Source organism: Enterococcus sp. VV15 (assembly GCF_005236045.1).
Taxonomy (GTDB): Bacteria; Bacillota; Bacilli; order Lactobacillales; family Enterococcaceae; genus Enterococcus_B; species Enterococcus_B durans.
In genome coordinates, this window is the sequence record NZ_QPTY01000012.1 from 1 (window position 1) to 55859 (window position 55859).

Below are 55859 nucleotides of genomic sequence, written 5' to 3' on the forward strand. Positions count from 1 at the left end.
TGACTCCAGTGTGTTTGCTTATCCAGCTCACGCATTTGTTCAAAACCTTTTTGAATTTCGTTGTAATAAAATTCAATGTTTGCTGCTGCTTTCCAATGCCTGCTACTTCGCACTCCTGCTCCTGTTTCAGCCATTTCCAACTTAACTAATTCCGCTCGTTCTTTTGATTTTTTGTCTTTCTGAATCTTCATCATGATTTTCTTGAGGATGATATCACTGTATTGTGTAATGAGATCCATTATTTCTCCTCCACATACCTAAATTGTCGTCCTTTTGAATCAATCCATAAGCTCCTAGCTCTATCCCAGATAATGTTTTTGCTTAATCCAGTAATTTCAGATAACTGTTCAGCTGTACCCGTTACTAGAATTCGATCACCATGCCAGATTGCAATTTTTCTCGGCGTTTTCCGTTTAGACTTTTCAGTCCACATTGATTTGCCGAGCTTTTGGACTTCTGCAACTATTTCTTTGTCTTCTTGCCAATTCTCAGAATGTGTCAGTTCGATGATTCGTTTCATTGCTGCTTTCTTATCCACGCTCATTCCTCCAATCTACGAATTTCCCTTCTTAAATTCTCTATGTGCAAATCGATTGCCTTTCTAGCCGTTTCATTGACCATCACTGCCTTTGTTCGCTCCAGATCGTCAATCTCACGCTGAAGGCTTCGAATACGCATTTGAATCACTTCTTCTGTTGTCATGATGGACCACCTCGTTAAAAACGCTCTTCCTTGAACGTATTCCGATATTTTTTGGCTAATATCAACGGCACTTGATATTGATGACAGAACAACTTTGCCTTGATCTTAAAGTCTTTTGTCTGCATTCCTTTGACATCTACGACTTTGACAAGTTTGCCGTTTTTATAAAATGTGAAGTCAGGAATATACTCGATCTTGCGATACTTCTTTCCGTCTAGTTCAAATTTCGGCATCAGCTCAAATCTTTCCTGAAGTTTTACTTTCCAGCCATTCGCTTCAGCTTGCCACAAGGCTAGATCGTAATACTCTGCTTCCGCGATAGAATCAAACTTGATACCTCGATGAACAGTTTTTTTATTACGGTATTTATTCATGCGATACTACCTTTCACTGGTTTTATGCGCTTGTCTGCTGTTTGTTGGAATTTCAGCGCATAACCTTCTGAATTCTTAAATATCCTAGAAACAATTCTTTCGCCGTAGGCTTCTCTTAGTTCAGGACCAGATAAGTTTGTTGTGATGATCGTTGCCTTGTTCTGTCTGGCTTCTAAGAGCGTGTTTAACGTGTTGTTTGTAAACTGCCTACTATTTGATACCCCGCTACCTAATTCAGCTCCAATATCGTCAAAAACCACCAAATCAGTTGTTTTGATATCGGCTATAAGCGATCCTTCAATTTCTTTTCTCAGTTCAGCATTGTTATAAGAAAACTTTATTTGCTCTAATAACTCTTGATAGCTTATAAAAAGTATTTTCTTGTCATAATTTGAGCGCTCAAGTATTTCCCAAGCTGTCGCCATTGACAAGTGGCTTTTTCCGCTTCCTGATTTCCCTGATAGAATGAAATGTGCAGGATGGTTCAGTAGGACATCATTTACATAGCTTTTAGCTCTTTCTAAAGCAATTTTCGTTTCTTGGTCCACTACGTGATAATTCTCCATTTTGCATTTAAACAAAGTTTTATCTGTTAATACCGAACCATTTTGAAAAAAACTCAAAGCTCGTGCTTTTAAGCTGTCGTTATATATCCTTTCGGTCTGTATATCCTCTTTCACACGTAACGCTTTATAACCACAACTCATGCATGTTGGTTTACAACGTTCTGAACCATCCTTATTTTTAGCTCGCCAACTATACAAAGGTTCGCTACATTCTGGACATTTTCCGCTTTGCACTAATACTCTTCTTATTAGTTTCTCCATAGCATTTGCTAGGCTTTCCATGTGATGCATCTCCTTTTTAAATTGGCAAGTCGTCATATTCACTAGGATTGCTGTACTGTAGTTTTTGACTTTGCTTTTTATGATTTTTCTTGTCTGCTTTGATTTCGAATTTGAGCTTCTCAAATTTTTCTCTCAATTTCTTAGCACTTCTAATATTTCCAAACCAAAATTCATTTGTAGGTAGCCAATTGATCACATACTCAATCGCTTCTATAGACGCTTTGTCTCTTTCTTCAATCAACCTGATTGTGTCTGCCCATTTTTCGATATCTACTTTATTCATTTCTTTTGGAAAATCTTCAGTTAAATTACTTTGCAATTTTTTAGCAAGGCGTAAGTGTTCGTCAGAATACTTACCTTTCTTTTCTTCTTTATCTATATCTTTATCTTCTTCTATATCTTTATCTGTACCGTCACGTGACGTCACGCTAACGTCATTTTCCAATTTGAGACGTTCCTGTCTCTTTCTTTCCCTGTATTTACGGTTTCTTTCAGCATTTTTTAGCCTTACTTTATCCATACCCTCGATATTTTGATGTTTTTCCCAATTACTGATGGCAATTAGTCCATCACTGCTTAGATCAATCATGTTGAAATTTGCCAATGTAGTTAGCGCTAAGCGAACCGTATTTACGTTTTTGCCAAACAATGTAGCAAGCATTTCTTCGGTATAAGGCATGTTCCTCTGGATATATATCAGACCATCGTCGTTAGTCTTTCCTGCTAAAACTAGTAATCGAATCCATATAACGATGATGGCATCCGACTCAGGAACAGCTTGAATTAATCGTATTTTTTCATCGTCAAACATAGTAGTTTTAAGTTTGATCCAACTTATCTCAGCCAAATTTATCCTCCTATTCTTAACTTTTTAATCGTTTCATGACTTAACTTGATTCCTTTGATTTGATATTTATTTTTGAAATTGATCACACCTATTTTGTGTTTCTCTGTGTGATGGATTCTGCAGAGTGCTGCAAATGTGTACTCTAAATGATCAACTTCTTTGCGCTTTCGTCTTCCTAGCGCTTTGTCAAAGTGATCGATGTCAGCTCCTGTTTTGCCACAGATGCAGCAGACTCTTTTTGTAATGCATTTGTAGAAGTAATATTCTTGATTCGCTGGTAAAATCTCATAGCCTTCTTTGAAAGGAATATGATGTTCAAAGATGAAATCTAAGATGATATTTGCTAAGACATTAGCATCACTCACAGTTGTATTCGATTCGTCTTTGAGGCTTATTTTGCGTCCTGTGACGCCTTCAAAACGGAAGTAGAAGAATTCCTTCCAGAAGTCCGTTGGCATGCCTGTATCGATGAAAATATCGCCTATGAGTGCATAGATGAAGTTTCGTTGCTGCACAGTGAACCGACGTGGATCAATAAATCGAACTTCAATAATCCGATCACCATCATATCCGTCGTACATCCTCTTCAAACGTTCGATGTTCACTTCTTCATTAATAGTTGCACCTATGTCTTTTCCTTTGAACTTTTTCAGAACCGCTGAATATGAATCGATTAATGGTTTAAACACTCATATCACTTCTTATCTAATTCTTTTCTCTTAGCTGCTATTGCTCGCTCCATCAAGGCACATTGCTCATAGCTTAACTGTTCAATAGTTTCAACGTTATCAGCTAAGAGCCCTAATTTATCTGTCTGCTCATTAACATATTCAATTAAGGTTTTGGTCATATCTTTACCCATCTGCTCATTGAAAGCTTCTAGAATCGTCTCTAGCATATTTAATTTCTTTGTATCGATTCTAGGTGGTGTTGGAATATCTTCCCCTTGAAATACATATAATCCCAGTCCGTGTAGAGCCAATGCTTTCACAAAGCATCGCTTCAATGAGTTATTGATTTGCATTGCATTTGGTTTAACAACTGGTTGGTTTCGATAATCTAAAACAGGAAATAATTCGGTTTCCGTGTGTCCTTTAACCGTTACTGAGACAGATACATAAGTCCCAGTTTCATCCATAAGAAAAGGTTTATATTCCTCAACAAGAAAGTCTTGATGAGTTCCAGAAACAACCCTGTAGTGTTTATACTCATTAATAGTTACCGTTGCCTGTGGATCATTCTTTTTCATAATCTCCCACGCGTGAGCCCAAGATAAATAATCAAAATTTCCTTTTTTCTTGAGTATTTTATTTAACTTGCGACTAAAAAGTTTTTCAAAATTCGTTGTCCCTTTGTTTTCACTCATCAAATTCTGCCTCCATTTCAGCAATGTATTTCTTACCTGATCCGTAATAAGAGATATCAATCAAGTTATCTCTGTCGTACTCCTCTAGCGCATCAATCAAGCCATCTTCGATGACATAGATATATTCAGGTTTTCTGGACCGCTTCGATAAATGGATAAGATAGACATGATCCCAAATACTCACAAAATTGCCCAAATCGTCTTGATCACATGCTAGTTCTTCATTCGTCAAAAGATTTCGTCTGATTTTTCGATTATTTGTTTCCTCGACATTCGATTTGCCCCAACTAGGATCAGTCAAATATTGATCTAGAGTGGAAAGTTCATTTTCCATGTGGTAACATCTCCTTAGATGTATTTTCTTTGTGACTCATTGCTTTGGTCGGCTGAGTCACTTTTTTATTTGTTGCCATGCTTTTTGCTTATCAATATGTTGTTGGCTTAGGATGCTTGGTTTATTGTGTCTCCACCAGCGATTAGCAATTACCGTCCCTATTCTTAGCGCTTCAGCCCTATTCATTTTCATCACCGAAAAGTCTTTGTTGTCTGTTCAGTTGATCGATTTCCATACGGATCGCAGTTTCTGGTAACCACATTTCAATAAATGAAACAGCATCATCGAATCTCTTACGAGGTAACTCGCCATATCTTGGGATTGAAAAGGTACGTTTAAATTCAGACCAAAATTTTGAGAATACTTTTTTGCTGATTTCTTCATAAGCTCGGCTTTCTTTTCCCCCTAGAACTTCCATAACTTTCATATTTCCTTTTTGCTTAATTTCAAACTCTTGTTGTCCGCTAATTCGCATAGTATCTTTAAGCATGGAAACATCTTTTTTAACATCTTTCATTTCTTCTAATTGATAGATCATCATGTCTTCAATTGTTTGAGGAACAGTATTCTTCCGAATAACATCTTCCATTTCGTTGAAAGCTTCAATAAATTTTAGTTTGAAATTTATTGCTTTACTTCCAGTGAATCCCATAGCTAGCAAGGAAAATCCATCTCTATTCATGAAATAAACTCTCCGACTTCTTCCGTATGAGTCTGGCTCGTTCCCTTCCACAAACATCTGTCCAAAATTGGACCCATCTTCAACATTGGCCGAATTTTCGACCGATCTTTTTATTGATTCGATTGCTTCTAGCACATGCTTGTGTTTCTTTTCAAAGCTGTCTGCGACTTGTAAGCTCGTAGTCACAGCTTCTTTATTTTTCAAAATTACTAATTCTTGCATTATTTCTTCTCTCCTTTTTGATATAATGGTTTAAAAACTGGATGGTGAAAAAATGAGTTTCGATAACACGATCACAATTTCGATTATCCTAGCTTTAGTAGCTCTTATATCCCCTTGGATTACAGCGGTTATAAATAATAAGCATGCTGAATCGATGAAGGATAAAGAAATTGAATTACAAAAACACGATTCAAAAACCCAAACAATACAAACAACTTTCTCAACATTTCTCAACAATGTGGGTATTTGTATTGGTAGTAACACTGATAAAAATATATCTGCTGTAAAAGCATCAGGTTATGCAGTCCTGCCATATATTCAAAATGAAGATATAGAGGTTATGAAAATTTTCTTAAGCCGTTTTGGTTACGGCAACACTAATGCAGAACAAAAATCTCTTGAAACTTATTTGATTGACAAAGTATTACCTATTTTGAATAAATCATTAGAAAAATTGTAAGCATTAGACATACTAGAACCGCATAGGATGTATACCAGTATTCGCCGCGTTTTCTCATGTAGTTATTTCCTAAAACGGCCACGAGATAAACACCTAATAAACAGAACCACACTTTAGTCAGCCCCCTCGGTTGGCTTTTTCGCTCTGTACTCAGCTTCATCTAACCCTGCGAACATCCAAACGAGGTAGACAATTACCCCGATCAAAGCTTGTTTGCTTCCCCAGACACTCAGCAGATAAATAATGATTGGTGCACTGAATACGATTGTTGTATTTAGTTTGTCCATAAATTTCCCTTCTTTGCTGTCATTATTTCCGAACACTTACCCGATATTTTATTGTGCTAGAACCCATGCTCTACATTTTTCTTTGTCGTAAAATTTTTGATCGCCTATACGCCCGAATGGAAGTCCTTTATCTTCCCACTTACGAATAGTTGCAGTTGATACTCCGAAGTATTTCGCTATCTCTATTTGCTTTAATACACGTTTATCAACTGAGGCATCTCTTCTTGCTTTTGCAATTTCATCAGTTATAATTTCATGAATGTAGCTACGAAGTGCTGCCTCATTTTCAGGCGTTAAGATTACTTCCATAATCCTGAACCTCCTATCGAATTTTATTTTTCTTTCCAAACTCCATTCCAAAAACTCATGCAATTCTCTGCCGTTTACTAACTGCTCATTCTCCTCATTTGTTGTTACTTTGATTAGTTATTTCATTCGTTTTCCTCCTCTACAATTCGTACATAGTAATAATCGAATCTATAATTCTGTTTGCTTCTGCAGAAGTCTTTTTACCGTTTAAAATTAAAGATAAGTAGCTTTTGCTAATTTCAAATCTTTCAGCAAGCATGGTGTAAGTTAAGAAATTCGAACTTTCGACATATTCTTTGATTTTTTCTCTATCTCGTTGAGTGATTTCTGCAATGTCAGTCATACTAAAACTCCTTTCTAACCAATTTCCTCTAAATCCATTTGAGGGTAATAGCCCTCTGCGATTAATAAGTTGTAAATAAACACTCGCCCTTTCTGTGTCCATTTGGTATTCATTACAACTTTAGTGCCGCCATCGGCTTTAGGTATCTCACTTGTGTGCGATTTTGTGTATCCTTGGTTCATATGTTTTCGGTAAAGTATCCATTGTCCGCTAACTTTATGTTGAACACCTAACTCGTTTAGCAATTTGTTTAGAGCAATTGCCGACATTCCGTAATCAGCTGCAATTTGAGAAGTAGCTACCGTATCTGTCGATGAAAGAATCGTATCTAAGTAGCTAATCTTTGGTTCGTACTCGGCAATTTGTTGTTCGAGTAATTGGTTCTTTTCTTCTAAATCTGCTGCTAAACGCAATGCTTGTGCAAAACTTTGAGGTACATTTGAATAGCTACCTGTTTTTCTGATTGTCGGAAGGACTTCTTCCATTACCCAAGCTTCGAATTTTTCCGCACTAGGTAAATTTGATTTGATAATCAAGCGGTAAACATCTGATTCTGGAATAACTTTGAACTTTTGACGACGACCTAACGAATCGTTACCCCATGTTTCAATTGATTTTTTACAATGATCATTGGTGGCTTTACTGGGATTTTTGTATCCCAAAGTTTTGGCAACATCGTTTGCTACAAAATACGGAATATCATTTTCCAAAAACGTTCGAACTTCGTTGTGTTCAAAACTAAAAATTTGTGGTGTGTTCATATTTCTCATTCCTTTCTTTGATATAATTTACTTGTGAAAGCGAGGTGAAATTATGGATTGGTCTGTAATAACTACATCTTTAATAACGGCTTGTATTCCTTCAGCGTTTGCCTATTTGACTGCCACTATCCAATCCAAAAACAAACTTAAAGAAGTTGAATCTCAATTCAAAAATGAGATATACAAGCTAGATAAACAACACGAACACCAAATCGAATTGCTAACTGTTCAATTTAATCAAGAAAACCAAAAAAGTGAAAAAGATATTATTAATGACATTGCTGCTGGTGTGATTACTGGGAAATACGATATGAGTCAACTTCTTAATGTTAGCCAGGAGGCAGAAAAACTATCAAAGTTTAGCAACCAAAACAAGAGCTAATGAACAATTCTTTATTGATTCACTAACAACTGCTAGAATTACAGGATTATCCATTGTAACTTCAGTAGGAATACTTGCTAGCATGTCCAAATGATTAGAAAGTATTCCTATTGCCTTTTGTTTAGCCTCTTCTGTTTCATACATTTCATTCTTTTCTCCTTTCATATCTATATTCGTAAACAAATTTAACAACTATTTTATAAACTTAATTGACAAGCTCTGACAATTTGTCTATAATCAAGACATAGTTAAATAAGACTAAAAAATATTGATTTACAGCTTTCTTGGCGGACAGCTCATTTTAAATCAGGCGTATTTTTGTTGTCTTTTTAGTTGTTAAACTCGTTTACAAAATTTATTATAGCCATTCTGTCAAAATAAGTCAATAATTTTTAGACAGTTTGTCAAAATATTTTTTGTAGGCATTCAGAAAGGTTGATTTATCAATGAATACTTACGAAATAATAAAAGAATTGGCTAAATCAAAAAAAATTTCGATAAGTGAATTAGAAAGAGTATTAGGTGTTTCAAATGGATTCCTTGTAAAATGGAAAACTAGAAAACCTAACCCTATAGTTTTAGAAGAAATCGCTGACTATTTCAATGTCTCTGTAGACTACCTACTAGGACGCACTGAGAAAAAAAGGTACTACGATTTAACGGAAAAAGATGAGCGTGATATTCAAAAAGAATTACAATCTTTAATCGACGATTTATCTAATGCTGATGGAATGGCTTTTTCGAAGAAGGATGGTGAAATGAGCGAATCTACACGTGAAGCTCTCATTATTTCTTTAGAGAATGCATTGCGGATATCTAAGATAGAAGCTAAGAAAAAATATACACCTAAAAAATATCGCGATTAAAAGGGGTGCGATGTTTATGTATTTACCTCAAATTGATAAAAAAATTAATAAACTGGTAAAACTATATCAAACACGTAATCCTTTTAGAATTGCACGAGAATTGAAGATACTAGTGTTGGAAGAAGAATTAGGAGAAATTTATGGTTACTATAGTAAATTAAAACAAATAAAAATGATCCACATAAATTCTAGTTTAGATGAAATGGGAAAATGGATAACTTGTAGTCATGAATTAGGCCACTGCGTTTTACATTCAAATGAAAACACGCCTATGTTGTCTAAAAAAACACTAGTATCTGAATTGAAAATTGAAAAAGAGGCAAACTATTTTGCAACTCATCTGACTATTGATCCAACGATAGACGGATTCGATCATATGACAAAACATGAAAAGCTCGTCTGCTTTGGATTACCAGATGAGTTTGATAGATTTTTATAATTCTTACTATAAGGAGAATTTTATATGAAAATTGGACCACGAAAACCAAGTATAAAAAAATCTATTAGCGCTAGAACTACTGGAAAGGCAAAAAGAACTGTGAAAAAATCAGTGATTCCTGGTTACGGTAAAAAAGGCACTGGATGGATAAAAAATCCAAAGAAAGCAGCGTATAACAAAGTATATAAGAAAACCACCTTCAGTTTTTGGGATTTATTCAAATAAAAAAAGCCCGTGCTGGCACACGGACAAATGACCTTACTTCTAAGATCGTACACAAAAATCATATCATAGAAGCGAGGAATTAAAAATGAAAAATTCATATTTTGATGGAGGATTACTTACTTATATTGGTACGGCAATTTTAGCAGGATTAATCACAGTTTGTACGCTGGGTATCTGTGCTCCGTGGGGAATTTGTTTATTGTATAACTGGAAAATAAAACACACTGTTATAAATGGACAAAGATTATATTTCGATGGAACTGCAATGCAATTATTTGGTAATTGGATAAAATGGCTTCTTTTAACAATTATAACAGTTGGGATATATAGTTTCTGGTTAAATATTAAATTAGAACAATGGAAAGTTAAACATACTCACTTAATAAGCTAAACGCATAATTATATTACTGCAATACAAAAACACGCCCCACCGACCAAAGTAGAAGCGTGTTCTAAGAAAAAACAAACCTACACAATAGGCTTCTTTATAGTGCCTATTGTATCAGAGAAAGAGAGTAGATTCAATTATGGCAAGATTTGTCAAACGTGGAAATAGTTGGCAATACGAAATTTCATACAAAAAAGATGACGGAAAATACACGAAGATAAGAAAATCAGGATTCAAGACAAAAGGCGAAGCAAAAGATGCCGCCAACGAATTAGAATATAACCTAAACAAAGGCCTTAAAGGGGATCGCAAAAATCTATTATTATCAGATTACTTTGAGGATTGGATGCAACTTTATAAAGAAGGAACAGTATCTCCTATCACTTATAGAAAATACGAAGATACGTTAATGAACATAAAGAAATATATGCCAGCGGTATTGATTTCTGATTTAGATAGAGTTGGATATCAACGCTTTTTAAATAAGTATGCGAAAGACCATGTAAAATCCACCGTTATTAAGTTTAATAACCATATTAGAGCATCGTTGAAAGATGCCGTAGAAGAAGGATTAATTCCGTTTGATCCAACTAGAAAAGCAGTAATCAAAGGAAAAGATTCATTGAAGCCAAAAGAAGATAAATATTTAGATTATGATCAATTTAAATCTTTAATGAAACTCGTAGAAGAAAACCTTTCTGCACAGTACTCTTCTCCTATGCTCGTGTTAGTTGCTGGTGCTACTGGAATGCGATTTGCTGAACTTCTAGGATTAACATGGGAAGATATCGATTTCGAAGATCAAATCATCACTATTAATAAAACATGGAATTATAAATTAAATGAATGGGGAAAAACAAAAAACGAGACTTCAAATCGGAAAATTTCAATTGATAAACATACGATTGATCTCTTAAAAAAGTTTAAAATCAATCAAAAAGAATTATTCGAGAATTTTGAAATCAAAAACCCTCATAATTTTGTTTTTTTCAACTTAAAAAATGGATTAGTTTCATCAAACGCCGTCAGCAAATATTTGCGCAAAAAATTAAAAAAAATAGGGATTGAAAAGCAATTTACTTTGCATGGACTAAGGCATACACATGCATCTATTTTACTTTATCAAGGAGTAAATATACTTAGCGTATCGAAACGTTTAGGACATAGCAGTTTAGAAACCACAATGTCTACTTACCTTCATATTGTTCGAGAGCTTGAAGATCAGGATAAAGAAAAAATCAATGCTGTGTTCGATAGTGTATATAAAAATGATAACTAGTTTGGCACATTTTTGGCACAAATATAAAATAAACCCCAGTACCACAATGGATACAGGGGTTATTTATACGTTCCTGACTGGGATCGAACCAGCGACCTATCGCTTAGGAGGCGATCGCTCTATCCTACTGAGCTACAGGAACAAAAACTCAATACTATCATTTTAGCTTGTTTATATGCCACATGCAAGCTTCTATTCTAAAATCTCTTGGTTTTAACGAGGCAAAACGTTTCCAAGACAGACCCTGTAATGATAAAATGTACTTATAAATTTAGGTGATAGAGGAGGTTTTTTTATGAATGACAAACCAAAAGAAAAAGTTTATGCTGAACGTTTTGATGCATCGAAGAAAGAACGAGAAGAACTTTCAAAAAAGGCAATCGATCAGCATGAAAAAAACAAACCTCAGAAAAAAGAGAGTCGAAAGTTTAAATTTACCAAAAAAGACGATTTATTATAAAATTGAAAAAACTGCGTGGGACAAAAGTAAGAAACACTTTTGTCCCATTCTTTAAAAACGAATAAATGGCGGGAGCAGAAGCAATTCCTTCGGAAAATAAGCCGAAATTCACAAAAATTTGAAAAGCAATTTTCGTGAATTTCTTCTTATTTCTCGGAGTTAAACACTTCTGTCCCAGCCTCTTTATCCCAACATATCCTCTTTACTTAAAAATAATCATTTAAAATCGGCTGTTGCTGAGGAAAAAGCAAGTTCAATGCAGCGATCGATTCACTAATCTTGATTTTATCATAAAAAACCAATTCATCTAACTTACGATAAGCCATCAATAGCTGAGTCATATGCTGGATGTTTCCACTGATGGTGGGCAAATCAGTTCGCTCGACTTTTTTTAGCTGATTTTTCCCATCAACGATATGGATCTCAAATATTCCTTCATTCCATTTTGCATACTCATCTTCGACGATCTTCACAGCAAATGCCGTATTTTTTCCATTGAAGGGGTACGACTCTAAGAAACGTTCTATGTCAACGATCCGTCCCATCATGTATGGTGCCACAGTCATTTTAGCAAATGGATTTTGCAATAAATAATTTTGACTATTGCCTGAATATCCGCAAGCATACTCAAATGATTCAAACGCCCCACTATGTGAACCGACAAATCGAACAAGTGCCTTAAAAGCCTCATGTGTCAAGTAGCCCCATTCTACTATCTTGAACGTTGGTGCTGTTAATTGATATACAACATACCCTTTTGCTTGACCCGTTTCATCATAATACAAGGCGTAATGATTTTCTTTTCTGATTTTAAACTTATAGTTGTACCACCATGCTTCTCTTTTCAACCCGCCCCGACTATTCTCAGGCATTTGTGAATAGATGGTATCCATTGCTTCTTTCGCTTGATCGAATGACAGACGTTTCATTTTTCCTGAAGTCTTTTTCACATTTGGTATGTCTCTGCTATCTAGTTGATAGTTTGCTTGATCAAATACCTGCTCATAACCATAACGACGATAAAACGGATATGAGAATGGCGCTAGATAGGACAGGCTGACCTTTCTTTCACGACAGTCTTTGAGGATTTTTTCCATGATTTGATTGATCCCGCCTTGTCCTCTTGCTTCGGGATAAGAAGCAACGTAACCGATTCCTGCCATCAAATATTCTTTCCCATGAAATTCAACAGGAAAAGGGGTAGCCATTACTTGACTGGTTAATTGATCGTCCTGATCAAAAAAGCCATAATTCCATGAATGTTCAGCAAGCATTCGGAATTTTTCTCTTCTTTCTACCGTATCCTTTGCATTGAATGCATAAATCGCTAGATCACACATTTCATCGACATAATCAAGTCCTACTTCTTTCACATCATTTGCCATCATTATTACCCCTTCCATCAACACAACAAAATTGTGACAAGACTCGTTCAATAATAATCAGTTTAGTAAACAATATCATTTAAATAAACTTTTTTATTATTTCCCCATCGTCTTTGCCACAACCTTTGACTCTTCAAATTATTTTATAGTTTTTTGCTCTGTTGCTCTTGAGCAAAAGCTTAGTAAGTTTCTTCAATCATCACTAACATTTTTTTGAAACGACGTTTTTTGAAATACATCAATAATGTTCCTAAAATCATATCATTCAATTTTTGTAGCATTCCATGAGATTCCATCTGTTCTGTGTAATGCACTTCACAGGAAGAATCATCTATAGGCTTGATTTGGTAATGGACAACAAAATCATTTTTTGTTGTTGACGTACGAAATTTATAGGACTGGTTTTCAATGAGCTCTTCGATTTTGATACGAGCACGGTTATTTTGCGAAAATTGCTTCACGTATTCCAAATTTTTTAACTGTTTACGAGTCACTGATTTTCCAGTCGCTTTACGTACATCAAAAAGGACAGAGTCCATAACTTTATCGTAGAAAAACGATGCCGGAATATTTAATTTTTTTACAATTTCCATTAGTTATTTTTCCCCTTTGCTTCTTCTCTTTTTTTCCCTTTCAAAAAGAAATATATACCTAAACCTGCCAGAAAAAGTCCAGTGACCATACTGTATAGATCATATTTTTGTGAACCAGGATTTAAACTATATAATACGATCAGTGAACCAACACTACATAAGAATAAACCGTTTTTTATCATTTTGAACCCATCCTATCTTTCAGCCACGAAGACTAAACAGCTGTTGCTTGAAAATATAAAACAGTGCCCCATGGTTGTGCTTTAATCAATTCTTTCGCCTTTTTAGCAGCTGCTTCTGTATCTTCAGCTGTTGTTTCGAATAATAATTTGATTCCTTGTTTTTCTTTAAATGTAAAAGAGATACCCTCTTCGTTGTATCCTTCTAATAACTCTTTGATAGCGTCTTGTTGCATTGCACTTGCAATTGAGATCATACTTTTTTCCCCCTACATTGATAAGTGAGCAGAAGCAGGAAATGCTTCTGCTCCACTAAATTTTTAATTTTCGCCTGCTGCAGGGTCCATTTTATTTGCAGAGATAACGAATGGAGCCCAGATCAGGAAGGTGACGACCATACATACGAGTGTAACGATTGGCGCACGCCAGTCTGCCCCGGTTGCTAGGAACGATAGCAGGAATGGCGGAACAACCCACGTGACTTGTTGAGAAACAGGTGCGACTAATCCCAGATAAGTTGCCACCCAACCAATTGCAGTTGCGACAACAGGGGCAACTAAGAATGGGATGAACATGATCGCATTCAAGACGATTGGTAACCCAAACATCACTGGTTCATTGATATTGAAGATACCGGGTCCAATGGATAGTTTTGCTACTGTTAAGTAGTCTGCACGTTTTGAGAATAATAAAATGGCGATCAAGAGAACGATTGTACCACCTGATCCACCGAACCAAGCAAAGGCATCAAATGATCCACGAACCCACATATACGCTTTTCCATCTTCAATTGCATCCAACACTGCTGGAGTACCTGTTTTTCCATTGTACCCTTTTTGGAAAATATCGATATTGATCAGTTGCGCTTGTCCCCAAATTCCTTCTAGAACTGGTGCCAAAACGTTTGGTCCATGGATACCGAAGAACCAGAAAATTTGCACGAAAACTGTGACGATTAATACTGCGCCGATCCCTTGTGATAGACCCAAGAACGGTTCAGCGATATATTTTTGGACCAAATCAATAATCAATTGGCCATCTGCCAAGCGACCAACGATATAGTTAATAATTGCAATGACATACAAAGCAATCGTTGCTGGTAAAATTGCTGCAAAAGCTTTTGATACTGCTGGCGGAACTGAATCCGGCATTTTGATCGTGATATTTGCCAACATTAATTTACAGAAAATAATTACTGAGATAGCACCCATGATCATGACTGTAAAATAAGCATTACCATTCAAATGATCAAGTTTCAACCAACCCCAAAGACCGACAGATAACGTACCATCTGCGATCGTAGCACCTAATTCTGTTCCATTGATCGCATCTGCTACATTTTTTGGAACATCGACATTCAACGCAGCTGATAAAGCTGGTCCAAAAGAAATTCCTTGAATAAGCGTAGCTAAACCAACGATACCACCTGCTAAATCATTCACCCCATAGGCTCTTGCTAAATTATAGCCCCATGAGAAAGCGAAGATCAGACCTGCAATGGCTAATGTACCATTCCAAACAAAACCATTGATACCAATAATAACATTCAATACTGCGAAAATTCCTTTATCAGCTGCTAAGCTATCCGCATAAGTGCTGACAAATTGCTGTGGTAAATCTCGAATAATTGCGTTGATCATTACAGCGACTGATCCAGCCATCGTTGCCGGTAACGTACCAATAAATGCGTCACGCAAAGCAACTAAGTGTTTCTGCGCACCGATTTTTGCGGCAACCGGAAGGATGTATTTCTCCATCCAACTTGTTAATCCGTTCATTTTTTATTTCCTCCTATAAGTTAGTTATATAAAGAATAGTCTCCTTATACCAAATTAAAAAATCCGTTCAAAAATTTTTTTCTTCTTCCGTTCAAAAAAGAAGTTTTTGTTCTAAGAGATAGTGCTTATTCTACTTCGAGTCGGCGATACAGATCAACGATTTCCTCGGCTAGATCTGTAAAAGCAATCGATGTCATTAAATGGTCTTGACTGTGTACGGTCAATAATGTCACTTGCATATGGTTTCCTTGTGCTTCTTGTGTCAACATTTGCGTTTGCGAATGATGTGCTTGTACAAGTGATTCTTTTGCATCTGTGAGTTTCTGTTCAGCTAATTCAAAATTGCCTTTTTTAGCTTCAGTAATCGCTTCCATTGCGTCACTTTTGGCATTGCCACCAAACATGATCAAACCCATGATGGCTTCAAGGTTTTGTTGATCTTCCACTTCGCTACCTCCAATTGAATTGTAATTACTTCATCAATTTTTCTGCTTGTTCTAATACTTTTGCACCATTCATCATTCCATAATCTTGCATATTGATCACATCTAAAGGAATCCCTTTTGGTGCAAGTTTTTGCTCAAACTGAGCTTTCATAAAACGAACTTGCGGTCCTAATAACATGACATCTACGTTTTTAGATTCAAGATTGTTATCCGCATCTGAAGCCGAAACAGCAAAAATATCTGCTTCCATTCCTTTTTCTTCTGCTGCTTTTTGCATTTTTGTTACTAATAAACTGGTACTCATTCCTGCAGAGCATACTAACATAATCGTTTTTTTCGCCATTTGTTCCACTCCCTTTATTTGGTTTTACACATAAATATAACGCAAGAAGCATGCCAAATGAAAAAAGAGTTAAAATAGCGTTTTCACGCCTTTTAACTCTTTCAAACAGTGCGCACACAGGCAAATAGTGTGTAACGTTTGTGATCAGTGTGCATTATTTCTTTATTTTATTTTCAATAAACATTTGGGTCAAAAATGCTACTTCATTTTCAGGGATATTTACTCGATACTTTCGCTCTAAGCTAATTAAATTCGTACGAATGATATCCATTTCCAAGCGGTAGACTTTAGAAAAAGTTTCCAGATTTTCAAACACTCGTGATTTTTCATGCTTCATTAAACTATCTAATAGGAACGCTAAGTGAATCACGATCCCGATATCTACGCCTGGTTCTACGATGATTGAAAGATCCGTTTGGATTTGTTGGATCGTCTTTTGCAATGAGTGGATCAATACGTCGACTGAAGAGATCGAATTGAGTGAATCTTTTAATGAATCAACAATTTTAGCTGTTGGTACTTCATCGTCTGCAATCCGTTTCAATGTATTCAATTTTTCATCATTGAATATATCATACGCAGAAAAGAAAGGAATATTTTGATAATCCACATCCACTGTTCCAGCAATTGCTTTGATCTCATATTCTTCTAGTAGAGCATCGATGTGTCTTTTGAATGATTCACGCTCCAAAAACTGCATCTGAATCACTTCGACCTTTTTCTGATCGATCACTGGAACGATCCGTTGATATAGTTTTGCTGCTACTCCCTCACCAGTAAAGCAAGTGACGATGACAGCTTTTTTGCGTTCAATGATTTCTTGTTGCTCGACTTTAAACTGATCTCTAACGATCGTTTCAAAAGAAATTTGGATACTTTGATAAATATCCTCCAAGCTTCTGCCTACATTTGCCATCCGTACTGCTTCGATGACCACCATCGTACTGCTCATAGTGATTGCCTTTGTTCGGGTACCCGTTTCCTCAAAAATCAAATCGCCAAAGGTATTCAACGACCCCATATCGGTCAGTAAGATCAACCCATTCGTCAGGTATTCTTGGCGGCTTTGGACGTAATGCAATACTTCTTCATACATCGCTTGGACTTCCATCGAAAGAGGCATATTGAAAGCTTTACCGATTTTCGTTCCCAATAGTTCCTGAGCCATTTCCAACATACTTGAGGCAGTTTGTCTGCCATGCATCAAAACTAGGACATCTACTTTGTTTTCTTTGACCGGTTCGCTTTCCCCTAGACTGATCGATAGGAACATACTGATAAAGCCGATTTCATCAAAAGGAATCTCCACTTGCTGTTCCTCTTCAATGATCGTTGATAGATCGATAGCTACTTGAAATTCCTTCTTGAAGTTTTTACGTACATTATTCAAATCAGGATGGACGATCATATGTCCGTCCCTCACACGATCCAAAGTACTTTGTAAATGAAGGGCAAAGGCGAACCGAGCTTTTTCATTATAGATACGATCGAGCCTCTTTTCCGCCACATCGTATAACTCATTTGTCAAACGCCAAATGTCATCTGGTAATAAGTCTTTTGGAATCGTACTTTTCGTCAACTCTTTGACATATGTTTGAAAGTACGCATCGACATCTTTTGAAATCAGGGTTTCCAAATCAATGTTCTCTACGCCAGTTTCAGATAAAGAAAGCATTTTTTCTTCAATATCGTTATATACCTGCATATTTCTTTCAGGATCTTGCGACCAGACTACATCTGCAAAACCTGGCTCAAAAGTGAGATACTGACTTTTGCTATCCATGAAGCGATCAAGACGTTCTGGAACTTCTTTGATCTTCAATAACCCCTTTTGGACTTGAAGTGAAAGCTCTTCTTTACGAATGATCAGTTTATCTTCATTATGCGTGCGGTAATGGAGGAATGATTTTGCACATACCAACTTCAAATCACGTTTGACTTGACCGATATTCCCTTCTGCATCATATAGCATAAATGCTAAAATAGCTTCTTTTTCAATATCTATCCGCTGATTTAACCGATTTGCTTCTTGTTTGATGAACAGTGAGATGATTTCATAGCGTTCATCTAATGACCGAGAAGCAAGGTTAGGTAAAGTGATCGCCATTGGGATCCTGCGGTTGAATGTGGTAAGGAAACTTTCTGAGGATTCCGTAGTAGCGCCGATGATCTGGACGGAGGCTTCATGTGTATGGGCACTTTCACCTAGTGGCCGATAAACGCCTTTATCAATAAAAGTGAACAGCATTTCTTGTCCTTCTGGTGGCAAACGATGAATTTCATCTAGAAATAAGATTCCGCCATCTGCTTTTGCGATCAATCCTTGGCTATCCTGTGAGGCTCCCGTATAAGCACCTTTTTTGATCCCAAAAATATGTCCAAATAGCAACTGAGGATTTTGTGCATAATCGGCACAGTTAAAAGAGACAAATGGTGCGTCTTCTGAAAGCATTTCTGAGTCGATCGCAAAATGATACATACACTCGGCAAACATGGATTTACCAGTACCAGTTTCTCCGAATATGATGGTGTGTAACCCGCGAGGCGGATACAAAATTGCCGCTTTCGCTTGTTGGATACTGACTTTTAACGAATCGTTCTCTCCAACTAATGTTTCAAAAGTCACTTGTGTAGAGTAGTCAACATGAACTTTGTCTGATGCAGTCTTTTTAGGAGGCATTGAGTAAACGACCGGACGACCCGGACTTTTGATAATATAATGATCCTTATATAAATCACTTAAATAGCGACTTGCATTGCTTCGATCGATTTTCAGTTTTTCTGCTACATCGCTAGCTGTCAATCCATGCTGATTTTCATGCAATAAGTCCAATATTTCTTCTTGTCTTTCGTTCATGCAATCCCACCTTTAGTTAAATAACAGTGATTCCGTTTTCACTTATCATAACACAAAAAGGCGCTTATTTGCGCCTTGCTCCTTTATTTTTATCCTTTTTTTGTTTATTTTTACGTTTTTTACGTACAACATCCACAGGCTCTTTTTTTGCTGTTTCTTTTTTCAAAGGATAGTTGGAAGCTTTTTTGTGTGGTTCATTTTCACGATTAATTTCTTCTTTTTCGGGTGATTCCTCTAATAATTGACCGCCATGAAGAAAAATCTCTCTAATTGATAGATCCGCTTTTCGCGCGATTTTCTTTAAATCTCTCAAAGTGTGATCTTGAACAAATGTGATGACTATTCCTTCACTTCCCATTCGTCCTGTTCGGCCAGATCGATGCAGATAAGCTTCTTCTGTAAGGGGAACTTCCGCATTCACAACATAAGGTAGACCCTTGATGTCTAAACCTCTAGCTGCGACATCAGTTGTAAATAAAGCTGTGATCTTATTATTTTTGAATTGTTCAAGTGCTGCTTTTCGTACTAATTTGTTTTGGTCAGAAGCTAAACTTCCAACAGCGACTCCTCTAAAAAGCAATTTTTCTTCCATAGCACCTAACTCACTTAGCTGATTGAAAAAGACTAAACCTTGAAAGCCATCAACATACGCTAGTCTTCTAAGACATTCATCTTTCTTACGCGCTGGTACTTGCAAAAAGTAATGTTTTTGCCCTTTTCTAGAATCATCTTCTTTGGTAACATCGATTACTTCGATTTGTTTTTTTGTCAATTCTTCGATTTGTTTCAACGAACGATCGGCTGTTGCTGAGAAAAAGGCTAATTGATACTCAACAGGTGCTTGATGCAGTAGTTGATCGATTAAAGAACTATTCCCTTCATCCAGCAATTGATCAGCTTCATCGAAGACAATTGTTTTCAATTGATGAGCTTTAACTTTTTTTGATTTCATCAGTTCTAAGACTCGCCCTGGGGTGCCCACTAGGATCTCAGGTCTTTTCTTCAGACCTTCCACTTGTCGTTTAACATTAGCGCCCCCTACTAAAGATTGGACTTTTAGGTCTAACGCTTTAGCCCATTCTCGTGTAACTTCTGCTACTTGGATCGCTAACTCTTGAGATGAAACCAAGATCAGTAAGGAACTCCCGTGATCCTTTTCAATATTCAATAGTAAAGGAAACAGATAAGCTAAAGTCTTCCCTGAACCAGTCGGAGAAATACCGATCACGTTTTGTTGGTCTTTTAGTGGTTGAAAGACTGCTTTTTGTATCAGTGAGGCCTCTAAAAACGCCTTTTCTTGCCATTTTTCTTGCCATGCTTGTGGAAATGTTTGTACAAATTCATTCATTAAAAATCTTCCTCATTATCGGCATCGAATTTGATGCCCCCATTTTTTCTTAGATCATAAACTACTTGATTGACACTGCGTGCTAACTCGATCCATTCTTCATAAAGCAATCCCCAAGTTGGATCTGTTGGATGCTTGATCACATTCGCAAAATCTTTTGCTTCATCAGCCATAGGATTTTCTGCGGTTTTGATTTCCAAAGTAGTGATTTCTTGATGTTGTCGATCATGGAATTCTGCTGTTTCAATGGCATTGACCCCATTCATCACTAATGTTCCAGAATCGAAATAGATTTCTGAAGGTAGATAAGAATCGCCAATTTTGCCAGGTTGGATGGATACATCAAACGATTCATAACGTAATATTCCCCATCCAAGTCCATCAACGCCTGTTGAAATCTTTCTTGGGAAATAATGAACTTCTGTGGGCATACCGAACCAAGCAACTGCTGCATATACGAGATATACCCCTAGATCCATCATTGCTCCACCTGAAAATCGAGTGGAGAAAATATTTGGCACTTCTCCATCAAGCACTTGATCGTAACGTGATGAATACTTCATATAGCTAAAATTAGCCCCTAATATCTCATCTTTTAAAGGTAAGTAGTCAGTAATTTTTTTAAAGCCAGATTCATGGATATTACGTGCAGCTTCAAAGAAGAATACTTTTTTTTCATTTGCCAAATGAATGATCTCATCCATTTCTTTTGGCGTACTGAATGCTGGTTTTTCAACGATCACATTCTTACCGGCTAGAATTCCTTGCTTCGCCTGTTGAAAATGTAAACTATTTGGTGAAGCGATGTAAACAGTATCTAAATGCTCCAATTGAAAGAATGTCGTCAAATCAGTTGCATATTCAATATCACCTTCATATTTCGAACCAAATGCTTGTGCTTTTTCTATATGTCTTGAGTAGACCGCTGTCAATTCATATTCTCCAGTACCAAGTGCAGCTTGAACAAATTGATGTGTGATCCAATTGGTTCCAATAATTCCTAAATTTATCATGCTCGTTACCTTCTTTCTATAGATTAGGGTCTTCAAAGGGTTGATCGATATCAAACGGTATTTCCTGTTTTATCTTGACTTGATCAGCCGTTACCTGACAATTATACGCTAAAACGGTTACGCCATTCAGTTGCGCATAGCGAATCCTCTGTGCTAACTCCGGTTGCATCTCTTCATGGATGGTAGCTACTTGAAGATGCTCAAACTGTGCAATGAAAAGCACATACGTTTCATAGCCTTCTAAATGAGCTTCAACTAATTCCTCGACATGTTTCAATCCTCGCAGAGTTGGTGCATCAGGAAATGCGCCAATTTTTTTGTTTTCCAGTGTCATGCCTTTCACCTCAACGAATACTCTCTGATTCGCTGAGGTTTCTAAATAAATATCAAACTTTGAATGTCGATAATTTACTTCTCGCTTATATTTAATGATTTTTCCTGATAGGTTTGGTAATTGGATGGTTCCATCAAGGATTCCCTCCATCGCTAATCTGTTGGGAAGCTGGCTATCGATATTGAACCACTCATCTTTTTTTTGGATCGCAACCAGATCATAGTCTGTCTTACGTTTTGGGCTAGGGGCATAGTTTACTGCAACTTTTGCGCCAGGAACAAAAACCTCTTTTCCTCTTCCTGTATTTTTAACATGGGTGGTAATGACCTCACCTCTTTGATTCAAGCAATAAGCAATAAATCGATTTGGCCGCTCAATAAAAAATGCAGTTTCAACTTGTGGGTATTTCAAAAATCGTCACCTTTCTTCCTACTATGTATCCTATCATAATTTGAGTAAAAACTCTTGAAAAACCAGTCGAAAGTCTTAGAGAATTTTTAGATATTATTCGGTACAATAAAAGAAAGTAAGACATTCGTTGTCTTTAATTAATCGTTAAAAGAAGAGGTGGTCTGATGCGGAAAAAAATAATCTATGGTGCAGCAGCTTTTTTAGCAACTTTAATAGGTGGTAGTATCGCAATTAAAAAGAAACAGAAACAAGAAAAGAGCTTTGATCCTTCACAGTATCAAGGTGTTTGGTCATTCATAGATGATAACCAACAAAACGAACAACTGCGTGTTTCTCCAACTTTTGATTTTTCCATCAATGATCACTCATTAGGAACCACACTGATTGAATTGAATGAGCAACAACTGATTGTTCGAGATCACTATGGCTATTATTTGACTCTTTCTTATGAAAAAATGACTTTTTACGATGAATCAACAGATTCTACTTATCAGATAAAGAAAATCGGGCGTTAAAAATTGATTTCCATATAGTCTAAACGAAAGAACAAGAAGGTATTTCTTGACTTTCGTTTTTTTCTATCGAAATAGACATTTATCGATGTTTATTTCTGTTTTTTTGTCTAGAAAAATAGTCAATTCACTTTTTTTTTGATACACTTACTAGTGATGGTTTCATACCATGAAAGGATGATCGAATATGACACCAAACCGAGAAGATTATTTGAAAATCATTTTGGAGTTAGGCGGAGATACAACTAAAGTAAATAACAAGCAAATCGTTTCTAGTCTTGCTGTCTCACCAGCTTCAGTCAGTGAAATGATTTCAAAACTTGTGAAGGAACAACTTGTGGAACACTCTCCTTATCAAGGTGTACAATTAACCGAGAGTGGCTTGAAAAAAGCAAGCAGTTTGATTCGCAAACATCGTTTATGGGAAGTTTTTTTAGTCGAACATCTAGAATACAGTTGGAATGAAGTACATGATGATGCAGAGGTTTTGGAGCATGTAACATCAGAACAACTTGCAGATCATTTAGAAGACTATTTGAATCATCCTAAACATTGTCCACATGGTGGGAATATTCCTCACAAAGATGAAGTGGTCCATGAAGAACGCCGGCAAACACTAGATTCTTATCCAGTAGGTTCAACCGTTCGGATTGCACGAGTCCTTGACGAAAAAGAATTATTGGACTATCTTGTAACGATCGACCTTAATATCGATGAAGAATATGAAATCATTGATGTTGCCGCATATGAAGGTCCAATCACCATCCAAAATGAACAAAAGAAAATTTCTGTCAGTTTTAAAGCTGCCAGCACGATTTTTGTCGATAAATTATAAAGGAGCTTACCTACATGTCTAATGAAAAAAATGTTTTATTTACGATATTTGGTGGTACAGGTGATTTAGCTCAACGTAAATTGTATCCCTCTTTGTTTCGTCTTTACAAAAAAGGCAATCTAGGAAAACATTTTGCTGTCATCGGTACTGCTCGGAGACCTTGGAGCGATGAACATTATCGCGAAGTTGTCATTTCGACAATCCAATCCTTAAATCCTTCCGACGAAGAAGCAAAGGAATTTGCGAGTCATTTCTACTACCAATCTCATGATGTCAATGATTCAACTCATTATGCAACATTAAAAGAATTGGCTGATCAATTAGATGAGCGATACCAACTAGATGGCAATCGTATCTATTATCTTGCTATGGCTCCACAATTTTTTGGTACTATCGTTGCCCATTTAAAATCTCAAAAAATCGTCACTGAAAATGGCTATAACCGATTGATCATCGAAAAACCTTTTGGATCAGATTACCAATCGGCTTACGATCTAAATGAAAAGATCCGTCAGGTCTTTCCAGAATCAGATATCTTTAGGATCGACCATTACTTAGGAAAAGAAATGATCCAAAATATTTCTGCTATCCGTTTTGCAAATAATATTTTTGAATCTCAATGGAACAATCGCTACATTGATAATATCCAAATCACTTTTGGTGAAGCTCTTGGTGTCGAGGACCGCGGAGGCTATTATGACCACAGTGGCGCATTGAAAGATATGGTCCAAAACCATATTCTTCAAGTCGTTGCTTTATTAGCTATGGAACCACCTGTCGCATTTTCTGAAAAGGAAATTCGCGCTGAAAAAATCAAAGCACTGAAAGCTGTTCGAATTTACGATCAACAAGAGGTCCTAGAAAACTTTGTTCGTGGCCAATATGATCAGGGACAACTTGATGGTGAAATGTTCAAAAGCTATCGTGAAGAAGACAAAGTTGATCCTGCATCAACAACTGAAACCTTTGTCGCAGGAAAATTCACGATCGATAATTTCCGTTGGTCAGGTGTACCTTTCTATGTTCGTACAGGAAAACGTCTGACAGAAAAAGGAACAAGGATCAATATCGTTTTCAAACAAGTGCCCGTAAATGTCTTCAAAACATCTGTTGATGAACCTTGTGAGGACACGACACTTCCACCAAATGTATTGACGATCTATATCCAACCAACAGAAGGATTCTCCTTATCCTTGAATGGAAAAGAAGTCGGTCAAGGGTTCAATACCGAACCGATCAAATTAGAGTATCGTAATAGTTCTGAAATGGTCGAAAACAGTCCTGAAGCCTATGAAAAATTACTATTAGATGCCTTAAAAGGTGATGGAACAAACTTCTCCCATTGGGAAGAAGTCGCACAATCTTGGCATATCGTCGATGTCATCCGTCAAGCGTGGGATCAAACCAAACCTGATTTTCCTAACTATAAAGCAGGTACGATGGGTCCTGAAGCAGCCTTCAAACTACTTGAAAAAGATGGCTTTGAATGGATCTGGCAACCAGATGAATGGTACCGTGAACGTGGTAAATTATAAGACTAAGCAATCTGAAGATTCCGTAGTACAAAAAGTGCTAAACAATAAAAATATTTGAATAGTTCCGAGAGTGTGGAACAAATCTAAAAAATCAAGTTTGCTACAGACTCTTAAATAAACGGCGTCTAAAAGTCAGGTTTTTCGGAAATTTCAAAAAAAACGAGCAATACAAAAAATGTATTGTTCGTTTTTTTCTCCAATTTCTCAAGCCTAAACGACTTTTGTCTCAATCTCTCTATATCACTATAGACGAACAAGAATCCCATTCTCTAGCAATAAGCCCAAATCTTCAAAATTTGAAAAATGATTTTATGAATTTTGAGGATTTATTGTACCTTATCACTTCTGTTCTTTTAACTGTTATTCAAATCCTTCAGCAACTGCTTCTGGATAATTTTCTTCTACGATATGTGCGCAACGTCCGCATAGATGAGGTAATTTTTCATAAACTCCGACATCTTTACGGATTTGGCGACAACGATCGCAAGTTTCTCCATCTGCTTTTTCAACTAAAATCGAAACATCATCGAATGTCACAGCTTCTGCAGGTACATCTGTTTGATCATTTTTCACTTCAAAATAATCAGGTGAAATAATCAATAATTGTGGAATATCTGCGTCCACCGCTGTTAGCAATTCACGTACTTGTTGATTTGGATAGATCGTTAATTTAGCTTCTAAAGATTTCCCAATCAATTTACTGTTACGTGCTTCTTCAAGAGCTTTCAATACTTTATCTCTTAAGTCCATAAATGCTGCCCACGTATCCATCAACTCTTCTTGATTAGCAAATGTTTCATATGCAGGAAGTTCGCTTAATTGCACATATTCTTCTTCTTCTTTCAAGAATGACCAAATTTCTTCCGTTGTATGTGGAATGATCGGTGTCAACAATTTTGTCAATGCCACAGCTGTTTGATAGAAAACAGTTTGCATGCAACGACGTTGATAATCATTTTCTGATTCGATATAAACCACATCTTTGGCAAAATCTAGATAGAATGCAGATAGATCTACTGTCAAGAAATTCATCACTGTACGATAGATATGCATAAAATTATATTTTTCATATCCTTCTTCACGAATTTCTTTAATAACTTCATTTAAACGAACTGTCATATATTTATCAACAGAGCGTAGTTCTTCATAAGAAACTGTGTCTTTTTTCGGATCAAAATCTTCTGTATTCGCGATCAAGAAACGCATCGTATTTCTGATTTTACGGTAAACTTCTGCAACTTGGCTCAAGATATCCATTGATACGCGGACATCCGCTTCATAGTCGACACTTGCTACCCAAAGTCGCAAAATATCTGCTCCAAACTGGTTGATCACTTTTTCAGGTAAAATCGTATTTCCAAGTGATTTACTCATTTTGCGGCCTTCTCCATCTAAAGTAAATCCTTGTGAAAGAACTGATTTATATGGTGCCACGCCATTGATTGCTACACTTGTTGTGATACTTGAATTGAACCAACCACGGTATTGGTCAGAACCTTCCAAATACATATCTGCAGGGAATGTCAATTCTGGACGTTGACGTAAAACTGCTTCATGTGATGAACCTGAGTCAAACCAAACATCCATGATGTCAGTTTCTTTCGTAAATTGACCGTTCGGTGAACCTGGATGTGTAAATCCTTCAGGAAGTAACTCTTTTGCTTCTCTTTCAAACCAAATAATCGATCCATGTTCTGCGAATAGATTCGCAACATGTTCAATTGTTTCTGGTGTGATGATTGCTTCCCCATTTTCTGCATAAAAAATCGGTAATGGCACACCCCAAGCACGTTGTCGTGAAATGACCCAGTCGCCTCGGTCACGAATCATGTTATAAAGACGTGTTTTCCCCCATGGAATAATCCAGTTCACTTTTTCAACTTCATCAAGAATGTTTTGTCGGAAATCATCAATTGATGCAAACCATTGAGGTGTTGCACGATAGATCACCGGTTTTTTTGTACGCCAATCATGAGGATAGCTATGGGTAAAGAAGTCTAATTTCAATAAAGCGCCTTTTTCTTTTAATAGATCTGTGACCATTGGATTTACTTTATCGTAAAAGATCCCTTCAAACCCAGGTGCTTCATCTGTAAACACGCCTTTGGAATCAACTGGTGATACTACAGGCAATTTGTATTTATTCCCAGCGATATAATCGTCTTCCCCATGTCCAGGCGCTGTGTGTACTAGACCAGAACCAGCATCTAAAGTGACATGATCACCTAAGATCACTAATGATTCACGATCATAGAATGGATGCCAAGCAGTCATATATTCCATCTCTTGACCTGAAAACTCTTTTAAGACACTCACATTTTCCCAACCGATTTCTGATTGGACAGTTTCTAATAAATCTTTTGCAACTACAAATTTACGGCCATCAGCTTCCACTAATACATACGTATAGCTAGGATTTACTGCAATCCCTTGGTTAGCTGGTAATGTCCAAGGTGTTGTTGTCCAAATCACAAAAGCAGCATCTTCATCAACGATCCCTTTTCCATCTTTGACATTAAAAGCAACAAAGATAGAAGGTGACTTCACATCTTTATATTCGATTTCAGCTTCAGCAAGTGAAGACTCACTTGATGGTGACCAATAGATAGGTTTCAATCCCTTATAGATATAACCTTTTTCAGCCATTTTACCAAATACTCTGATTTGGGCAGCTTCATAAGATGGATCTAAAGTGACATATGGATGATCCCAGTCACCTGCGACACCCAATCGTTTGAAATCATTCCGTTGTTTGTCTACTTGTGAAAGTGCGTATTCGCGACATTTTTCCAAATATTCAGCCTTAGACATTTCTTTACGTTTGATTCCTTTGTTGGCTAATACTTGTTCGATCGGCAAGCCGTGAGTATCCCAACCAGGAACATAGGGTGCACGAAAACCCGACATTGATTTCGAACGGCTGATAATATCTTTACTGATTTTATTTAGTGAATGACCTAAATGGATATTTCCATTGGCATAAGGAGGGCCATCATGAAGAACAAAACTTGGTTTTCCTTCATTTAGTTCCTGTCTTTTTTGGTAGATTTTATTTTCTTCCCATTCCTTTTGCCAATCTGCTTCGCGATTTGGCAAGTTCCCACGCATAGGGAATTTTGTTTTACCTAGTTGCAAGGTTTCTTTCATTTTCATTACGCACTACACTCCTTGATTAATAATTTTGAGAACACAAAAAAACATGTTCATCCAAGGGACGAACATGCCGTGGTACCACCCAAATTCAGTTACATGATGATGTAACTCTCGAAGACCCATAACGAGGTCAACCGCTGTTTCCTACTCTTAGTTCAGAAACAATTCAGGTAGAGGATCTTTCATCTTGCAGTGTCTTACCGATCTTCCACTATCATCGGCTCGCTTAAAGAATGGCAAGAGGCTTTTCTGTTCTACTCTTCTTCATGATCTCCAGGAACGATCGAAATATCGATTGCCTGAGTATCGAATGCTGTGATTGGTGCTTCCATGATTCCTGTGTCTGAGTTTACATCAGTTTGATTTTCATTGTCAAGTTGTTTTGCCAAAACTTCTTTGATTACTTCATGACTATCTGTCACATAACTTGAAAATGGTTGTAAAATCTCATCCCATTCTGGACTCTTCACTTGTTCTAATTGTGATTCTAACATCAAGCTGATTCTTTGATGGAACACACGTGTTTTTTTCTTCAGATCTTCTGTTTCAGTTGCTAATTGTTTTGCTTTTTCAGTAGCATCTGTCAAGATTTTTCTTGCTTTTTCTTCAGCATCTGTCGTCAATTGATGCGCACGTTTTTCAGCTGTGGCTACCAATTCATCTGCTTTATTTTGTGCAGAAGTAACGATCACTTCTGATTCTTTACTTGCACTAGTTTTTACTTTATCCGCAGTATCTTGGGCAACGATGATCGATTGATTCAACGCATCTTTTAATTCATTGAAATATTCAAGTTTTTCTTCTGAATGTTTCACTGCTTTTTCAAGTTCACGATTTCTTTGTGTTACTTCTTCGTAATCACGAACAACTAAATCTAAGAAATCATCTACTTCGTCTTGATTATATCCCCGCATTTTTGTCGGGAATGTTTTATTTTGGATATCTAATGGAGTTAAAGCCATGAGTAAACCACCTTCTTGTTTTATTTACGTAATACACCAAACAATACTCTATACTTTTCTTTTTTAGTTTTTCCCTCAAGTCCCTGTACTTGGATGCGACCAAAACCTCTGATCGAAACAATATCCAGTAACTCAAGTAAAAAGTCGGGTCGAGTGTTTTCAGTCCAATTCACCTTTACTTTCCCTGACTCAATCAACTGTTTTGAACGTTGTCTGGAGATATTATAAATCTCTGAGATGACACTGTCTAGTCTCAATGAAGCAACAGTACCTCTTTCTTCAGCCCAACTATCTTTGGGCAGAATCAATTCTGTATACTTCTTCGGCTCTAAACGAACAGCGACCTTACCAATTTTTGTTACTTGAGTTACAACAAACTGTTCTACTTCTTGTGCGATAAAGACTTGCCAACGTTCCCCGTCAGAAATGATATCGCCAAAGTAAGAACGTTTGATCCCAGTACCAACCAATGTACCCAGAATTTTTCCATGACTCAAACTGGCAAATTTGCTTGGATAGTGAATCTCATATAATGAAACTTCAAAATCCTCATCTTCAGGTTGATAATATTCGGGGAAAATCAAACATCTCTTCCGTTCCGCCTGCTCATATCCCCCATAAAAAGAATAGCGTAGTTCGGTTTCTTGTCGAACCAACGTTTCTAATATATAGGATTGTCTTGGATCTAGAAACTCTGTAAGATACGGCGCATATTGACCCTGGACCTGTTCGATCCAATCACCAACTGAGTCAATGAAAGAACGTTCATCCGCACGGAAATGCTGATATACATTTGCGTCCATTTTTCCCCCTCCTATTTTTCTCTCTGATTCGTTGATCAGTAAACTGCCATCATCAACCATAGGACGATTTGTTGCAGTCCTTGTACCGCTAAATTCAAAATGAGAATCGATACCAAGATCGTGAAATCAAAGCCGCCGATCCGTAAAGGAAGTCGTTCGAATAACTGTATATATGGTTCGCATATTTTAGCTAGGAACCGACCGATTCCTGATTGATATCCTCCCGGAAACCAAGATAACAGTGCATAGATCATCAACAAGATACTGTAAAAATATGCTGCTCGCCCAAGCAAATTAAGTAACATAAAAATAGTATAAATCGTAGTTCCTCCTCTTATAGGTCAAACATGTTCACGTCCGCAAACGATTGAGCCGTTGAACTATCGATTTCCATACCTGTAGGCGTACATAGGAAGATTTCGTCTCCCACACGCTTGATATCACCGTCTAGTGCATAGACAGTTCCAGTTAGAAAATCAACGATTCTTCTTGCTTGTTTTTCTTCCACAAGATGAAAATTAACTAACGTGGCTTCTCCAGCGATGATCCGTTTCGCAATGGTCATCGCTTCAGAGTACGTACGTGGTTCCATGACCGTGATTTTTCCAGCTAAATTTGTCTTTGATGTAAATGAAGATTTTGTAGCTTCTTCTTTACGGACATTTTTAGCAGATGATTGATGTAATTCAATTACTTTTTTTGTTTCTGGTTGTGCAGTTTCACGGGTCACAGGACGTGTAGTCCTTTGTTGCTCACGTGGTTTTGAGACCACCGTAGTTTTGGGTTGACTCATCTGCACTTGTGTTGGTTTATTCTTAGTCGGCTGTGTTACAGCTCTATTAGTTGTTTCAGGGTATTCTTCGTACTCTTCTTCATCAGCTAATCCGAAAAAATTAGCAATTGCTCCTCTATTTAAAAGCGGCATTATTGTTCCTCCTCGTCTTTGAATAACGCTGTCCCTACACGAATGAATGTAGCACCTTCTTCGATTGCCAATTGGAAATCTTGACTCATTCCCATGCTTAATTCTGTACATGGTGCATGTGGAAGTTCTTTCTTCTGAACAAGATCACGCAACTCTTTCAGCGTTCCAAACACTTTACGAATTTGGTCAGCAGAAGCATCTTTAGGCGCCATTGTCATCAAACCGACAACTTTTATCTTAGTTAATGAAGCCAACGATTCTAAAAAAGGAAAAAGTTCATCTGGAGATATTCCTTGTTTTGACTCTTCACCAGAGACATTCACTTCTACAAAACAAGCAAGTTGTTTTTCTGCTCTTTTTTGGATCTCTTCTGCTAATTTTAAACTGTCCAACGCATGAAAGTAATCAATTTCATTTACAATCAATTTTACCTTTCTGCGCTGTAAATTACCAATTAAATGCCACTTGATATCAGGATGATTTTGCAAATCTTGTTTTTTCTGCAATAACTTATCTACGCGATTTTCTGCGCAATTGTTTACTCCCGCTTTAATCAGCTCTTCTGCCTTGTCAGAGTCCACAGACTTTGTCACGGCCACTAAAGTAACTTCTTTCGGATTACGATGAACAAGAGCACACGAATCCTGAATGTCTTGCTCTATTTTTAGCAAGTTGTCAGCAATCATGTGCTCTCCCTCTCCCTTATTTTTTACGACGGAAAAACGGTGGTGTATTCAATTCGTCATCACCATTTGATTTTGTTTCTTCACGATTGAATGTATCAAATTCTTTTTTTTCAATAGTATCAAAATTAGATTCGTCAACTTTAGGACGGACATTTTTTTCACGTCGGATGTCCCAGTCTCCAAAACTACTTTCTTCGTCTACTGGAGTAGGTTTGGCTTGATCCATATCCAATACTGGTTTTTGAGTAGATGATTGCATAGATGTTTGTCTAGTTGGACGACTAGACTTGCGTTCCTTTTTTGATTCGTCGATACCTGTTGCGATAACCGTTACGCGGATTTCATCGCCCATTTCTTCATTGATCGAAGTACCTAGGATGATGTTTACATCTCCTGTAGCTGCATTTGCAACGATATCAGAAGCATCTTGTGCTTCAAACAATGTCATATCTAAACCGCCTGTGATGTTCAATAGGACTTGTTCCGCTCCATCGATCGATGTTTCTAATAGTGGAGAAGAAATAGCTTTCTTCGTTGCTTCAACTACACGATCTTCACCGCTTGCAACGCCGATACCCATCAAAGCAGTTCCTTGGTTTTCCATTACTGTCTTCACATCAGCGAAGTCCAAGTTCACGTAACCAGGAGCTGTGATCAAGTCAGAGATACCTTGAACACCTTGGCGTAAAACGTTGTCCGCTTCACGGAACGCTTCTAACATTGGTGTCTTTTTATCAACTACTTCTAATAAGCGGTTGTTTGAAATGATTAATAATGTATCCACATTTTCTTTCAAACGTGCAATTCCTTCTGCAGCAAAACGGCCACGTTTTGGTCCTTCAAAAGTGAATGGACGTGTCACAACGCCGACTGTTAAAGCGCCTAATTCTCTAGCGATTCCAGCTACGATCGGTGCAGCACCTGTACCGGTTCCGCCACCCATTCCGGCTGTGATAAAGATCATATCTGCACCATCTAATGCTTCTCTTAAAGATTGTTCGCTTTCTTCAGCAGCTTTTTGTCCAACTTCTGGTTGTGAACCTGCACCTAACCCACGTGTGTATTTAGGGCCTAATTGGATGACAGTTTCAGCTTTTGAGTTTTTCAAAGCTTGTACATCTGTGTTGGCAGTAATAAATTCTACACCTTTTACATTTTCTTCAATCATTCGGTTTACAGCATTTCCTCCGCCGCCACCGACACCGATGACTTTGATTACTGCGCCGTCATTGATATTATTATCAATTGAGAATTCCATATTTTTATTCCTCCCAGGATGAATTAATCAAAAATATTTGAAAAGAAACCTTTAATTTTATTCGTTACGTTTTCGCCAGATTTCTTTTGTTCAGATTCGTCATAATCAGTTTCTTCTTGAACATCATAACTGTCATAAGTAGTTACTTCTTGTTCAACAGTCGGATGATGAGCAATAGTTGTTTCCCCAGTTACAGCAATTTTAGCCAATTGGTAAACTTCACTCAAGTTTGCTGAATAATCAACGATACTGATCACATTAGTAAAAACTGGATTACGTAGACCCATTTGATTTGGTACATATAGTTTGACGTTTACACCAAAAATTTCTTGGGCTAGATCAACAACGCCAGGAAGACTTGCCGCTCCACCAGTCAGCACTACTCCACCAGGCAGTTCTAGTGCTTCGATTTGATCTAAAGCAGCTTTTGCTTTGTTAAAAATCTGTTCCATACGTGCAGAGATGACTTCTGACAAATAGCGTTCATCAACTTTCACTGGTTCAGATTGTCCGATCACATCAACTGGAAATTCTTCTTGATCAGAAGTCCGTTCTGGATAAGCATCACCATAATTGATTTTTAGCGCTTCGGCATTATTGAATGAAGTATTCAATACAATGGAAATATCTTTGGTGACGAATTCTCCGCCTTCTTGATCTAGACTGGTAAACTTCAATTGTTTATCATGCATAACAGCTGTTGTTGTTTGGCCCCCACCCATATCAATAACAATCGTACCGAAATCTTTTTCTCCATCTGAAAGGATTGTTTCTGTTAAAGCTAATGGCGTAATGACTAATTCATTTACGACCAATCCTGCATTTTCTACACATTTACGAATATTGTGAACAATAGTTTTTGGACCAGTAAACAATAGACCATACATTTCTAGTCTGACACCGATCATTCCACGTGGATCTTTGATTCCTTCGAATCCATCCACGGTAAAGTCCTGTGGTAAAATTGATACGATTTGACGTTCAGGAGGAATTGAACGAACTAGGGCAGCTGAAGCCACATTTCGGACATCTTCGTCGGTGATTTCTTTTGAATCTCCGTTAACTGCGATCATTCCTTGGCAATTTTCAACTTCAAGCATGTTTGCGGGCAAACCAACACTTACGCTTTTGATCTGGATTCCTGCTTTTTCTTCTGCTTGTCGTACTGCTCGTTGTATCGCTTGGACCGTTTTATCGATATCAACGATAATGCCACGGTTAATCCCTTCTGATTTTGCGTTTCCTACTCCAATAATATTCATTTGGCTGTCGATATATTCAGCCACGACAACTTTGACAGATGTCGTTCCAATATCAAGGCCTACATACATTCCTGTTTTTGCCATGAATGGGATTCCCTCCTACTTACTATTCCATATACAAGCGAACAACTAACGTCCGTTTTTAAATATACTTTAATAGATATATTCACTGCTTTCAATTCTACCATAAATTACTGGTTTTTAGAAAGTAGATTCTCACTTTTTAAAGTTGTTTTATCAATTTTCTGTTGAAATCGAAGAAGACGAACTTGAATTATCGTCATTTTGATTTGTTTCACTTGTATCACCTGACGTATTCCCTGTCTGTTCCGACTCACTTGGTACTGTTTCTTCTGATGAAGGTTCGGTACTCGCAGAGGATCCATTTGTTTGTTCTGTCGATGTTTCCATCGAATTTGTTCCAGAGGACTGTTCTGCTTCTGCACTGCTTTCTGAATAAGGATAGGAGAAAATACCGACTTCCATATCGATCACACCTTTTTCATCCATATCTTTTGCTACTTGCGCGTAGTATTTCATTTGACTAGCTAGATTTTGGATATTTACAATGACTTGGTTGCCATCATTCATATACAATCGGAGCAAGTTTTTATTCGTATCACTTGGTGTATATTTGATTTCAGAAATTGCTTTTTGCAATTCAGCTGACAGTTTGTTGTATTCCTTTGTTAATGATTTGATTTTTTCATTGTTCGCGAATCCATCTAGGATAGGAAGATTTTTTGTGGGATTAGCCACTTTTTCACTAAGAACTGTCCCATTTTCCATTACAGGATAATACTGCCCGTTTTTCGTTACTAAAGCAATTTCTTTGTACTCTTTGACTTTTAAAGTAAACGTATTGAGCGTTTTAAAACTGATTTGTGCATTTTCGATCCGTGGCTGTTCTTCTTTCAAATTGTTGATGTAGTCAGCCTTATGCCAATATTGTTTCCAAATATTCGCACCCATCGTTAACTTCGTATCCGTAATGACTGTCTGGGCAGCGACATTTTCGTTGCCCGATACAGTGACTGCTTGCAACTTGCTGTATGGAGATACGTAATAAATCAAAAAGATCAATGGTATACCTAGAATCGTGATAATCAAAGCCAAGCGCCGATACAATACTTTATTTCGCTGATTTTTTAGGTTGGGCAATCGATTGAGGAAAGAACCATTGTAAGGACCACCCGCTTTTGTTTGTTCCGTTTCATCTTCGGATGAAGCGTCATGCTCATGTTCTGGAAGATCCTTTTCAGTTGCTGGTTCTGCATCAGCTTCTTGTTCGTCTGGTTGAACTTCATTATCCGCTTTTTTCGTTGCTTCTTTACCATGTTCTGCTAAATATTTCCGGTTGGCCTTTTGCCAGGGAGTTAGATTGTTTTCATCAACAGATTGATTCGGCAAATTTTCTGGTTCTTTTTTCTTACTCACTTTAGACCACCCGCCTTTATTTCTGAATAACAGCTTCTACTAATCGATATAGCCGTTCTGAGGCATCTGGAATCCCTTGTTGTTTAGATGCCTCGGACATGCTTTGTTGCAGCTTGTCGTTTGCCATGATTTCTTCGATTGCATTTCTCAATGTTTTCTCTGTCAACTCGTCATCTTTGATCATCTTAGCTGCATGCGCATGCACTAAACTCATGGCATTTTTTGTTTGGTGATCATTCGTCACATAAGGACTTGGGATCAAGATCGCTGGCAAACCAATCGCCGTTAGCTCAGCGATGGAAGTGGCTCCCGCTCTACCGACTAGTAAATCACTCGCAACCATGACTTCTGCCATTTTAGAGATATAGGGTTGGACACTTACATTTGGTGAAGCATTTATTTTTTCTCTCACTGCTTCATAGTAACGCTCTCCAGAAGCATAAAGCACTTGATAATCCGTACTTTCAAAATCAGTCAAAAAATCTGTTACAGCTTGATTTATTTTTAGCGCTCCTTGGCTTCCACCAAAGATCAGGACAGTCTTTTTATTGGGGTCCAGTCCAAACGATTCGATGATATTCGTCTTATTCATATTCGCTACTTCTTGTGCACGTGGATTGCCCACTAACACAGATTTTTCTTTTGGAAAAAATGCTTGAGCATCCTTAAAGGAAATAGCGATCCGATCCACATAGCGACTTAAAAATTTATTCGTCATCCCTGGGACACTGTTTTGTTCATGGATGATCGTTGGAATATTTGATTTTGCAGCCGCATAGACGACGGCTCCTGAAACATAACCGCCTGTACCAATCACAACATCTGGTTGAAATTCTTTTAAAATTTTTTTTGCTGAACGGATACTTTTCAAGAAAAGTTGGACTGTTTTAACATTGTACAGTGAAATTTTTCGTTTAAATCCTTGGATCTCTAAGGTACGAAATGGAATCCCTGTTTCTGGAACAATCTTATTCTCCAACCCTCTTTGTGCACCAACATACATAAATTCAGCATTTGGCACTTGTGCTTTAACATAATTGACGAAGGCTAATGCTGGATAGATATGTCCTCCAGTTCCTCCGCCTGTAACCAAAATTTTCATTAATTATCGCTCGCTTCTACATTTTCTAGTTTATTGATAGCGTCCATAAAGCGTTCGCCTCTGATTTCAAAGTTAGGGTATTGATCCCAACTAGCGTTAGCTGGTGACAATAAGATCACATCGCCTTCTCCACTTAAGCGAAGAGAAACAGGTACTGCTGATTCAGCATTTTCCGCTGTTTCAATAATAGGAATACCTGCTTTTTTGCCAGCCTCCATCAATTTCTCTTTTGTTTCACCAAAAACGATCAATGCTTTAAGACCTGTTAAGGAAGGAATCAATGCATCAAATGAATTCCCTCGATCTAGCCCACCAGCGATCAATACTAAGTTTTCTGGCGTAAATCCACTTAAAGCCATTTTTGTCGCTAAAATATTCGTGGCTTTTGAGTCATTATAAAATTTACGTCCTTGAACTTCCCCTACATATTGCGTACGGTGTGGTACACCATGGAAAAGCTGTAATGTTTGTTTAATTGCGGTATTAGATATCCCATACAATTTAGCAACTGAAATGGCGGCCAATGCATTTTCAACATTGTGAGAGCCTGGCACACCCATTTCAGAACTATCCATGATTTTATCTTGATCATAGAAGATACTTCCATTCAATGAATAGGCACCTTTCGACAATTCTTGTTCTGTTGCAAATGGTAAAACAGTTGCTTTTGTCGTTTTGCTTAGTTCTCTTAATTCAGACTGATTCCAGTTGAGGATCAAGTAGTCTGATTCAGTCATATTTTTTTGAAGTTGCCATTTGGCTTTGACATATTCATCACGCGTACCATGATAATCAATATGCGCTTCATAAATATTCGTGATCACAGCGATGTGAGGACGAAATTCAGTGATTCCCATCAATTGGAAACTTGATAATTCCATCACGATTTTATCTTCTTTAGTTGCTTCTTGTGCCACACTACTTGCAGGATAACCAATATTTCCAGCTAAGCGAGCAATGCCATCATTTTTTTCAGCATTCAATAATAAACCAGTCATGGTGGTAGTTGTCGTTTTACCATTCGTCCCAGTGATGCCAATAATCGGACATTCCGCTACCTCGTAAGCTAATTCTACTTCCGTAATTACCGGAATACCCAGTTCTTGTGCTTTTGAAACGAAAGGATGACTATAAGGGATACCGGGATTTTTGACTAATAACGAAAATTCTTCATCCAATAATTCGATTGGATGACTCCCTGTGACCACTTTTATCCCCATTGACAGCAATTCTTGTGCTTCAGGGTTTTCATCAAAAGGTTTCCCATCATTTACAGTGACAAGTGCGCCCAATTCATGTAACAATTTGGCCGCACTAAATCCACTCTTTGCTAATCCTAAAACAAGGACCTTTTTATTTTCATACGTTGAAATTTTTTTCATTTCCTGTCATCTCCTACCAAATGAACCATAATGTAATCAAAGAAGTCACTAGACTAATCGCCCAAAAAACAATATCAATCTTCCACTCTGTCCAACCACTCATTTCAAAATGATGATGGATCGGAGACATTTTAAAAATTCTTTTTCCAGTTAGTTTGAATGATGTCACTTGCAACATGACACTAGCTGTTTCCACGACATAAATCAAACCAACTAACAATAATGTCCATTCTTGATTCAACATCATTGAGATTGCTGCCAGTAAGCCACCTAGGGCAAGCGAGCCCACATCACCCATAAAGATTTTTGCTGGTTTGTGGTTATACACAAAGAATCCCAATAATCCACCAAGCACACTCAAACAAATGACCAGTACATCATATTGCTGTTGATGCCAAGCGATGATTCCATAAGTGGCAAATGAAATACTACCTAACCCTGCCACTAATCCATCAATACCATCAGTTAAGTTCACAGCGTTTGAGAAACCGACTAACCAAAAAATAGCAAAAATTCCGTAGATGATCCCAAGAGGAATCTCAATACCAAAGAAGTTCAGTGTACCGACATAATTTTCTGAACGATAGACTGCATAGAAAATGATGCCGCCGACGATTTGTCCAATCAGTTTTTGTTTTGAATTTAGACCCATATTTCTTTTTCTGAAAATTTTGATAAAGTCATCTAAAAAACCAATCGCGCCATACAGTGCTAAAACAAATAATAGAATGAAAAGAGTAGGAGTAAGTTGCTCTTGCCAAGCACCTACCCAAATCCCTGTCAATATAGCTGCAACTAAGAACACTAAACCACCCATGGTAGGAGTTCCGGCTTTGACATTATGCCATTTAGGTCCTTCTTCCCGAATTGCTTGTCCTTGTTTTTTCATTTGAAAATATCCAATAAATAGCGGCGTTGCTGCAACTGTCATTGCACAGCTACTAACGATAGGAATTAATGCTTGTGTCCACTCCATGCTCTTTTCTCTCCTAATTCTCTTCTTATTCTTCTAATGTAAAGCTTAATTTATCATCGGTAATTTTTTCATACGGCGCAAGGCTTTGTTTTGTGCAATAGCCATCACCGTCGAAAGTTACCTCGATCCCTAATATTTTACCTAATTTCATGATGTCCGCTTTAGACCAACCGGTTACATCAGGCATCAGTTTCTCGCCACCAGTATATAAGATGATCTTTTCACCAGAAATCAATTGATCGCCTTGTTCTGTTGACTGTTTTTTCACCTTTTTACCATCACCAATAACAATTGGTTGTAGTCCGCTTTTTTGCGCATCTGCTGCAGCAACATCTGTACCTAGATTACGGTAATCAGCCACAGTCACTTTTTCAGTTGCTTCTTCTGTTTTTTCATCTGTTTCTGTTTCTTTAAAGTCCATTGCACGTTTCATCAATGGATTAGCGATTTTTGCTAATGCATCACGGTCATATGTTTTAGGATGTTTCATCGTTAGGTACAATACATATTCAGGATCTTCTGACGGAACCATTTCAACGATTGAATACAAATAAGCTGTCTCACCTGTTTGGTAACCACCAGTATCAGAAGCAATCTGTGCAGTACCCGTTTTAGCCGAAACATTGTAACCAGGTACACTATATACACCATAGGCACTACCATAATTTTCACTTTCTACTACATCACGCATATATTCGCGTACTTTTTGAGTCGTTTCCTTTGAAAATGGCTGTCCTAATACTTCTGTTTGCGTTGCTCTTTCTTCGCCAGTCGTTGGATCGACGATTTTGCTGATATAACGTGGTTGTATCATCGTACCATTGTTTGCTATTGATGTGAATGCCTTCATCATCTGGAAGTTCGTCACTCCTACAGCTTGTCCGTAAGCACTCATGGCACGGTCAACGATGTTTTCAGTTGGCAAAGCTCCTGAAACTTCATCATCTAAGCCAGAGTGAGTACTTTGTCCAAAACCTAGTTTTTGCAGATAGTTATACCATGCACCACCCATACGTTGTTCCAACATGACCATCCCAACGTTACTTGACCAAGAAAGTGCTTGTCTCATTGTTAAGACACCTTTTGCGCCGTAATCATGGTCATTGATCGTTGCATCTGCAACTTTGATCTTACCTGATTGAAACGTTTCATTTTCATTGAATTTGCCTTCTTCGATAGCAGCTGCTGTGGTGAAGACTTTCATTGTAGAGCCTGGTTCATAGCTATCTTGAACCAAGAAATTACGCCAAACGGAATCTTTTTCTTGTAATCCTTCCATTGTTTCTGGATTGAAAGTAGGTCGTTGACCCATAGCTAAGATCTCACCAGTTTTGGCTTTCATTAAGACAGCCGTCAATTCATCTGGCTGATACTCATCATTGACTTGATCCATCAAGGTTTCTAAATAACTTTGAAGACGACTATCTAGAGTCGTATAAATATCTTGACCATTCACTGCTTTTTCTTCTTCAGCGACTGTCCCTGGTAAGGCATTTTGGTAATTATCTTTTTGATAAATGATTTTCCCATTTTTCCCGCTCAATACATCATTATAAGCAGCCTCTAATCCCAATTTACCAACTAGACCTGTATCGTCCTTATTTGGGACAGCATACCCGATAAAATGAGAAGAAAATACACCATTAGGATACATCCGTGCAGAATGATCTTCAAAATATAACCCTGCGATATTTTCTTTTTTCATTTCTGATTCGATCGTTTGTCTGGTCTCCTGTGAGATATTTTTCCCATAGTTTCCAAACTCTACTTGGTATAGCTCATTTTTTGCGCCATCTTGTAGGATCTTTAGTGCCTGGCTCTTTTCGATTGAAAGATTTTTGTGCAAAATCGTAGCGATTTTATCAAAATCCTTTTCTTGGGCATATAATTTTTTATCACCAGTTGTATACGTTTTGGATAAGATAGCTTTGATCGAATAAGATTTAGCGTCTTCAGCAAGGGCCACTCCATTGCGATCATAGATCGTTCCGCGTTTTGCTTTGACGACTTCACTACCTTTGTAGAGCTGTTCAGTTTTTTCCGCTAGAGAGGTCCCAGCGACATGGCCTCCAATAACGATATACGAAAAACGGACGGCAAATAAAAAGAACAATCCAATACTCGTAGCAAATAAAATGATACCTACTTTTTTGCGATTGTTCATCGGATTTAGATTTTTCTTTTCCATAAACCGCCGGAATTTATTTTTAAGACTCATTTACTTCACTTTCCTTAAATTGTCATCGTTGATCGACAACCCTTTTTCTTCTGCGATTTTTTTGATTCGTTCAGTACGTGACAACTCGTTCTTTTCTTGTACTAAACTTGTTTTTTCGACATTTTTTTTGTCGATTTTAGTTTGGATCGTTGTAATTTCGTTTTCTACACCACTGATATTCGTACGCAACATTACAGTTAGTATGCAAAGCGCAATCACCGAAAGCGTAATACTTACTACAGCCAGTTTTTCTAAATTGGATATATGTTTTAACCGTTTTGCTGGCGATTGAGGAAGAATAACTTCTTGATTCGAATCTGGCAGCTGATGTTCAGGTTGTTCGACCATATCTGGTAAATCATATGGATATTCTTGTACTTTTCTTAATTCTGCCATTATTCTACTCCTCTTTCACACGTATTTTTTCAGCAATTCGTAATTTAGCACTACGAGATCGGTTATTTTCAGCTAATTCCTCTTCAGAAGGAAGGATTGGCTTTCTATTGATCAATTTTAATTCTGGTTGAAATTCTTCTGGGATGACTGGCAATCCTGGTGGTAAATCTCGGACTGTACTATATTCCTTGAACATGTTTTTGACGATACGATCCTCTAACGAATGGAACGTGATCACACTGATACGACCATTTTGATTTAAAAGACGAATCGCTTGTTCTAATGATGCTTCTTCCGCACCCAGTTCATCGTTGACTGCGATTCTCACAGCTTGGAAAATCCGTTTTGCCGGATGACCACCTTTTCTTCTCGCTGGTGCAGGAATCACATCTTTAATGATTTCTACTAACTCGCCAGTCGTTTCGATTGGGCGTATTTTTCTGACTCGTTCAATTTCTCGAGCGATTTGTTTTGAAAATTTCTCTTCACCGTAGCGAAAGAAAATTTTTACTAGTTCATTATAAGGATATTCATTGATCACATGATACGCAGACAAAGGCGCTGATTGATCCATGCGCATGTCTAGCGGTGCATCTTGATGGTAGCTAAATCCTCTTTCTGCTTCGTCAAGTTGAGGCGAAGATACCCCTAGATCATACAAAATACCGTCCACATGGGAGACATATTTTGTTATCTGCTCTTCTAATTCTCGAAAGTTTGCTTTGATAAAAGTAACCATGCCTTTTTCAACGTATGGGGCTAATCGTACTGTCGCATGATCGATTGCTTTTTGATCTTGATCAAATGCATAAAGGTGCCCATTTGAATTCAATTGGCTCAATAAATATTCACTATGTCCGGCACCGCCAAGTGTACAGTCTACATAAATGCCATCAGGTTTGATGTTCAATCCATCAACCGTCTCTTTCAACATGACTGTATAGTGTTGAAATGTTTCAGTCATTAGTCAGCCTCTTCCTATCTTATAGTCCGAAATCAATCATATTTTCAGCAATTTCATCAAAGTTTTCTTCTGCAACTTCGGAAAATTCTTGCCAGCGTTCTTCATCCCATATCTCAATTCGATTTGAAACGCCAATCACTACACATTCTTTTGTTAAAGTAGCATAATTTCTTAATGTGCTGGGGATATTGATACGTCCTTGTTTATCTAATTCACATTCAGTGGCAGCCGAGTAAAAAAAACGCACGAACGTACGAGCATCTTTTTTAGCTAAGGGCATTTCGTTTAATTTGGACTCTAGATTCTGCCATTCACTCATGGGATAGCCAAAAAGACAGCCATCTAATCCTCTGGTAAGGACAAATTCTTCGCCCAGTTCTTCACGAAGTTTCGAAGGTACGATCATACGACCTTTTGTATCAATATTATGCCGATATTCGCCCATCAACATTGAAACTACCCCCGTTCCTCCACTAACTAAAATTAGTCTACCACAATCCCCCACTTTCTACCACCTTTTATGGAAAATCCGAGAATAACTTTTTTATTCATAAAAACTTTTTTAAGAATTAAGCTGTAAAAAGTCTTTAAAAAAACTTTTTACAGCTCGAAACCGTTTTTTATCATAGATACGTAAGGATATTTAAAACGATCAATAGTCCATAAAAGACAATCGTCAGTAAAAATGCTAACCGCCAAGTCATTTTCAAATAACGCGAATAAATGATTTCATCATAATAATAAGCTTGGAATACAGCAATACATATTGCCATTAAAAGCATGGAAATCATGAAAAATGGTAGGAACGAAAAAGTGGCCATATTACGTGATAAAGCATGCATGCCTCCCCACAAAAAAGGGACAGCAAGATCAGGAGCTTTAATTTTAAAACGACGGTCCAATGAAAATAGTTTTACCAAAAAGTTGCAACCAAATAAGACGATTGCAGGAAAAATATACCAAAATAAAACAATTGGCGTAAAAGTGCCCATCTGACAAAAACTCCTTCTTCTAGTTGTTTCAAGTATACGCTATAAACTTTACACAACTATTTCATTTATTTTAAATTTATACAGTTTTCTTTGCTTTATCGAGTCTTCTACTTCAAATGACGACATCAATCAGAAAAGTTGCCTAGTCCAAACTCCCCAACTGTGTTCGATTGGATAATCCGTTATAATAGAAGAAACAAAGATTTTAGGAGGTTCGACTATGATCAAGTATTTTTCTATGACTAACCAGCAACTAGTAAATACACAAAAAGAAACTGCTGAAACAGTTTGGTATTGTGTGGAACGTCCAAACGAAGAAGAAATCAATAAACTAACTCATCAATTCCAGATTCCTTCCGATTATATTACGTCGATACTAGATGATGCTGAAAATTCAAGAGAAGAGGAATTCAATCAAACAAAACTAACAAAACCAGCGTTATTATTATTACAATATCCTTTTGTAAAAACAAGTCCCAGTGGCTATTTCCAAGTGGATACGTATCCTTTTTCAATTATAGTGACACCTCAAAAAAAGCTTATCACAATTACGAATCACGAACCACTCTTTTTGAAAAAAGTATTCAGTCAAACGTTTGAAAAAAATGATTTATCGACCAATCTAAATATTTTCATGCAGATCATTTGGCAGATCACTTTTTCATACAACACTTATTTGTCTACTTTACAATCTCAATGTGATGTTTTAGAAAAACAATTACGTGTTTCTACGGAAAATAGTCAGCTGTATCAAATCATGGATATCCAGAAAAGCTTAGTGTATTTCAGAGAAGCAACAGCCGCAAATTCTACTACACTAAACACCCTGATAAAAAATAAAACGATTCAAGAAAATCATGCGCTAAGAGCCCATCTACATGATGTGATCATTGAGACGGAACAAGCTAGAACGACTGCCCGCATCCAGTTGAATCTCGTAGAACAAATGAATCAAACATTTTCTGCTATTATATCGAATAACCTAAACAATATTATGAAAATTTTAACTTCTCTTACAATTATTTTAACGATCCCGACAATCATAGGAAGTCTCTACGGGATGAATATCAAACTTCCTATTGCTGAACGGGATGACGCCTTTTTATGGCTGACCCTTTTTATGCTACTCATTAGTATACTAACCGCTTATTATTTAAAAAAGGGGAAGTTTTTATAATCCCCCCCCTTGTCGAATAAAGAAAAAGCATGTAAACTAAGGGCAACAATAAAATTTCGAGGTAGAACTATGCGTGAGAAAAAACAAACAAGTACGTTTTCCAAGATCACCAAAATTGTCATTTGGACAATGCTTATTCTAACTGTTGGCTCAGTTGTTTTAACTGCTGTAATGAGTGTCATGTAACATCGATTGTTTAAACGAAAAAAAGAGAAGGCTGACAAAGATTTCGTCAGCCTTCTCTTTTTTTTCGAATAAACAATGCTCCCAAAATAGCTTCTTCAACCACCGAAAAACACGTTTCATTTCTTTTCACAATAATCATCTATTGCTGTCTTAGTGTCAACCGCTTATTAATCAAACAAAATACTTAGACTTGTTTCGCTAACCGTAGTAATTCTTTTGCATGTTCCATTGTTAAAGGGGTGATTTCACTTCCTGCCAACATCCGTGCAATTTCTTCTTCACGCTGTGCTGGTGCCAATTCTGCTACAGAGGTTTGAGTGCGCCCTTTGATGACATCTTTTTTAATATAATACTGATAGTCAGCCACGGCTGCTACTTGAGGAAGATGTGTAATACATAATACCTGTGAATAACGTGAGATTTGTGAGATCTTATCTGCGATTGCTTGTGCGACCCTTCCACTGACCCCTGTATCTACTTCATCAAAAATAATACTAGTTACTCCTTGTTCAGAAGAAAAGATCGTCTTCAATGCTAATAACATCCGAGAAAGCTCGCCGCCAGAAGCTACTTTGACTAAAGGTTTCAAAGGCTCCCCAGGATTCGTGGTTATGTAGAACTCCACTTGGTCAAATCCGTTCATATCTAGTTGTGCCTTGTCAGATTTTGAAAAGCGTACTTCGAATTCAGTATTTTCCATATAAAGACTTTTTAATTCTTTTAAGATAGATTGCTCTAATCCTTTAGCGATTTTCTTTCGCATTTCATGTAATTCTACTGCCTGTTTCTGAAGTTTCTCTTCTTTTTCAGCCAGTTCAATTCTCATTTTTTCAAGTTGTCCTTCGGAAAAATCGGAGGAGGCTAGTTCCTGAGTGATATCATCATAATAGTTCAAGATGGCTTCGATTGATTCCCCATATTTACGCTTTAATTGACGGATCAGCTCTAATCGTTGATTCACTTCTTCTAAGCGATTCTCATCTAACTCTAGCAGGTCAATTTGACGACTCATATCACCGATTGCATCTTGCAATAAATAATAGGCGCTTTGGACATTTTCAAAAATCGCCTCGTACTCATTATCTAAGTGCGCGATACTTTGCAGCTCAGCTACTGCCAATCCTACATTATCTACACTGCTCCGCTCTTCCCCACTCAGCGCACTATAGCCACTAGCTAAGCTATCCACTATTTTTTGATAATTACTTAATTTTTCTCGCTCTTCACTTAACTGTTCTTCTTCGCCTACTTCTAATTGTGCCGCAGCGATTTCTTCTTGCTGAAAATGAAGCATGTCAATCCGTTGGACAAAAGATTTTTCATTTTTCTGGATCTTACGAACTTGTCGTTCAAGTTCGCGGTAGCGCGAAAACTCTTGCTGATAATTTTTCTTCTTACGCTGAAATTCATTGTCGCCAAAACGATCGAGTAAAACTAAGTGTGCTTCTGGTTGTAAAAGTTCCTGATGTTCATTTTGGCCTTGGATATCTACCAAATAACTGCCTATTTTTCTTAGATTAGCTAATGTTACGATGTGCCCATTGACACGACAAACATTTTTCCCTGTCAAAGACATATCTCTTCGAACAATTAGATTGTCTCCATCAGATTCGATTCCTAACTCATTCATCAACGCAGAAAAACCATCTTGTTTAGGCCACTCAAATAAACCTTCCAGAATACACTTATCTGCACCTTGTCGGATATAGTCACTTGAGCTTCTTCCTCCTGCCAACAGCCCAAGAGCATCGATAATAATTGATTTTCCTGCACCTGTTTCACCTGTGAGTGCCGTCATTCCCTCATGAAAAGACAACCGCAGTTCAGGAATAATCGCAAAATTAGTAATACTGATTTCTTGTAACATCGCACTCACTCCTTCTATCAAAGGTAATGTAGAAAATCTTTCTTTAATGTCACAGCGTCTTCTTCTGTACGCGTAATCATCAGCACGTTGTCATCATCATTAATGATCGAAAACAATTCTTTTTTATAGCGCTTATCGATAAGATTAGCAGCTGCTGATGCATTTCCAGGCAATGTCTTCAAAATCACAAATTTTTCCATTTGGTCAACAGCTACAAAGGCATCTCTCAGTAATTTTTCTAATTTCGTATTCACATCTTCACTTGTTTCTGCCGGAAGACTGTAACGATAACCGCCATCTGAGGCAGGGACTTTGATAAGTTTGAGTTCTTTTATATCTCTAGAGATGGTTGCCTGAGTCACAGATATCCCTTTGTTTTTTAAGATTTCAACGAATTCTTCTTGTTTTCTGATATCATTTTCGTTCAGTAACCGAGTAATCAAACGATGTCGATCCTTTTTTCTCATACGCTCTTCGCTCCTTCGTTTATTCTTCTTTACTATGATAGCTTATTTCAAGCGCTTGATAAAGAAGAATTCGTTGACTTCTTTATCATCTGGCTCGCATTTATTTGTGATTGAATTGTTCATGGGCTTGTTCAACGATTTTTACTACGTTGATCATTGGAGATAACGTTCCTTCGTCTTTTGCTTTTTTCAAATGTGCCAGAAATTCAATATTTCCTTCGCCACCAGTGATTGGGGAATAGCTTAGTTCTAAAACATCATAGCCATGACCCGTAGCAAAACGCAAGATATCCTCAACTACTTGTATATGGGTTTGCGAATCACGCACGATACCGTTCTTCCCAACCGCATCTCTACCAGCTTCGAATTGTGGCTTGATCAAGGTGATCACTTCGCCACCATCTGTTAAAATGTCGTGTAAAGGAGGAAGCATTAGTTTCAAAGAAATGAACGAAACATCAATCACCGCAATTTCAGGTACTCCCAACTTGAAATCTTCGGGTTTTGAATAACGAAAATTAACTCTTTCCATTACTTCTACTCTCTCGTCCTGTCTGATCTTCCACGCCAGTTGATTGTAGCCAACATCCAACGCATAACTCATTTTGGCGCCATTTTGTAAAGCTGCATCCGTGAAGCCACCGGTAGAAGCACCAATATCAAGCAAGATTTTATCGGCAACAGATAGATCAAAAACGTTTAGTGCTTTTTCCAATTTCAACCCACCGCGGGAAACATATGGTAATTTTTTCCCTTTGATTTTCAATTCATTGGTAACAGGGATCTTTTCACCAGGTTTATCAAAACGTTCATTTTTTTCATTGTAAATCAGTCCTGCCATGACTGAACGTTTTGCTTGTTCTCTCGTTTCAAATAATCCTTGTTTGACCGCTAAAACGTCCACACGTTCTTTTTCCATTTTTTTCCTCATTCCTATATATCAAATTGCTGTACTAATTGACGAAGCAGTTGTCCTTTAAACGAATAGACGGTTTGTTCTAGACGTTCGATGATTTCATTTGCACTAGCGATTTCTGCTTTCAATGCTGTTTTTGTCTTTTCGATCCCTAGCAATCGGGGATAGGTATTTTTTTCCATTTCCGCATCTTTGCCAGCAGTTTTTCCTAACTCCTCAGTAGTACTGATCACATCTAATAAGTCATCTCGAATTTGAAAAGCCAGTCCTAGGTGTCTGGCTAACTGTTGTAATTCCCCTACTACTTCTTCCGGCTGATCTGCTAAAACTCCGCCGGCTAGTAGCGCATAATGGATCAACCTCCCTGTTTTTCTCTCATGGATGAACGCTAATTCTTCTAAAGCAAGTTGTTTTGTTTCGCCTTCAATGTCGGCAGCTTGGCCAGCAACCATTCCCTGCGTTCCTGCACTCACAGCTAACTGTTGTAACAACAGAAGTTTTGGTGAATTTGCTAAATGAGTCATACTAATCAGCTGGAACGCCCCTGTGAGTAAGCCATCACCCGCCAATATAGCCAATGCTTCGCCATAGATTTTATGATTTGTTGGCTTCCCTCGACGCAGATCGTCGTTGTCCATCGCTGGCAGATCGTCATGGATCAGCGAATACGTATGAACCATTTCAAGGGCGGCAGCTACTTGATAAACAGTCGTATTGATAACTTCTTCAAATGAAGCAACTGTAGCCAACAAAAGTAAAGGGCGGATTCTCTTCCCCCCCGCACGGATCGAATACACCATGCTTTCTTTTAACTTTTCATCAGATGTATACTCGTCAAGAAAAGCAAGCATCTCGTTTTCGACAGCAGGAAGGTGAATAGCAGAAAAATCAGCTAATTTCATTAGGCTTCCTCTTTTCCTTCAAAAGAAATTTCTTCGTTTGCTTCTGTCATCATTTTCGTTAGTGTTTCTTCCGCCTTTGTTAAAGTATCCTGACATTGCTTGCTTAATTCCATTCCACGTTTAAATGCATCTAGTGCTGATTCTAAAGGAACATCTCCTTGTTCCAACTGCATGACGATTTTTTCTAACTCTTGCAATGATTCTTCAAATGTTGGATTTGCCATCTTGTTTATGCTCCTTTTATACTTTTTGTACCTTCCCGATTACTTGCCCATCTTGATAGTGGATGACCAAAGAATCGTCTGGTTGGACCTCTGTCACACTTTTGACCACTTGCTCATTGATGGTCGTGTACGTATAACCGCGTCCCATGATTTTCAGTGGGCTTAACAGGTCCAGAGATTGAACTGCTTGTTGAAACTGTTGCCTTTGCATTTGCATGTATTGCTGCATTTTCTCTGCTAACCTTTTCTCAAGATAACCTGCTTCTTGTTTCGCAGACTTCACTCGATAAAGAGGGGCAACTTGTTGCAACTGATGCGATAAATTCAATGTTTCTTTTTCTTTCTGATGGTAAATTTGCTGTGTTGCTTGCATCAACCGTTGTTTCAACTGATCCAATTTGATGGTATGACCCTCATATAGGCGATCGGGTTGACGAAAGACGTAAGATTGTTTTGCCCGTTCAAAGCGTTCTTGTTTGCGCTGAATCTGGCGCATAAATGCCTGTTCAAGTCTAGCTTGTCGCTCCTTGATCTTCAACAATTCTTCTGATAACACTGGGACAGCTAATTCAGCTGCTGCAGTCGGAGTCGCAGCCCGCACATCCGCAACTAAGTCAGCAATTGTTGTATCTGTCTCATGTCCAACGGAGGATATGATAGGTGTTTTTGCTTCATAGATTGCTCTAGCAACTCGCTCTTCGTTAAATGGCCATAAATCTTCGATTGATCCACCGCCACGGCCTATGATCATCGTATCAAAATTCCCCAATTTTTCTACTTGCTGGATATTTTTTACGATATTGTCTGCCGCTTGGTTTCCTTGGACAACGGTTGGAAATAGGACTAACTGAACAATCGGATAACGCCGTTTTACTGTAGTGATGATATCCCGGATCACCGCACCGCTTGGACTAGTCAAAACAGCGATTCTTTTCGGAAAGCGGGGAAGTGTCCGTTTTGGTCCTTGAAAAAGTCCTTCTTTCAACAGTTTTTCTTTTCGCTCTTCCAGTTCTTGGTAAAGTGCCCCTACACCATCAGGCTCCATGTGTTCCACGTAGATCTGATAAGATCCAGCAGCTTCATAAAGCGAGATTCTCCCGACAACTAATACTTTCATCCCCTCTTTTGGCTGAAAGCGCAGTTTCTGAAAAGCTCCTTTAAACATGATGGCAGATATTTTGGCATGATCATCTTTCAAACTAAAATATTGGTGTGCGTTTGCACGTAAACGGAAATTAGAAATTTCTCCTGTTAAATAGACCCTTTCAAGATAAGGGTCTACATCAAATTTTCTTCTTAAATACTTCGTTAACGTAGTAACTGTTAAATATTCTTGGGTCATCTACTCACCTGCTTCAGCGGCCATGACTGTTTGGTACATCAACATCGTGATCGTCATCGGTCCAACACCTTTTGGAACAGGTGTGATGTAGCTTGCCAAAGGTTCGACTTCATCAAACTTCACATCACCGATCAACTTGCCATTTTCATCACGATTCATCCCCACATCAATCACAACAGCACCTGGTTTAATAAATTCTTTTGTTACAAAATGACCACGACCAATGGCTACGACCAAGATATCTGCTTCTTTAGCTAACTCTGGAAGTTGTTTTGTTTTTGAATGCGCGATCGTAACAGTAGCATCCGCCATCAACATCAGCTGTGCCATCGGTTTTCCAACAATATTGCTTCGTCCGATCACCACTGCTCGTTTGCCAGAAAGATCAATGTCATAAGCTTCAAACATTTTCATGATTCCATAAGGGGTACATGGAATCTTATCAGGATTTCCCGCTAATAATCGGCCTAAATTCATTGGGTGGAACCCATCGACATCTTTTTTAGGGTCGATTGCAAGTAAGACTTTCTCTTCATCTATGTGTTCTGGTAGTGGCAACTGAACTAGGATGCCATGGAATCTAGGATCCTGATTATACTTTTCAATTTCAGCCAACAGATCCGCTTCAGAAATCGTCTGCACATATCGTTCGACTTTTGAATAAATACCGATCGTTTTTGCGGAACGTTCCTTGTTTCGAACATAGACTTGACTAGCTGGATTTTCACCCACTAGTAAAACGACTAATCCGGGATGGATGTCTTTTTCTTTTAGTTCATTTACTTTTATAGCAATCTCTGCTTGCATTTTTTCAGCTAATTCTTTTCCATTGATCAATTCTGCCATACAATCACTCCCAGATTTTTTTGTGCTTTTATTCTACCATAGATAATCGTTGTTTTATAACCCGTTTTGACTTATTAACAGAAAAAAGCTAGGACTTACGCCCCAGCTTCTATTTCCTTCAATACATTTGATAATACCCCATTAACGAACTTACGTGATTGATCATCACTAAAAGTTTTCGTCAATTCGATTGCTTCATTCAATGCAACGGCGGATGGTACATCCTCAATATACATCATTTCAAAAATAGCAATACGTAAGATGACTAAGTCCATTTTGGAAATACGGTTGATTCGCCAGTTCCCTCGAAGATGTTTTTCGATCGTACGATCTAGTTCATCTTTTTTGGCACATACCCCGCCAACTAGCGTATCTAGATAAACAGGAACGAATTCTGACTCCTCTTCATTGATCATGTCTTTATGATCAAGTTCAATTGCGTGGAAAATTGCATCTTCTTTTGTCAGGTCAGCATTGAAATCCAATGGAAACAATGCTTGCAAAGCCATTTCACGAATCTCGTGTCTTGATAGTTCTTTATTCATTTTCTTCCTCTTCGTCTTCAAAAAGTTCTTCGATCGCTGGTTGTTCCAACTTTTCGGGTACTACTGCTACAACATGGATATTCACTTCTGCTAAAGCAATGTCAGTCATGAAAAGAACTTGCTGGTTGACACGTTCTTGCATTTCCATTGCTACCTTAGGAACAGAGACACCATATTCTAAATAGCAGTAAAGATCTACTTTCAAACCGTCTTCATCATTTACTAAGTAAACACCCTTACCATGAGCTGCTCGTCCTAACAATTCGGTCACGTTGCTGGCAAATGTGCCACGCATCCCATAAACACCTTCAACTTTTGAAGCAGCGATCCCAATGATCACTTCAATCACTTCTGGCGCAATAACGATTTCACCTAGCTCTTGACTCGTATTCAAGATTAAATTTTTGTCCTCTGCCATTTTATCTATTCCTCCTTTTGCCTATGTGCATATTGCTTACGTGTAAAAATATTTTCTTCGATTTACTCGCAATACACAAAGGTAAACTGTTCACCTGCTTCTTTCAGCTCGTTCTTTCAAGCAAGCTTCTCTATAATTGCCGAAGCTCGATTTCTTATATAGTGTATCATTAAATCAAGCGATTTTCTATAACAAAGTCCGCATGAATCTTGCATCTGTCAAACAGATTATAAAATAATCAATTCTTTCGGTGAATGCGTCAATACCCGATTTCCTTCTGGTGTGATCAACAAATCGTCTTCGATTCTGACACCACCGATTCCTGGGAGATAGATTCCTGGTTCATCTGTAATGATATTCCCAACGATAATTTGTTTTTCTGCTCTAGCTGAAACATTTGGTCCTTCATGGATCTCTAGTCCGATACCATGACCAGTGGAATGTCCAAAGGCTTCTCCATAACCATGCCTCGTGATATAGTCTCTTGCGACTGCATCTAGTTGGATACCTGTAACACCTGGCTTAGCAGCTTCGATCACTGCTAATTGAGCACCCAATACAATCTCATAGATTTCTTTAAGTTTTTCACCTGGGTCGCCGATTGCAAATGTACGTGTCATATCAGAAACATATCCTTCATAGTAGCAACCAAAATCCAAAGTGATCATATCGCCTTGTTCAATGACTTTATTGCTTGCTACACCATGAGGCATTGCAGAACGTAGTCCACTAGCAACGATCGTAGAAAATGAAACGCCTGACGCCCCTAGGGAACGCATATAGAAATCCACTTGATTGGCTACTTCGATCTCTGTCATGCCTGGTTGGATCATTTTCAAGATATGATCATAGGCCATATCGGCTATGCTACAAGCTTTCTCAATGATCGTAATTTCTTCTTCATCTTTCACTTCTCGTAATTCTTCGATCATCTCAGAAACAGGAATCAATTCTGCATCAATGATTTCTTCTAACACTGAGTATTCTAAAAATGAAACAGTTGATTCTTCAAAAGCTAACATACGTAAGCCTTCTTTACGAACTAAGTTAGCTACTTCATCAAAAATCGGTCCGACATTTTTGATGATCTCAAATCCTTGTGCCTGTGTTGCGGCTTGTTCAGTATAACGAAAATCTGTAATAAAGAATGCTTTCTCCAATGTAATCACCGCTAAACCTGTTGTTCCAGTAAAGTTTGTCAAATAACGGAGATTATAAGGACTTGTGATCAAAAACGAATCTAAATTGTTTTCCCGCATTTTTTTACGTAATTTTTCTACTCGTAGCATCATAAATGAAACTCCTTCTTTCTTTGCCTCTTTTTTCTATTATAGCAAATTTTCGCTTCTTCAAGACAAATAAAGCGAATTTTATTGATAAATTTACAAGAAAAAAATAGCTGGAACAAATCATTTAGTGATTTGCCCTAGCTATCATACCCAATAGAAAATAATTATACATTTATGATTTTCTTCCGAAGAAGAATGAAACAACCGCTACTAAAATAACAGCCCCTAAAATCGACGGAATAAGTGCCATACCTGCTGCTTGCGGTCCCCAGTAGCCAAAAATTGCTTGTCCTATACTTGAACCAATCAATCCGGCAATGATATTTGTGATACATCCCATGGAATTTCCTTTACTGGTAATTGCTCCAGCAATCGCACCAATAATCGCTCCCACGATCAATGTCCATAACCAACCCATAATATAACCTCCTTTTTGTACGTTATAATTCTAGCATACACGTTTTAAAGCGAGCAAATGATTGAACTACAAGTAGCAAGAAGGTGTTATGGTAGCTTATATAAATCTGAGAAATAAGAAGAATTCACGATAATTGCTTTTCAAATTTTTGTGAATTTCGGCTTATTTCCGATGGAATTGCTTCTGCTCCCACCGTTTATTCGTTTTTAAAGTATGAGACAAAAGTTTTTCTTATTTTTGTCCCACATCGTTTTTTTCTCCAATTTTTCAAACCTAAGCAACTTTTGTCTCGACCTCATTCGCCTATTTTTATTTGCGTTTAAAAATATTCTTCATGCCGCGTTTCACTACATCTAATAAACTTAATGATCTAACCATATTGCTAGGATCAACATAGTTTCTAATCGCACGCAACACTTTTTTAGGGTCTTTAGCAGAAAAAGTATACGTACCATTTCTCTTTGATTTGATGGCAAAACGAGGAATCCATTTTCCCTTAAACATGACAGAAGCAATCACCTGATCTACTTCCTCCCAAGGTATCTGGACGAATTTACGTGCATCTCGATCATTATAAAATTCAAAACCCTTATCACCAATCATGATCTTACCATAATCTGTGATCCCTAAATAAGAAGTAGCATTTGTTGTTAAATCGACTTTTGTATTGATAGATTGTACCATTTCTTATACTCCATTTCCGAGGTTGGGAAAAGTAGGCTTGCATTAAGTAAATTTTAAAGAAAAAATGTATATTTTACCAACCTCACATAATCCGACAGTGTCTTCGAAGCGATTATAAAAGAAGCTGTGGCAAAAATCAAATATGACTTTTGCCACAGCTTCAACAGAATCATTTCTACAAATTACATTAATCCGATTAAGTGGAAGACAATACCGACCACGAATAAACCAAGAATGATGATGATTGGAGAAACTTTTTTCTTAAGTAGCCACATACAGAACAACGTTAACAATAACGCAGCCAATCCAGGAATCAAGCTGTCTAAGTTATCTTGTAAAGTTGTTACTTTTTCAGATGTTAAAGACAAACCAGCAGCTTGTTGTTCCAATGCGCTCTTGATTCCTTCTGCACCTGAAGGTAGTGAATTCCAGTCAATGTAGGCACCTTTATCAAGTTTTACAGTTGAAACAACTGGTGTGAATTTGATCGATACCCAACGGTTAACTAATGATCCAAGGATAAACATCCCCAAAATCGAAGCCCCTTTAGTGATATCTTGCAATAAACCACCAGATAAATCTTCAGTGATTTTAGAACCGGCTTTATAACCAAATTCTTGTGTGTACCAAGTGAAAGCCATACGGATGATGTTCCATCCTAAGAAGTAGATGATTGGTCCTAAGATATTACCACTAATCGCTAGTGAAGCTGCTAATGCACCAAGAATAGGTCTTACTGTAAACCAGAAAACCGGATCCCCGATACCAGCTAAAGGTCCCATCATACCGACCTTAACCCCTTGGATTGTTACGTCATCTACAGGTGCACCATTTGCACGTTCTTCTTCTAACGCTAATGTTACACCGATAATTGGTGAAGCTACATATGGGTGTGTATTGAAGAACTCTAAATGACGTT

69 protein-coding genes and 1 tRNA gene (1 of these 70 running past the window's edge) are annotated in these 55859 nt (G+C 37.6%); 13 read left to right on the plus strand and 57 right to left on the minus strand.

The window, feature by feature from the left end; all coding sequences use genetic code 11:
• The 10 genes from DVW83_RS06020 to DVW83_RS06065 all read right to left on the minus strand — a co-directional run.
• Window positions 1-239 (minus strand): DUF1140 family protein (locus tag DVW83_RS06020; RefSeq protein ID WP_137239127.1); only part of this gene is annotated, 239 nt, incomplete at its 3' end.
• Complete coding sequence (locus DVW83_RS06025; protein WP_033613738.1) at window positions 239-544, minus strand: hypothetical protein; 306 nt, start codon at window positions 542-544, stop codon at window positions 239-241. The genes DVW83_RS06020 and DVW83_RS06025, both read right to left, overlap by 1 nt.
• Window positions 541-702 (minus strand): hypothetical protein, encoded by a 162-nt coding sequence (locus DVW83_RS06030; protein ID WP_002319167.1) that lies wholly within the window; start codon window positions 700-702, stop codon window positions 541-543. The genes DVW83_RS06025 and DVW83_RS06030 overlap by 4 nt, the downstream gene beginning before the upstream one ends.
• 14 nt (window positions 703-716) lie before the next feature.
• Window positions 717-1076 carry a DUF1064 domain-containing protein gene (locus DVW83_RS06035; protein WP_002321420.1) on the minus strand — a complete coding sequence of 120 codons (360 nt, stop codon included), beginning with the start codon at window positions 1074-1076 and terminating at the stop codon, window positions 717-719.
• Window positions 1073-1924 (minus strand): ATP-binding protein, encoded by an 852-nt coding sequence (locus DVW83_RS06040; protein WP_002323158.1) that lies wholly within the window; start codon window positions 1922-1924, stop codon window positions 1073-1075. Before DVW83_RS06040 ends, DVW83_RS06035 begins: the two co-directional genes overlap by 4 nt.
• Window positions 1925-1940: 16 nt before the next feature.
• Window positions 1941-2771 (minus strand): phage replisome organizer N-terminal domain-containing protein, encoded by an 831-nt coding sequence (locus DVW83_RS06045; RefSeq protein WP_010725688.1) that lies wholly within the window; start codon window positions 2769-2771, stop codon window positions 1941-1943.
• 2 nt (window positions 2772-2773) lie between these two features.
• Window positions 2774-3460 (minus strand): putative HNHc nuclease, encoded by a 687-nt coding sequence (locus DVW83_RS06050; protein WP_129154698.1) that lies wholly within the window; start codon window positions 3458-3460, stop codon window positions 2774-2776.
• 5 nt (window positions 3461-3465) lie between these two features.
• Entirely contained in the window at window positions 3466-4137 is a 672-nt protein-coding gene (locus DVW83_RS06055) for a Sak single strand annealing protein (RefSeq protein WP_002323907.1), read from the minus strand.
• Window positions 4130-4471 carry a hypothetical protein gene (locus DVW83_RS06060; protein ID WP_002323906.1) on the minus strand — a complete coding sequence of 114 codons (342 nt, stop codon included), beginning with the start codon at window positions 4469-4471 and terminating at the stop codon, window positions 4130-4132. Before DVW83_RS06060 ends, DVW83_RS06055 begins: the two co-directional genes overlap by 8 nt.
• Window positions 4472-4649: 178 nt before the next feature.
• On the minus strand, window positions 4650-5375 hold the full coding sequence (locus tag DVW83_RS06065; RefSeq protein WP_002323905.1) for a Rha family transcriptional regulator: 726 nt from the start codon (window positions 5373-5375) through the stop codon (window positions 4650-4652).
• Between the two features lie 52 nt (window positions 5376-5427).
• On the opposite strand from DVW83_RS06065, the gene DVW83_RS06070 reads away from it, so the two are divergent.
• Window positions 5428-5835, plus strand: coding sequence for a hypothetical protein (locus DVW83_RS06070; RefSeq protein WP_002323904.1), 408 nt, complete (start codon window positions 5428-5430; stop codon window positions 5833-5835).
• 113 nt (window positions 5836-5948) lie between these two features.
• Here the strand turns inward: DVW83_RS06070 and DVW83_RS15205 are convergent, their stop codons facing one another.
• The 4 genes from DVW83_RS15205 to DVW83_RS06090 all read right to left on the minus strand — a co-directional run bounded on the left by DVW83_RS15205 (window position 5949) and on the right by DVW83_RS06090 (window position 7535).
• A complete protein-coding gene (locus DVW83_RS15205; protein ID WP_002323903.1) occupies window positions 5949-6122 on the minus strand; it encodes a hypothetical protein in 174 nt (57 codons plus the stop codon).
• Window positions 6123-6170: 48 nt separating this feature from the next.
• Window positions 6171-6431 (minus strand): hypothetical protein, encoded by a 261-nt coding sequence (locus DVW83_RS06075; RefSeq protein WP_002323902.1) that lies wholly within the window; start codon window positions 6429-6431, stop codon window positions 6171-6173.
• A gap of 139 nt (window positions 6432-6570) precedes the next feature.
• Window positions 6571-6774, minus strand: a complete 204-nt coding sequence (locus tag DVW83_RS06085; RefSeq protein WP_137239129.1) for a hypothetical protein — start codon at window positions 6772-6774, stop codon at window positions 6571-6573.
• 14 nt (window positions 6775-6788) lie between these two features.
• The gene (locus DVW83_RS06090; RefSeq protein ID WP_137239131.1) at window positions 6789-7535 is read right to left on the minus strand and encodes a phage antirepressor KilAC domain-containing protein; all 747 of its coding nucleotides are present in this window, start codon (window positions 7533-7535) and stop codon (window positions 6789-6791) included.
• A 52-nt stretch (window positions 7536-7587) separates the two neighbouring features.
• Between DVW83_RS06090 and DVW83_RS06095 the strand changes: the two genes are divergently transcribed.
• Entirely contained in the window at window positions 7588-7917 is a 330-nt protein-coding gene (locus DVW83_RS06095; RefSeq protein ID WP_137239133.1) for a hypothetical protein, read from the plus strand.
• On the opposite strand, the gene DVW83_RS15060 is transcribed toward DVW83_RS06095, so the two are convergent.
• Entirely contained in the window at window positions 7888-8061 is a 174-nt protein-coding gene (locus DVW83_RS15060; RefSeq protein WP_161569450.1) for a hypothetical protein, read from the minus strand. The two genes, DVW83_RS06095 and DVW83_RS15060, sit on opposite strands and share 30 nt — an antisense overlap.
• Before the next feature lie 302 nt (window positions 8062-8363).
• Between DVW83_RS15060 and DVW83_RS06100 the strand changes: the two genes are divergently transcribed.
• The 5 genes from DVW83_RS06100 (at window position 8364) to DVW83_RS06120 (ending at window position 11114) form a co-directional block, all read left to right on the plus strand.
• The gene (locus DVW83_RS06100) at window positions 8364-8783 is read left to right on the plus strand and encodes a helix-turn-helix domain-containing protein (protein WP_104660624.1); all 420 of its coding nucleotides are present in this window, start codon (window positions 8364-8366) and stop codon (window positions 8781-8783) included.
• A 16-nt stretch (window positions 8784-8799) separates the two neighbouring features.
• Window positions 8800-9222 (plus strand): ImmA/IrrE family metallo-endopeptidase, encoded by a 423-nt coding sequence (locus DVW83_RS06105; protein ID WP_137239134.1) that lies wholly within the window; start codon window positions 8800-8802, stop codon window positions 9220-9222.
• A gap of 24 nt (window positions 9223-9246) precedes the next feature.
• Window positions 9247-9447, plus strand: coding sequence for a hypothetical protein (locus tag DVW83_RS06110; RefSeq protein ID WP_104660626.1), 201 nt, complete (start codon window positions 9247-9249; stop codon window positions 9445-9447).
• 85 nt (window positions 9448-9532) lie between these two features.
• The gene (locus DVW83_RS06115) at window positions 9533-9838 is read left to right on the plus strand and encodes a DUF898 family protein (RefSeq protein ID WP_104660627.1); all 306 of its coding nucleotides are present in this window, start codon (window positions 9533-9535) and stop codon (window positions 9836-9838) included.
• 136 nt (window positions 9839-9974) lie between these two features.
• Window positions 9975-11114: a site-specific integrase gene (locus tag DVW83_RS06120; protein ID WP_137239137.1), complete on the plus strand. Its 1140-nt coding sequence runs from the start codon at window positions 9975-9977 to the stop codon at window positions 11112-11114.
• 68 nt (window positions 11115-11182) lie between these two features.
• On the opposite strand, the gene DVW83_RS06125 is transcribed toward DVW83_RS06120, so the two are convergent.
• Window positions 11183-11256, minus strand: a tRNA-Arg gene (locus tag DVW83_RS06125).
• Between the two features lie 153 nt (window positions 11257-11409).
• On the opposite strand from DVW83_RS06125, the gene DVW83_RS15210 reads away from it, so the two are divergent.
• Window positions 11410-11574, plus strand: coding sequence for a hypothetical protein (locus DVW83_RS15210; RefSeq protein ID WP_053108829.1), 165 nt, complete (start codon window positions 11410-11412; stop codon window positions 11572-11574).
• 206 nt (window positions 11575-11780) lie between these two features.
• Here DVW83_RS15210 and DVW83_RS06135 read toward each other — a convergent pair whose 3' ends face one another.
• From DVW83_RS06135 to sfsA, 11 genes are all read right to left on the minus strand, one after another.
• Window positions 11781-12959, minus strand: a complete 1179-nt coding sequence (locus DVW83_RS06135; RefSeq protein WP_174784260.1) for a GNAT family N-acetyltransferase — start codon at window positions 12957-12959, stop codon at window positions 11781-11783.
• Between the two features lie 179 nt (window positions 12960-13138).
• The gene (locus DVW83_RS06140; protein ID WP_081133881.1) at window positions 13139-13552 is read right to left on the minus strand and encodes a DUF3284 domain-containing protein; all 414 of its coding nucleotides are present in this window, start codon (window positions 13550-13552) and stop codon (window positions 13139-13141) included.
• On the minus strand, window positions 13552-13734 hold the full coding sequence (locus DVW83_RS06145) for a DUF3188 domain-containing protein (RefSeq protein WP_005881007.1): 183 nt from the start codon (window positions 13732-13734) through the stop codon (window positions 13552-13554). The genes DVW83_RS06140 and DVW83_RS06145 overlap by 1 nt, the downstream gene beginning before the upstream one ends.
• A gap of 32 nt (window positions 13735-13766) precedes the next feature.
• Window positions 13767-13988, minus strand: a complete 222-nt coding sequence (locus tag DVW83_RS06150) for a hypothetical protein (protein WP_005881009.1) — start codon at window positions 13986-13988, stop codon at window positions 13767-13769.
• A gap of 63 nt (window positions 13989-14051) precedes the next feature.
• Window positions 14052-15509 (minus strand): PTS sugar transporter subunit IIC, encoded by a 1458-nt coding sequence (locus DVW83_RS06155; RefSeq protein WP_104660596.1) that lies wholly within the window; start codon window positions 15507-15509, stop codon window positions 14052-14054.
• A gap of 125 nt (window positions 15510-15634) precedes the next feature.
• Window positions 15635-15955 carry a PTS lactose/cellobiose transporter subunit IIA gene (locus DVW83_RS06160; RefSeq protein WP_123862282.1) on the minus strand — a complete coding sequence of 107 codons (321 nt, stop codon included), beginning with the start codon at window positions 15953-15955 and terminating at the stop codon, window positions 15635-15637.
• 25 nt (window positions 15956-15980) lie between these two features.
• Complete coding sequence (locus tag DVW83_RS06165; RefSeq protein ID WP_005881015.1) at window positions 15981-16298, minus strand: PTS sugar transporter subunit IIB; 318 nt, start codon at window positions 16296-16298, stop codon at window positions 15981-15983.
• 154 nt (window positions 16299-16452) lie between these two features.
• On the minus strand, window positions 16453-19155 hold the full coding sequence (locus DVW83_RS06170) for a sigma 54-interacting transcriptional regulator (protein ID WP_104660594.1): 2703 nt from the start codon (window positions 19153-19155) through the stop codon (window positions 16453-16455).
• 64 nt (window positions 19156-19219) lie between these two features.
• A complete protein-coding gene (locus tag DVW83_RS06175; protein WP_104660593.1) occupies window positions 19220-20503 on the minus strand; it encodes a DEAD/DEAH box helicase in 1284 nt (427 codons plus the stop codon).
• A complete protein-coding gene (locus DVW83_RS06180; RefSeq protein WP_123862283.1) occupies window positions 20503-21516 on the minus strand; it encodes a Gfo/Idh/MocA family protein in 1014 nt (337 codons plus the stop codon). The genes DVW83_RS06175 and DVW83_RS06180 overlap by 1 nt, the downstream gene beginning before the upstream one ends.
• Window positions 21517-21532: 16 nt before the next feature.
• Complete coding sequence (gene sfsA / locus DVW83_RS06185; protein ID WP_104660591.1) at window positions 21533-22261, minus strand: DNA/RNA nuclease SfsA; 729 nt, start codon at window positions 22259-22261, stop codon at window positions 21533-21535.
• Window positions 22262-22425: 164 nt separating this feature from the next.
• On the opposite strand from sfsA, the gene DVW83_RS06190 reads away from it, so the two are divergent.
• The 3 genes from DVW83_RS06190 (at window position 22426) to zwf (ending at window position 25143) form a co-directional block, all read left to right on the plus strand.
• Window positions 22426-22776 carry a DUF4828 domain-containing protein gene (locus DVW83_RS06190; protein WP_224784480.1) on the plus strand — a complete coding sequence of 117 codons (351 nt, stop codon included), beginning with the start codon at window positions 22426-22428 and terminating at the stop codon, window positions 22774-22776.
• A gap of 184 nt (window positions 22777-22960) precedes the next feature.
• A complete protein-coding gene (locus DVW83_RS06195; RefSeq protein WP_104660589.1) occupies window positions 22961-23608 on the plus strand; it encodes a metal-dependent transcriptional regulator in 648 nt (215 codons plus the stop codon).
• A gap of 14 nt (window positions 23609-23622) precedes the next feature.
• On the plus strand, window positions 23623-25143 hold the full coding sequence (gene zwf, locus DVW83_RS06200; RefSeq protein ID WP_104660588.1) for a glucose-6-phosphate dehydrogenase: 1521 nt from the start codon (window positions 23623-23625) through the stop codon (window positions 25141-25143).
• A 360-nt stretch (window positions 25144-25503) separates the two neighbouring features.
• Here zwf and ileS read toward each other — a convergent pair whose 3' ends face one another.
• From ileS to DVW83_RS06285, 17 genes are all read right to left on the minus strand, one after another.
• On the minus strand, window positions 25504-28296 hold the full coding sequence (gene ileS / locus DVW83_RS06205) for an isoleucine--tRNA ligase (RefSeq protein ID WP_137239139.1): 2793 nt from the start codon (window positions 28294-28296) through the stop codon (window positions 25504-25506).
• A gap of 254 nt (window positions 28297-28550) precedes the next feature.
• Complete coding sequence (locus tag DVW83_RS06210) at window positions 28551-29258, minus strand: DivIVA domain-containing protein (RefSeq protein WP_005881030.1); 708 nt, start codon at window positions 29256-29258, stop codon at window positions 28551-28553.
• Between the two features lie 20 nt (window positions 29259-29278).
• Entirely contained in the window at window positions 29279-30061 is a 783-nt protein-coding gene (locus DVW83_RS06215; RefSeq protein ID WP_104660586.1) for a YlmH family RNA-binding protein, read from the minus strand.
• Between the two features lie 35 nt (window positions 30062-30096).
• The gene (locus tag DVW83_RS06220; RefSeq protein ID WP_104660585.1) at window positions 30097-30366 is read right to left on the minus strand and encodes a YggT family protein; all 270 of its coding nucleotides are present in this window, start codon (window positions 30364-30366) and stop codon (window positions 30097-30099) included.
• Window positions 30367-30395: 29 nt separating this feature from the next.
• Window positions 30396-30986, minus strand: coding sequence for a cell division protein SepF (locus tag DVW83_RS06225; protein WP_104660584.1), 591 nt, complete (start codon window positions 30984-30986; stop codon window positions 30396-30398).
• A complete protein-coding gene (locus DVW83_RS06230; RefSeq protein ID WP_104660583.1) occupies window positions 30986-31672 on the minus strand; it encodes a YggS family pyridoxal phosphate-dependent enzyme in 687 nt (228 codons plus the stop codon). The genes DVW83_RS06225 and DVW83_RS06230 overlap by 1 nt, the downstream gene beginning before the upstream one ends.
• A 16-nt stretch (window positions 31673-31688) precedes the next feature.
• Window positions 31689-32930: a cell division protein FtsZ gene (gene ftsZ / locus DVW83_RS06235; protein WP_104660582.1), complete on the minus strand. Its 1242-nt coding sequence runs from the start codon at window positions 32928-32930 to the stop codon at window positions 31689-31691.
• A 23-nt stretch (window positions 32931-32953) separates the two neighbouring features.
• On the minus strand, window positions 32954-34276 hold the full coding sequence (gene ftsA / locus DVW83_RS06240; protein WP_005881042.1) for a cell division protein FtsA: 1323 nt from the start codon (window positions 34274-34276) through the stop codon (window positions 32954-32956).
• Between the two features lie 153 nt (window positions 34277-34429).
• The gene (locus DVW83_RS06245; protein ID WP_123862288.1) at window positions 34430-35629 is read right to left on the minus strand and encodes a cell division protein FtsQ/DivIB; all 1200 of its coding nucleotides are present in this window, start codon (window positions 35627-35629) and stop codon (window positions 34430-34432) included.
• A 16-nt stretch (window positions 35630-35645) separates the two neighbouring features.
• Window positions 35646-36731: an undecaprenyldiphospho-muramoylpentapeptide beta-N-acetylglucosaminyltransferase gene (gene murG / locus DVW83_RS06250; RefSeq protein ID WP_104660580.1), complete on the minus strand. Its 1086-nt coding sequence runs from the start codon at window positions 36729-36731 to the stop codon at window positions 35646-35648.
• Window positions 36731-38113 carry a UDP-N-acetylmuramoyl-L-alanine--D-glutamate ligase gene (gene murD / locus DVW83_RS06255; RefSeq protein ID WP_104660579.1) on the minus strand — a complete coding sequence of 461 codons (1383 nt, stop codon included), beginning with the start codon at window positions 38111-38113 and terminating at the stop codon, window positions 36731-36733. Before murD ends, murG begins: the two co-directional genes overlap by 1 nt.
• Window positions 38114-38126: 13 nt before the next feature.
• Window positions 38127-39089, minus strand: coding sequence for a phospho-N-acetylmuramoyl-pentapeptide-transferase (mraY, locus tag DVW83_RS06260; protein WP_104660578.1), 963 nt, complete (start codon window positions 39087-39089; stop codon window positions 38127-38129).
• Window positions 39090-39114: 25 nt separating this feature from the next.
• Entirely contained in the window at window positions 39115-41307 is a 2193-nt protein-coding gene (locus tag DVW83_RS06265; protein WP_137239141.1) for a penicillin-binding transpeptidase domain-containing protein, read from the minus strand.
• Complete coding sequence (gene ftsL, locus DVW83_RS06270) at window positions 41308-41703, minus strand: cell division protein FtsL (protein WP_137239143.1); 396 nt, start codon at window positions 41701-41703, stop codon at window positions 41308-41310.
• Window positions 41704-41707: 4 nt separating this feature from the next.
• Complete coding sequence (gene rsmH, locus DVW83_RS06275) at window positions 41708-42667, minus strand: 16S rRNA (cytosine(1402)-N(4))-methyltransferase RsmH (protein WP_104660576.1); 960 nt, start codon at window positions 42665-42667, stop codon at window positions 41708-41710.
• Window positions 42668-42686: 19 nt separating this feature from the next.
• Window positions 42687-43118 carry a division/cell wall cluster transcriptional repressor MraZ gene (gene mraZ / locus DVW83_RS06280; protein ID WP_104660598.1) on the minus strand — a complete coding sequence of 144 codons (432 nt, stop codon included), beginning with the start codon at window positions 43116-43118 and terminating at the stop codon, window positions 42687-42689.
• Window positions 43119-43290: 172 nt separating this feature from the next.
• Window positions 43291-43659 carry a DUF3397 domain-containing protein gene (locus DVW83_RS06285; RefSeq protein WP_005881059.1) on the minus strand — a complete coding sequence of 123 codons (369 nt, stop codon included), beginning with the start codon at window positions 43657-43659 and terminating at the stop codon, window positions 43291-43293.
• A gap of 220 nt (window positions 43660-43879) precedes the next feature.
• Here DVW83_RS06285 and DVW83_RS06290 point away from each other — a divergent pair, with 220 nt between their 5' ends.
• Both DVW83_RS06290 and DVW83_RS06295 read left to right on the plus strand, forming a co-directional pair.
• Window positions 43880-44836 carry a magnesium transporter CorA family protein gene (locus DVW83_RS06290; protein ID WP_104660575.1) on the plus strand — a complete coding sequence of 319 codons (957 nt, stop codon included), beginning with the start codon at window positions 43880-43882 and terminating at the stop codon, window positions 44834-44836.
• 69 nt (window positions 44837-44905) lie between these two features.
• Window positions 44906-45022, plus strand: a complete 117-nt coding sequence (locus DVW83_RS06295) for a DUF4044 domain-containing protein (RefSeq protein ID WP_005881061.1) — start codon at window positions 44906-44908, stop codon at window positions 45020-45022.
• Between the two features lie 184 nt (window positions 45023-45206).
• On the opposite strand, the gene recN is transcribed toward DVW83_RS06295, so the two are convergent.
• The 13 genes from recN to DVW83_RS06360 form a co-directional block, all read right to left on the minus strand.
• A complete protein-coding gene (gene recN / locus DVW83_RS06300) occupies window positions 45207-46889 on the minus strand; it encodes a DNA repair protein RecN (protein WP_104660574.1) in 1683 nt (560 codons plus the stop codon).
• A 17-nt stretch (window positions 46890-46906) separates the two neighbouring features.
• The gene (gene argR, locus DVW83_RS06305) at window positions 46907-47356 is read right to left on the minus strand and encodes an arginine repressor (RefSeq protein ID WP_005881063.1); all 450 of its coding nucleotides are present in this window, start codon (window positions 47354-47356) and stop codon (window positions 46907-46909) included.
• Window positions 47357-47456: 100 nt separating this feature from the next.
• Entirely contained in the window at window positions 47457-48275 is an 819-nt protein-coding gene (locus tag DVW83_RS06310) for a TlyA family RNA methyltransferase (RefSeq protein ID WP_104660573.1), read from the minus strand.
• A 14-nt stretch (window positions 48276-48289) separates the two neighbouring features.
• Window positions 48290-49174, minus strand: a complete 885-nt coding sequence (locus tag DVW83_RS06315) for a polyprenyl synthetase family protein (protein ID WP_104660572.1) — start codon at window positions 49172-49174, stop codon at window positions 48290-48292.
• Window positions 49174-49398: an exodeoxyribonuclease VII small subunit gene (locus tag DVW83_RS06320; protein WP_081133899.1), complete on the minus strand. Its 225-nt coding sequence runs from the start codon at window positions 49396-49398 to the stop codon at window positions 49174-49176. Before DVW83_RS06320 ends, DVW83_RS06315 begins: the two co-directional genes overlap by 1 nt.
• Before the next feature lie 16 nt (window positions 49399-49414).
• The gene (gene xseA / locus DVW83_RS06325) at window positions 49415-50740 is read right to left on the minus strand and encodes an exodeoxyribonuclease VII large subunit (protein WP_104660571.1); all 1326 of its coding nucleotides are present in this window, start codon (window positions 50738-50740) and stop codon (window positions 49415-49417) included.
• Window positions 50741-51586: a bifunctional methylenetetrahydrofolate dehydrogenase/methenyltetrahydrofolate cyclohydrolase gene (locus DVW83_RS06330; protein WP_104660570.1), complete on the minus strand. Its 846-nt coding sequence runs from the start codon at window positions 51584-51586 to the stop codon at window positions 50741-50743. It lies immediately after the preceding gene.
• Between the two features lie 95 nt (window positions 51587-51681).
• Window positions 51682-52131, minus strand: coding sequence for a transcription antitermination factor NusB (nusB, locus tag DVW83_RS06335; RefSeq protein WP_005881076.1), 450 nt, complete (start codon window positions 52129-52131; stop codon window positions 51682-51684).
• Window positions 52124-52549, minus strand: a complete 426-nt coding sequence (locus DVW83_RS06340) for an Asp23/Gls24 family envelope stress response protein (RefSeq protein ID WP_104660569.1) — start codon at window positions 52547-52549, stop codon at window positions 52124-52126. Before DVW83_RS06340 ends, nusB begins: the two co-directional genes overlap by 8 nt.
• A 227-nt stretch (window positions 52550-52776) precedes the next feature.
• Window positions 52777-53841, minus strand: coding sequence for a M24 family metallopeptidase (locus DVW83_RS06345; protein WP_104660568.1), 1065 nt, complete (start codon window positions 53839-53841; stop codon window positions 52777-52779).
• A gap of 169 nt (window positions 53842-54010) precedes the next feature.
• Window positions 54011-54256 carry a GlsB/YeaQ/YmgE family stress response membrane protein gene (locus DVW83_RS06350; RefSeq protein WP_081133904.1) on the minus strand — a complete coding sequence of 82 codons (246 nt, stop codon included), beginning with the start codon at window positions 54254-54256 and terminating at the stop codon, window positions 54011-54013.
• Between the two features lie 309 nt (window positions 54257-54565).
• Window positions 54566-54940, minus strand: coding sequence for a DUF956 family protein (locus DVW83_RS06355; RefSeq protein WP_104661380.1), 375 nt, complete (start codon window positions 54938-54940; stop codon window positions 54566-54568).
• 182 nt (window positions 54941-55122) lie between these two features.
• Window positions 55123-55859, minus strand: the 3' portion of a protein-coding gene (locus DVW83_RS06360; protein ID WP_104661381.1) for a PTS system mannose/fructose/sorbose family transporter subunit IID. Its footprint extends 178 nt past the window's final position; only the last 737 of its 915 coding nucleotides appear in the window; its start codon lies beyond the right edge, outside the window — the gene reads right to left on this strand; it ends in the stop codon at window positions 55123-55125.

Excerpts from the sequence above, each read along its gene's own strand:
- DVW83_RS06165 (WP_005881015.1), bottom strand. The coding sequence starts at position 16,298 with ATGGCGAAAAAAACGATTATGTTAGTATGCTCTGCAGGAATGAGTACC.
- DVW83_RS06070 (WP_002323904.1), top strand. The coding sequence starts at position 5,428 with ATGAGTTTCGATAACACGATCACAATTTCGATTATCCTAGCTTTAGTA.
- DVW83_RS06095 (WP_137239133.1), top strand. The coding sequence starts at position 7,588 with ATGGATTGGTCTGTAATAACTACATCTTTAATAACGGCTTGTATTCCT.
- DVW83_RS15205 (WP_002323903.1), bottom strand. The coding sequence starts at position 6,122 with ATGGACAAACTAAATACAACAATCGTATTCAGTGCACCAATCATTATT.
- argR (WP_005881063.1), bottom strand. The coding sequence starts at position 47,356 with ATGAGAAAAAAGGATCGACATCGTTTGATTACTCGGTTACTGAACGAA.
- ileS (WP_137239139.1), bottom strand. The coding sequence starts at position 28,296 with ATGAAAATGAAAGAAACCTTGCAACTAGGTAAAACAAAATTCCCTATG.
- DVW83_RS06195 (WP_104660589.1), top strand. The coding sequence starts at position 22,961 with ATGACACCAAACCGAGAAGATTATTTGAAAATCATTTTGGAGTTAGGC.
- ftsA (WP_005881042.1), bottom strand. The coding sequence starts at position 34,276 with ATGGCAAAAACAGGAATGTATGTAGGCCTTGATATTGGAACGACATCT.
- rsmH (WP_104660576.1), bottom strand. The coding sequence starts at position 42,667 with ATGACTGAAACATTTCAACACTATACAGTCATGTTGAAAGAGACGGTT.
- ftsZ (WP_104660582.1), bottom strand. The coding sequence starts at position 32,930 with ATGGAATTCTCAATTGATAATAATATCAATGACGGCGCAGTAATCAAA.
- mraY (WP_104660578.1), bottom strand. The coding sequence starts at position 39,089 with ATGGAGTGGACACAAGCATTAATTCCTATCGTTAGTAGCTGTGCAATG.
- murG (WP_104660580.1), bottom strand. The coding sequence starts at position 36,731 with ATGAAAATTTTGGTTACAGGCGGAGGAACTGGAGGACATATCTATCCA.
- DVW83_RS06065 (WP_002323905.1), bottom strand. The coding sequence starts at position 5,375 with ATGCAAGAATTAGTAATTTTGAAAAATAAAGAAGCTGTGACTACGAGC.
- DVW83_RS06105 (WP_137239134.1), top strand. The coding sequence starts at position 8,800 with ATGTATTTACCTCAAATTGATAAAAAAATTAATAAACTGGTAAAACTA.
- DVW83_RS06265 (WP_137239141.1), bottom strand. The coding sequence starts at position 41,307 with ATGAGTCTTAAAAATAAATTCCGGCGGTTTATGGAAAAGAAAAATCTA.
- DVW83_RS06345 (WP_104660568.1), bottom strand. The coding sequence starts at position 53,841 with ATGATGCTACGAGTAGAAAAATTACGTAAAAAAATGCGGGAAAACAAT.
- DVW83_RS06210 (WP_005881030.1), bottom strand. The coding sequence starts at position 29,258 with ATGGCTTTAACTCCATTAGATATCCAAAATAAAACATTCCCGACAAAA.
- DVW83_RS06285 (WP_005881059.1), bottom strand. The coding sequence starts at position 43,659 with ATGGGCACTTTTACGCCAATTGTTTTATTTTGGTATATTTTTCCTGCA.
- DVW83_RS06150 (WP_005881009.1), bottom strand. The coding sequence starts at position 13,988 with ATGATCTCAATTGCAAGTGCAATGCAACAAGACGCTATCAAAGAGTTA.
- zwf (WP_104660588.1), top strand. The coding sequence starts at position 23,623 with ATGTCTAATGAAAAAAATGTTTTATTTACGATATTTGGTGGTACAGGT.
- DVW83_RS06170 (WP_104660594.1), bottom strand. The coding sequence starts at position 19,155 with ATGAACGAAAGACAAGAAGAAATATTGGACTTATTGCATGAAAATCAG.
- DVW83_RS06155 (WP_104660596.1), bottom strand. The coding sequence starts at position 15,509 with ATGAACGGATTAACAAGTTGGATGGAGAAATACATCCTTCCGGTTGCC.
- DVW83_RS06190 (WP_224784480.1), top strand. The coding sequence starts at position 22,426 with ATGCGGAAAAAAATAATCTATGGTGCAGCAGCTTTTTTAGCAACTTTA.
- DVW83_RS06225 (WP_104660584.1), bottom strand. The coding sequence starts at position 30,986 with ATGCCGCTTTTAAATAGAGGAGCAATTGCTAATTTTTTCGGATTAGCT.
- DVW83_RS06350 (WP_081133904.1), bottom strand. The coding sequence starts at position 54,256 with ATGGGTTGGTTATGGACATTGATCGTGGGAGCGATTATTGGTGCGATT.
- DVW83_RS06040 (WP_002323158.1), bottom strand. The coding sequence starts at position 1,924 with ATGGAAAGCCTAGCAAATGCTATGGAGAAACTAATAAGAAGAGTATTA.
- DVW83_RS06100 (WP_104660624.1), top strand. The coding sequence starts at position 8,364 with ATGAATACTTACGAAATAATAAAAGAATTGGCTAAATCAAAAAAAATT.
- DVW83_RS06055 (WP_002323907.1), bottom strand. The coding sequence starts at position 4,137 with ATGAGTGAAAACAAAGGGACAACGAATTTTGAAAAACTTTTTAGTCGC.
- ftsL (WP_137239143.1), bottom strand. The coding sequence starts at position 41,703 with ATGGCAGAATTAAGAAAAGTACAAGAATATCCATATGATTTACCAGAT.
- DVW83_RS06180 (WP_123862283.1), bottom strand. The coding sequence starts at position 21,516 with ATGATAAATTTAGGAATTATTGGAACCAATTGGATCACACATCAATTT.
- DVW83_RS06145 (WP_005881007.1), bottom strand. The coding sequence starts at position 13,734 with ATGATAAAAAACGGTTTATTCTTATGTAGTGTTGGTTCACTGATCGTA.
- DVW83_RS06315 (WP_104660572.1), bottom strand. The coding sequence starts at position 49,174 with ATGAAATTAGCTGATTTTTCTGCTATTCACCTTCCTGCTGTCGAAAAC.
- nusB (WP_005881076.1), bottom strand. The coding sequence starts at position 52,131 with ATGAATAAAGAACTATCAAGACACGAGATTCGTGAAATGGCTTTGCAA.
- DVW83_RS06330 (WP_104660570.1), bottom strand. The coding sequence starts at position 51,586 with ATGGCAGAATTGATCAATGGAAAAGAATTAGCTGAAAAAATGCAAGCA.
- recN (WP_104660574.1), bottom strand. The coding sequence starts at position 46,889 with ATGTTACAAGAAATCAGTATTACTAATTTTGCGATTATTCCTGAACTG.
- DVW83_RS06115 (WP_104660627.1), top strand. The coding sequence starts at position 9,533 with ATGAAAAATTCATATTTTGATGGAGGATTACTTACTTATATTGGTACG.
- DVW83_RS06355 (WP_104661380.1), bottom strand. The coding sequence starts at position 54,940 with ATGGTACAATCTATCAATACAAAAGTCGATTTAACAACAAATGCTACT.
- DVW83_RS06290 (WP_104660575.1), top strand. The coding sequence starts at position 43,880 with ATGATCAAGTATTTTTCTATGACTAACCAGCAACTAGTAAATACACAA.
- DVW83_RS06090 (WP_137239131.1), bottom strand. The coding sequence starts at position 7,535 with ATGAACACACCACAAATTTTTAGTTTTGAACACAACGAAGTTCGAACG.
- DVW83_RS06220 (WP_104660585.1), bottom strand. The coding sequence starts at position 30,366 with ATGTTACTTAATTTGCTTGGGCGAGCAGCATATTTTTACAGTATCTTG.
- DVW83_RS06025 (WP_033613738.1), bottom strand. The coding sequence starts at position 544 with ATGAGCGTGGATAAGAAAGCAGCAATGAAACGAATCATCGAACTGACA.
- DVW83_RS06085 (WP_137239129.1), bottom strand. The coding sequence starts at position 6,774 with ATGACTGACATTGCAGAAATCACTCAACGAGATAGAGAAAAAATCAAA.
- DVW83_RS06135 (WP_174784260.1), bottom strand. The coding sequence starts at position 12,959 with ATGGCAAATGATGTGAAAGAAGTAGGACTTGATTATGTCGATGAAATG.
- DVW83_RS06035 (WP_002321420.1), bottom strand. The coding sequence starts at position 1,076 with ATGAATAAATACCGTAATAAAAAAACTGTTCATCGAGGTATCAAGTTT.
- DVW83_RS06215 (WP_104660586.1), bottom strand. The coding sequence starts at position 30,061 with ATGGACGCAAATGTATATCAGCATTTCCGTGCGGATGAACGTTCTTTC.
- DVW83_RS06340 (WP_104660569.1), bottom strand. The coding sequence starts at position 52,549 with ATGGCAGAGGACAAAAATTTAATCTTGAATACGAGTCAAGAGCTAGGT.
- xseA (WP_104660571.1), bottom strand. The coding sequence starts at position 50,740 with ATGACCCAAGAATATTTAACAGTTACTACGTTAACGAAGTATTTAAGA.
- DVW83_RS06110 (WP_104660626.1), top strand. The coding sequence starts at position 9,247 with ATGAAAATTGGACCACGAAAACCAAGTATAAAAAAATCTATTAGCGCT.
- murD (WP_104660579.1), bottom strand. The coding sequence starts at position 38,113 with ATGAAAAAAATTTCAACGTATGAAAATAAAAAGGTCCTTGTTTTAGGA.
- DVW83_RS06230 (WP_104660583.1), bottom strand. The coding sequence starts at position 31,672 with ATGATTGCTGACAACTTGCTAAAAATAGAGCAAGACATTCAGGATTCG.
- DVW83_RS06030 (WP_002319167.1), bottom strand. The coding sequence starts at position 702 with ATGACAACAGAAGAAGTGATTCAAATGCGTATTCGAAGCCTTCAGCGT.
- DVW83_RS06295 (WP_005881061.1), top strand. The coding sequence starts at position 44,906 with ATGCGTGAGAAAAAACAAACAAGTACGTTTTCCAAGATCACCAAAATT.
- DVW83_RS15210 (WP_053108829.1), top strand. The coding sequence starts at position 11,410 with ATGAATGACAAACCAAAAGAAAAAGTTTATGCTGAACGTTTTGATGCA.
- DVW83_RS06120 (WP_137239137.1), top strand. The coding sequence starts at position 9,975 with ATGGCAAGATTTGTCAAACGTGGAAATAGTTGGCAATACGAAATTTCA.
- DVW83_RS06075 (WP_002323902.1), bottom strand. The coding sequence starts at position 6,431 with ATGGAAGTAATCTTAACGCCTGAAAATGAGGCAGCACTTCGTAGCTAC.
- DVW83_RS06140 (WP_081133881.1), bottom strand. The coding sequence starts at position 13,552 with ATGGAAATTGTAAAAAAATTAAATATTCCGGCATCGTTTTTCTACGAT.
- DVW83_RS06175 (WP_104660593.1), bottom strand. The coding sequence starts at position 20,503 with ATGAATGAATTTGTACAAACATTTCCACAAGCATGGCAAGAAAAATGG.
- mraZ (WP_104660598.1), bottom strand. The coding sequence starts at position 43,118 with ATGTTGATGGGCGAATATCGGCATAATATTGATACAAAAGGTCGTATG.
- DVW83_RS06060 (WP_002323906.1), bottom strand. The coding sequence starts at position 4,471 with ATGGAAAATGAACTTTCCACTCTAGATCAATATTTGACTGATCCTAGT.
- DVW83_RS06310 (WP_104660573.1), bottom strand. The coding sequence starts at position 48,275 with ATGGAAAAAGAACGTGTGGACGTTTTAGCGGTCAAACAAGGATTATTT.
- DVW83_RS06320 (WP_081133899.1), bottom strand. The coding sequence starts at position 49,398 with ATGGCAAATCCAACATTTGAAGAATCATTGCAAGAGTTAGAAAAAATC.
- DVW83_RS15060 (WP_161569450.1), bottom strand. The coding sequence starts at position 8,061 with ATGTATGAAACAGAAGAGGCTAAACAAAAGGCAATAGGAATACTTTCT.